The sequence below is a fragment of the Streptomyces sp. NPDC050564 genome (genome assembly GCF_044457265.1).
Classification (GTDB): Bacteria; Actinomycetota; Actinomycetes; order Streptomycetales; family Streptomycetaceae; genus Streptomyces.
The window spans coordinates 57,143-111,694 of the sequence record NZ_JBITGS010000034.1 but is presented as its reverse complement, the minus strand read 5'-3'; the positions used below and the strand labels follow the sequence as shown (position 1 = coordinate 111,694).

Genomic DNA, 54,552 nt, shown 5'->3' with positions numbered 1-54,552 from the left:
ACAAGCAGCGCGCCCGCGAGGCCGGCTACAACCCCGCTCTCCGACAGGTCGGCAACCGCCTCGTCGGCATCCTCCACGGATGCCTCAAGACCCGCCCCCTCTACGACGAAGCGACCGCCTGGTCACACCACGCCCACCTCCATGCCGCTTGACACCAAACGACATGGGGTGTCTGACCAGCCAAAACGCCGCCCTCAAGTCCGGAAAGACAACAACTTCTTACCTTGCCCGGTGAGCGACAGCGCCGCTGTTCCTCCGCGGCTGGCAGTCCATGCACGCTCGACGAGTCGAACCGCGTTCGGATACCGGGCGGCTATGTCAGGTCGTTCTCGAACGCGGCGGTCTGTTTCTGGTCGTCCGCCCCGCCTGCGGGCCTGTGCTGGGGGTAGGCGCCGGAACCCGGATGGACCTTGTCGATGAGATCGCGGTATTGCGGGTTGCGGGAGATGAACTCGCCCACGACCGGGCAGATGACGGTGATCTTCTTTCCGGTTGGGCGGATCTCGTCCAACACGCGCGCGATGAGCTCCGTGGCGACCCGGTGGTGGCGGTAGGCGGGGTCGACCCAGGTCGTCAACAACACGACGCGGCCGCCAACGAACCGGTACGAGAGTTCCGCGATCGCTTCGGGTCCGATAGCCGCGAACCATCGGCTGCGCTCCGTGTCATTGACGACATCAAGCTCCCAGCTCGACGCCACCTCGCTGAGACCTGTCTTGTCCAATGCGGCGATGAGCGTCGCGTTGTTCTCTTCCCGGGCAGCTGCCTCGGCCTCGACGCTCGTCGTCACTCTCATACCTTCTCCCCGAGGAAGCCTGAAGGGCTGGTCTATGACCGGTGTGACTCTCTTGGCTCCCGGGTGCTCGGGGTCGATGAGGTCGGCGTACGCCGGGTGGCGCTCGATGAAAGTACGCACGATCGGGCACGTGATGGTGACCGTCTTTCCGTGCGCGCGCACGTCGTCCAGGACGCGTCGGATCAGCTCGGTGGCGATCCCCTGGTTGCGGAACTCGGGGATCACTGAGGTGGCCAGCAGCACGAGCCGGTTCTCGCCGGCGGCCTTGTAGGTCAGTCCTGCCACCTCTGTGTCGCCGGCCTTGGCCTCGTAGACACCGGTCTTCTCGTCGTTGACGACGTCGAAATCGAACGCGGGAGCACGGGGATTATCGTTGGCATCGTCGATGAGGACGGCCTGATCCTGAGCGAGGAGGCCTGGGTCTGCCCTCTCGACGTCGCCGACGGTCGAGCGGTTCGGCTCGGTTGGGCTGGTCATGCGGGGTGGTCCTTTGCTGGTTGTGTCCGGGCATGTGCGGTGGCCTCATGGGCGAACGATGGTCTTGCCTTTGACCCGCTCGGCCGGGTTGAAAGCGGAAACGGTGTCGTCGAGGGTGACGACCTGGCCGATGTTCGTGCGCAGACGTCCGTCCCGGACGCGCTGGACGACCTCAGCCAGCTGTGCGCGGTCGGCTTCGACGACGAAGTCGACCGCCAGGCCGTCCTTCGGCTGCGTCTCGGCCGGGCCGGCGATGGTCACCAGCATCCCGCCTGCTCGTACCAGCCCCGCCGACCGCTTCCCGATGGCACCACCGATCACGTCGAAGACCAGGTCGACGCCGCCGACGTCTTCCAGTGCGTCGCTGCCGAGGTCGACGAACTCCTGCGCCCCGAATTCCATCGCGGCCTGAGAGCACGTCGTTGCCCGCGGCCTTCGGCTCCGGACGATCGGTCAGCGTCATTCCGGCCGTTACCGCCGCCTGATCCGTCACCACAATCGCCTTCACGAGACGCCTCCCTGTCTCCGGTTCCCTGCCTGCGCGGCACGGACCGTCCCACCAGAGCCGGCCAATCCAACGGGCTGCTGCGATCTCGGCTCGGCCCTCGAGTCACTACCTTCACCCTAACCCCAAAGTGGACGCAAGAGTCCAAAGATGGGAGGGTGGAAGTGCTGCGGGGTGATGGCAGGTGGTCCCGTGTGCGGACGCACCCGATCACCGATTACTGGGTCCAAGCGCCACATTAGTCAGAGCCTCGCGCGGAAGCGCCGGCGAGCGCAGGTCAAGGGGTGCGTTCGTTGACGCGCGCCTCAGTCTGGACGAAACAGTCCCGTTGCTGCATGATCGACGGGCCAGGCGAACCTACGGGGCGAACCACAGCCGTGACGCGCAGACGGAGCTCGCAGGAGCCAGCAGTCGCAGGGCCGACTGTCACCGCCCACGACAGAAGCCGGTGCGCTGCCTGATTCAGAACGAGAAAAGGACACTGCTCGATGCACAATCTGGCCCCAGCGCCCAATCAGGATCGTCAGGGCAGAACATTCCGGCTTGCATTCCTGTCCGCGGTGCTCTCCCTGGCGGCCGCGTTTGCCGCGGTGGGCTCGACGATCCCCCTGTTCAACGTCTACCGGGCCCAGGACGGGTTCACCAACGCGGGCATCTCGATGACAGTCGTCGCCTACTCCGCCGCCACGATCAGCACCCTGCTGGTACTGGGACGGCTGTCCAACCATGTGGGCCGGCGGCTCGCGGCCCTGGCCAGCCTCGGCCTGCTCGTGCTGGGCTGCCTGGTGCTGTTGAACGTGCACCACATAGCCGTCCTGATCGCCGGCCGGCTCCTGATGGGTCTGGGGGCCGGGTTGGCCAGCAGCAGCCTCACCGCGTACATCGTCGACACCGCACCCGCAAAGCCGGCCTGGCTGGCCTCAGTCGCGTCCAGCCAGACAGTCATGCTCGGCCTTGCCATAGGCGCCATCGCCTCCGGTGCCCTGGTCCAGTTCGGCCCCTGGCCACGCGACCTCATCTACCTCATTTCCGTCGGCCTGCTCCTGCTGTCCACCGTGCTCATCGCCATCAGCCCGGACACCGTAGCCCCCGTCCCCGGCGCGTGGCGATCACTGAAGCCCACTGTCCGCGTACCGGTCCGGGTCAGGCATCTGCTAGCCGTAACGGCCGCAGTCCTCTTGTCCACCTGGGCGACCGGGGCGTTCTACCAAGCCTTCGTTCCCGCGCTGGTCGAAGACCAGCTCCGCACACACAGTTCACTCGTCCTGGGCCTGGTGTTCGCCGCTTACATGGCCCCCAGTGCTCTGGGCGCTCCCCTCAGTGGCCGATTCGCACCGGCGGGAGCTCAACGCATCGGCATGGCGGCCTTCTTCGCCGGCTGGATCGGCATCATCACAGCGATCGCCACCGGTGCACTTCCCTTGTTCATCGCCGCAACTATCGTCGCCGGGGCCGGTCAGGGCATCGCCATCAGCGGCACCACCCGCAGCCTGCTGTCCGGCAGCAGCCTGGCAGACCGGGCACCGATCTTCGCCGTGGTGTATCTCCTCAGCTACAGCGGCGCGACCATTCCCAGCCTCATCACCGGCCAACTGGCCAACGCCTTTTCGCTGCCGAAGATCGCGCTCGGCTACGGCGCTTTTGCCCTCGTCGCCACCTTGTTCACCGTCATCGCGGCACGCAATCCGCACACCGACACGACCAGTCAGCACGATGAGTGCTCACGGCAAATCTCGCCGTCACCCTGACGGCACTTGACGCCGAACAAGGCCGCCGCCAGTACTCGTCCACGCCTGCCTGTCGCCCCGCGGATCGCACGTGCTGCTTCATCGGCCCGAACGGGCCTCGGCGAGGATCACATCCCCATCCGTGGCTCGGTCCGGAGTGGAATCAGCGGGCGGACAGGCTCTCGATATACCTGCCCGGTCGCGAGCTGGTCGATCGGCGCCTCGGGAGGAAGCGCGTGACTGTCTCGAAGCCTGCGCAACACGCCGGCCAGCCCAATCTGTGAGTGCATTCCTGACGGCGCACCCCAGGCAGCTGTGACGTGAGACGTCGCACCTAGAAAGAGACGCGTTCGAGTGCCCGGCCACTTGGGGGCGCGTCAGGAAAGGATCCGCATGAGCGCGGAGAGTGCCTGAGGCCACACAGCGTCGGAGGGCCCCCCGTATCCCACGACGAGGGCATCGGCCATGACGTGCAGGGACCGTGCATGGCGGTATCGAGACAGGCCAGCCACTTTGAGTCCCTGCTGGGTCGCCGACTGAAGGACGCGCTGCTCGGTCCCGGGCGGCAGACTGAGCACGGTATGCAGGCCAGCCGCTGTCCCTGTGACGCGCACCTTCGGGGCGTGCTGGGCCAGGGCTGTGACCAGAGAGTCCCGCCGATCGCGGTAGCGCCGACGGGCAGCACGTACGTGACGGCTGTAGGCGCCGGAGGTGATGAATTCCGCCATGGCCAGCTGGCTCAATACCTCGGACGAGTCGGTCTGTCCCTTGGCCGCCACAGCTTCCTCAGCGAGCGTGGGAGGCAGCGCCATCCAGGCCAGCCGCAGGCCAGGAGCAAGGGTCTGGCTGGCGGTACCCAGATAGACCACGCAGTCTGGAGCGAGTCCCTGGAGCGCTCCGACGGACTGGTGGTCGAACCGGAACTCACCGTCGTAGTCATCCTCCAGGACCAGCCCGCCTGTCCGTCTGGCCCAGTCCACGACTGCCGTCCGGCGATCGCGCTGCAGTGTCGTGCCCACAGGGAATTGGTGAGCCGGTGTGAGCAGGACCGTATCGGTGCCGTCAGGCGGGACCGGGTAGGTCCCGTGAGTATCCAGGGGAAGCGAGAGGGTCTCCAGCCCGGCAGCCGCCAGCAGGCCGCGGTGCCTGTCTGGGCCGTAGGACTCGACGGCGACATTCCTTGCCCCACGGCCGGCCAGGACTTTGCTCAGGATCTGCAGGCCGTGGGAGATGCCGGCGCAGATCAGTATGTGCTCCGGACTCGTGTATACGCCCCGGGCTCGTGCGAGATGGTCTGCGAGTGCGGCCCGTAGCTCTGGCCGGCCGCGGGGGTCACCGTAGCCGAACGCGTCGTCGGGAGCCGCGGCCAGGGCGCGGCGTGTGGCCCTCAGCCAGGCTGCACGAGGAAAAGCGGTGAGGTCGGGGTTGCCTGGGATCAGGTCGTAGCAAGGTTCACCGGGCGGCTGGGCGGACGAGCGGACCGAGACCGGTCGAGTGATCGTTCTGTCTGCCACGAGTGTGCCCGAGCCTCTGCGGGCGGTAAGCCATCCCTCGGCGACGAGGTCGCCATAGGCGTCAGCCACGGTGTTGCGGGCAAGCCCGAGGTCGGCGGCGAGTTGGCGGGAGGAGGGCAGCCGTGTGCCGGGTGCCAGGCGGCCGCTGCGGACAGCGTCGCGCATGGCTGCGGCCAGCGCGCGGCGCACACCCCGTCCAGCTCGAATCAGATCACTCTCAAAGGCCTGCCGTAGCCGCTCTGGACTGGTCGTACCGCGGGCGGCGAGGGGCTCGACGGGCATGGCGGAGGTCAGGCCCGGTGGCCGTAGGTGTGCGGATCCACAGGCTGCTCGGATTTGGGAAGTCGGCCGACCACGAGACGGTAGGAGTCGATCACGAGTTCCTTCACCAGCTTCTCGTCGACGGTGCCCCCGCCTTCCACCGTGATCCAGTGCCTCTTGTTCATGTGATAGCCGGGGGTGATGTCTGTGTGCCGTTCACGTAGGGCTGCGGCGTCGTCCGGATCAGCTTTCAGGATCACGACAGGGTGCCCCGGCATGTCGGTCATGAGCATGAAAACCTTGCCGCGCACCTTGTAGAGGTCCCAGTCGGGGCCGAAACGATGCTCCAGGTCGGCGCCGGGCAGTTCCACGGTGCAGTCGCCCGCGATCTTCTGCAGCTTCTGTCCGTCCATGGTGATCAACTCCTCTATCAATCGAGTGCCCCGGCCGACCGGCCAAGGCCCCAAGGTGGGTTCCGGCGACCGCCTGACGGCGCGGCGTTGGCGCTCCCGAGGTCCTGGGCGAGAAGGCCCGCCACAGATGCCAGGCCGTCGGCGCTGCGGGCCTTCCACGCTCTTGCCGTCACCTCCGTGAACCTGTTCAGGTCTAGAGCGTCCCGTTGGCTCTGCCGCGGGCAGCCCCCGTCTATCAGGCTCACGGAACTGTTGCTCTGCTCCCTCAGTGCCTGCCTGGGGCGGTAGGCGTACGCGCGAACGTAACCGGCGGCGGCTGGAGGGGCGTCGCCGCCGGGCACGTGCTCCGCCGGTTTCGAGGCGCTCACCGGTTTGCCTGGCCTGAGCAACAGCGCAGCTAGGACAGCGCGCTGCCCCGGCTGACCGGCTCCGGCCTCGACCCCCTGTTTGCGTAGCCGGACGGGACCGACCATTGAGCACTGGACGTCCACGTGCATGGTGCTTACCGTCCTGGAGATCCTTGTGAGGCTTGACCGCTCAGCTGTCCGCAGGAGACCGCTCTCTCCAAACGTACCGCAAGTCGGCCATTTTTCAGGACCAAATAGTCCTCTCTTGCTGAGAGGGCCTCCGCTTTTGACTTGAGGCTGGGCTACGCACAGGCGCAGAAGGGGCTACGCCGGGCACGGAATGTGAGGTCGGACGCCTCCTTCTGCCGGCAAACCCCCGTCCGGCCCGGCTATGGATGTCGGGAGGCGGTGAAGGTCCGGTGCCGGAGACTGCGACGCGACCGCCTGCGGTGCGGCACCAGGATTTCTTGGTGCCGCTCTGCCGCAGACGGCTTAGTGCCCTGAAGGGCCTTCCGCCGGTGGACTGGTGTCCTCGGCAGGCACGGTATAGGCCTTGACGTGGCCGATCGCCATGTCCAGGGCGATCCTCATGGGTTTGACGTCCTGGGCTGTCTGCGCAAGGAGGTAGCCACCCTGAAGGGCGGCCATGAGGCCGGTGGCCAGCTCTTTGGCATCTGCGTCGGCCCTGAGGACTCCCGAGTCCTTCATTCGCTCGAGCCCGGCCTCGAGTAGTCCCTCCCAGCTGTCGAAGTGCCGGGCGAGCGCCTCGCGTGCCTCTTCGTCCTGATCGGCCAACTCGCTTGCAAGGGATCCGAGCGGGCAGCCGTACGCCCCGTTTCGGAGCGCGTTGTGTTCGATCAGCACGTCCCGCCAGCGCTCCAGCCCGCGGAGGGAGTTGAGCCGCTGAAGTAGCTGGTGCTGACGTTTGAGCAGTTCAGCAGCTTGCAAGGCGACAACGTCCCGCACCAGTGCATCCTTGTCGGGGTAGTGGCGGTAGAGCTGGGATTTGCTCGTTCCGCTGGCCGCCCTGACCTCGTCGAGGGTCGTGGCAGACACGCCCCTGACGTACATCATGTCGGCGGCAGCCTTCAAAATGCGCTCCCGAGTCGCCCGCCCGCGCTCAGTCAGCCGGGAGTCGTTTCTGTCGCGCGCCTGTTCCGCCACATAGGCCAGATTACCGCTGCGTAGGCTAGCAGGATTGAAAAGGGACCTCAAGGTCCTTTTTTCTGTGCGCCTCCCGGGCGGCGGGACCGGCCGGAGCCGCACCCGGCCGAGTGCGCCTGGGTTCCGGGCCGGCACTACCACGGGACGATCCAGGCCCCCGGCGCCGCCTCTGAGGCCGAAGCGGTCCCCGCCCCTCTGTTTGTCCCCTCCCCATTGACCAGGCGCACGTGACCATCGGCAACGTCCCGACCCGCGATGACGCCGCTGTCGCCTTCGATCCGACCGAGCGGATCACCGGGAGGACGATCGTAGGCGTTCGTCGATACACGCAGTCGGCCGGTGCCGCCCCAGAATGACCGGCCGCGTGGACGAGGCCTGCTCTGCGGCAGATAGTTGATGAAGGACGACGAGGTCATATCGCTCGACGATGAGGGTGAGCGACAAATGGACGCCTCGGACGAACTTCTTCAGATGGCTACACCGTCGGCTCTTTTGACCCTGGACGGAGCGATCCGCAGCCTCAACGCGGCAATGGCCAGGACACTGGGCAGGTCCGTGGAGCAGCGCGTGGGTCGTGGCTTCGGTGATCTGTTGCCCGCAAGCCAGCTGACTGCGGTCAAGAGTCTCGTGGCCCACGCCGCCACGACGAAGACGGTTGCGATGCGGGTGCTGGAGTTCCCCGGGCCAGGTACAGCATCTGTCGTCTGCCTTGTCGAGGCACGACCAGTGAATGATCCCGTAGGTGGCGAGTCGCTGGTGTGGGTGCACTCATTGAACGCGGGAAACGACTTGGGCGCCCTGCTGATCCCGTTCCGTCTGGCAGCCAAGGCCGCCAACCTCGGTCTGTGCATGTATTCACCCCAGGAGCGCGAGCTGGAGTGGCTGGGTGGTGCACCCGCCTTGGCGGCGCTGTTCCCGGAGGCCTCTATGTCGTTGTCCGAGGTGGTTCGGCGAGTCCACCCCGGTGACCGCGGGGCGCTGCGGCGGCTCGTGCGTTCGACGGCCGCCCGGTCCCCCTGGATCAGGTTGCGGTTCCTTACCGAGCGCGATGGCTGGCACCTTCTGGTCTGCCGGGCCCGTCGGCTCATTCTGGGGTCTGGCGGCCCTGAGCGGGTCTTCGGAGTGATCCGCGATGACACCAAGAGGGAAGCGCGCAGACGCAGAGCGAAGGACGCGCTGAGTGCTGAGCGTCAGCGCGCCGACGAGATCGCGGCCTTCTCTTCCGCCGTGATGACTGCAGTCACGGAGCAAGAAGTACGGCAGGTCGTCCTGACCCGGCTCGCCGCGACATTCGGTGGTACCGGCGCCGCGCTAGCGTTCATCACGCAAGGCCGCCTACGCGTTTCCTCCGATGCCGGGATCCCGATACCGGTGGCCGCCTGCAAGGCCTGCCGCTAGACGCCCCCAGCGCGCTGCCCTATGTGATCCGCACTGGCGAGCCGCAGTTCATTCCCAACCAGGAGGACTACATCCGCCGCTGGCCGCACGGGGCCATGGTGCCGTACTTCGACCAGCTCGACTCCGGCTTCGCCATCTCGATCACCTCCCTCAGCCCGATCGGCGATCAGCCGCTCGGGGCCTGGCTGGTGACCTACGACAGCGAACATCACTCGTCCCCGGATGAGCGCGCCCTCATGGGTACTCTTGCCGATCTTGCAGGCCAGGCACTGAAACGCGTTAGCTTGCAAGAGGCACGAGTCGAGCTGGCCACGGCGCTCCAACAGACCATGCTCCCCACGCTGCCCGAGCACCTCCCCGGCCTGGAGGTCGCCGCCCGATACCGACCAAGCCGCGACGGGCTCGATATTGGCGGAGACTGGTACGACGCCTTCGTCATGCCGGACGGTGCCGTCGCCCTGGAGATCGGCGACGCCCAAGGGCACGACGTGGACGCCGCCGCCTTCATGGGACAGGTGCGCGCATCCATGCGCGCGATCGCCGCCCACGAACCGGGTCCCGCAACCGTGCTGGCTCGCACCAACGAGCTGCTCGTCACGATGGGCGCAGCACGATTCGCCAGCTGCACCATGCTGCGTATCGACCCAGGCGACGGACGGGTCACCGGTGCGAGCGCTGGCCATGTGCCGTTGCTGTATGCACGCGACGACGGCAGCCGCAGCATCCACGAGTTGCCGGGAGGCCCGGTGCTAGGAGTCGTGCTCGGCACCGAGTACGGCGAGGAGACCTTCGCATTGCACGAGGACAGCGCGCTGGTCATGGTCACCGACGGCGTGGTCGAAGGACCGGGCCTCACATTGGAGGCCGGACTGGAACGAGCCGGAACACTGGCTGGCGCGGCCCTCCACGAGGGGCTGAATGCCGAGGAGACCGCTGACCGCGTCCTCGACGCTGCTGTCGCGGTGGACCACCTGGACGACGTGGCTGCGCTGGTCATCCGGCGCGCATGAGACTCGATGCGTCCGTGCGCCGGGCAAGGTCGTACAGGTAGCTGCTCCAGACAGGTGGCGGCGGAGCCGAACGCGCTCCTCGAACCGCGAAGGTGGGCTCAGTTGCGAGCGAAGAACGCGATGTGGTCCAGCGCCATGTCCAGCGCGACGGCCATCGGCTCGGAGCTGTGCGCGTTCTGTGCAAGCACGTAACCTCCCTGCAGAGCGGCCAGCAGACCAGTGCCCAAGCGTTGTGGGTCGGCGTCCTCGGAGAGTACGCCGAGGACGCGGAGCCGGGTCAGTGTCTCGACGAGCATCCGTTGCCAGGCATCGAATGATGCGTTGAGCGCTTGGCGGGACTGCTCATCGTTGTCGGACAGCTCAATCGACATCGCTCCCAGCGCGCACCCATACGAGCCGTCCTGCAGTGAGTTGGCGTGGACCAGGGCGTCGCGCCAGCGGCGCAGACCGGCGAGGGTCTTCACACCGCGCAGGTGCTGTTCCTCGCGGGCGAGGACGAACTTCGACTGCACGTCGATCACGGCGTGGATCAGCGCGCGTTTGTCCTCGAAGTGGTTGTACAACTGCGACTTGCTCGTTCCGCTCGCCAGCCGGACGTCATCGAGCGTGGTGGCGTTGACGCCCCTGACATAAAACAGCTTGGCCGCCGAATCAACGATCCGTGAACGGGTCTCCAGGCCGCGTGGCGTGCGGCGAACATCGCTGGTTGCGGACACGGTGTCTCCCTCAGGCACGTTACTCACTCGTGCTGCTCAGCCGTGGAGCGCATCACAAGCGCGGTGGCCTCGATCTCCAGGCGGATCAGTTGTGGCACCAATACGACCATAAAGGCCGACCGGCGAGAGATGACGCCCTTGTGATTCTTCACGCAGGTATCCCTGACGTCGCGGCCTGTAAGCCAGGACCGGACCTGGCCGACATCGCCCAGTTCCGCGGCCGCCCGCCGCGGCGCCCCGCGGTCCGGGGCTTGCCGGGCCTCTCGGCGAAAACCTCCTGCAGGGTTCCGTCCTGACGCAGTGACGGAGAGGGCCGGCGCGGTGCAGCCCGGGGTCGTGACGCATCGAGGTAGGCGCCGAGGCGGCGCGACACCCTGGCGTCGATGACCTGTGCTGCGACAGCCATGTCAACCAGTACCTCATCGTGGACGGATGCGAGATGGAGGTGCAGGCAGAGCCGGCAGGTCTTGTCGTCGTTCCTGCCGAGCCCTCAATCTAGCTTGGACTAAATAGTCCACTCAGTCAATCGATCCGGATCGAGTCAGGCCGACGCGAGCCCGCGCGGTCCGACTGGCACAGTCGCTCACAACGAAGCTCACCTGCAGCTTTGACCTGCACATTTAATGACGAGGCTCGATCTCGACCCGCCCGCAGCAAACCTGGCGGACCCTTCCCTTCCGGGAGTGGGGTTGCACAGACGTTTCTGGTCTGTATAGTCCTTTCTATGTGGTGTCCGAGGCGATGAAGAGATCCGGAACTCGGCACCGACGGAGTCGCCACCCTTGCAGGCCACCGGGCGCAACCGACGCGACCGTCGAGGTTGCGGCCGGCGCAGGAAGAGCCTGCGGCGGAGCTCCGAAGCACTACGAGCCCGGCTCGGGCTCGACGACTATTCACACCCCGATCAGAGGTCGATTCACCGTGTCACGACTGAACGTTCCCGCTCCAGAGGACGTGCCTGCCGGCGCGCAGCAGATACTCGGCAACGTGGGTGCGCAGCTGGGCTTCATCCCGAACATGTTCAAGACCCTCGCGTCGAACCCGGCCGTTCTGGAGGTCGTCACGACTCTGCAAGGCACCCTGAGCCGGGTTCTCGACGGGAGGACCCGGCACAGCATCGCCCTGGCCGTGTCGCAGGCCAACGGCTGCAGTTACTGCCTGGCGATGCACACCCACGTCGCGACCGAATTCGGCGGCATGTCGGACGACGACATCAAGCTCGCCCGCGTGGGCAGCTCACTCGATCCCAAACGTGCCGCGGCCGCCCGCTTCGCGCAGCAGGTGGTCGAGAGCCGCGGGCAGGTCAGCGACACCGACCTCGCGGACGTACGAGGCGCCGGATACACCGACGCGCAGATCCTGGCCATCGTCGCGGTGGCGGTGCAGTTCCTGCTCACCAACTTCATCAACAACGTCAACCAGACCGACCTCGACATCCCCGCCGTCGACCCGGTCGATACGACCGTGCCCCAGTGAACCCCGCCCCCCGAACCGCCGCCCCCGGCGGCCCGCGGAAAGTCCCACCACCGTGCTGCGGGATACATGGGAGCTCCGGTGGACGAGGGCCACGCGCCGGACCCGCCTCGTCGAGTCCGTAGAAATCGTCGACGGCCCGCGTCATCTCGTCTGTTGAGGCCGGGCTGCGTCAGGAAACGCCACGCGGCCGCCGGCAACACCCCACCCGCCGGTTGATCTCTGTAACCCCCGACGCGGCTCAGGCACGCAGTCGGCAACCCCCCACTGAGTCAACGATCATTCAGGAAGGCTCGACATGCCGGGCTCCGAACTCTATGAGCAATTCATGGCGCTGCACACCCGCGACGGTGGCCTCGTCATGCCCAACGCGTGGGACGGCCTCTCGGCCCTGATGCTGGCCGACGCCGGCTTCGAGGCGATCGCGACATCGTCCGCGGCGATCGCCGCCACACTCGGCCGCCTCGACGGGCGTCACCGAGTCACCCGCGAAGAGCACCTGGAGCACGCGCGGCTGCTCGGCCGCCTCACAGGGCTGCCCGTCAACGGAGACTTCGAGGACGGATACGGCGACACGCGCGAAGACGTCGCCGCGACCGTCGAGGCCGCCGTGGAGTCCGGGCTGGCCGGCATCGGGGTGGAGGACACCTCGGGCGATCCCGACATGCCGATCCGCGACTTCGACGAAGCAGTCAGTCGCGTACGCAGCGCCGTCGCCGCTTCAAAGGGACGCATTGTCGTCACCGGGCGCACCGACAACTTCATCCAGGGCCGACCCGATCTCGACGACGCCATCCGGCGTCTGACGGCCTTCGCTGAGGTGGGCGCAGATGTGGTCTACGCGCCGTTCCCGCCCGACCTCGACGCACTCGTTGCGATCGTCACCGCGGTCGCCCCGACACCGGTCAACGTCCTGGTGTCTCCGTCGGACAAGGTGCTCACCGTCGCCGAACTGCAGCAGGCCGGGGTTAAGCGCATCAGCTTGGGTCCGATGCTCTACACCCACGCGATGGGGGCGGCCGAAGAGGCCGCGAAGGCGCTCCTCGCAGGCGACCTCGCCTCGGCGACGACGGGCATGAAGTTCGCCCGTGTCAACGAACTGCTCGCCCGCGGCAAGAACTAACCCGATCAGCACGAATCACTGACTGTTCATTAGCGATCACAACACAAAGGCAGGATGACATGGATCTCGGCAAGCTCATGAACAAGCACCTCACCAGGTACTTCGACCCCAGCAAGACGATCCCCGAGGAGACACTCCAGAAACTGCTGGGATTCTTGCGCTCGACGCCGTCGTCGACGAACGTGCAGCCCAACCACTTCTACGTCCTCGCCACGCCCGAAGGCAAGGAGCGGCTGGCGGCCAACCTCGGCGAACGATTCCAGGACAACAGCGAGAAGATCCTGAACGCCTCACACACCGTCATCCTCACCACCAGGGCGGACCTTCCCGAAAGCCACCTCCAGGCGGTGTTCGACAAGGAGCGGGCCGACGGCCGGTTCCCCGACCCGGCCAAGCAGGCGCGGTGGGAGTCGATGACCCGCGACTTCCTCAACCTGCGCAACTACGGCTACAAGGACCTGAACCACTGGATGGAAAAGCAGACCTACCTCGCGATGGGTCTGACCATGATGGCGGCTGCTGAGCTCGGCGTCGAAGCCATGCCGCTTGAAGGCTTCGACCCGACCAGCGTCGACAAGGCGTTCAAGATCCGCGAAACCGGACACACCACGACGGTGCTGCTGGCCCTCGGCTACCCCGACCCGGCGAAGGCGTACGGCAGCCCGATTTCACGCTTCGAGACCGACCAGCTGTTCACGTTCGTCTAGACGACCGCGGCACCGGGAACTCGGGGACCCCTGGTCCTCGAGGCCGGCCCATCCCGGAGAGCCAGACCGGCGGCCCGAGCCGCCGGTCATCGGCAGCGGGTTCTCCGATCCGCGTGGTGCCGTCGAACTGCTCAGCACAGATTCGCTGGTCGTGGGTGTCGGCGAGAGTCAGGCCGCCCCCGAGTAGGACGCCGTCTCGCCGGCACCGAACGGCTGGGCAGCACCTTCCGCAGCGTCTCGACAGCCACGACGTACCGCTCGTCGAGCGCCACTGCCTCGATCCCGGCAGGTTCAGACAGAGGGCGGCGAGTACGTCGGCGGGGCGGAACCTGCCGTTGGAGGCAACTCTGCTGCCCGAAGCGCTGCGGATCCGGAACCGGTCGGTCGAACTGAGCGCGAGGACAAACATCTACCGTGAAGGCGTGCGGAATGTCCCCCTTCGACACCGCTGCCGGATTTCAATTTCCGGCCCGTACCTCCTGGTCGGCCGGACCGAGTGAGAGGACAACGATCCACTATGAAGGCATGCGGAGTGTCCACGGCAGAGACGGAAGTCGCCCTGCTGGAACTGCCCGAACCGTCATCTCCCGAGCCGGGCCAGATCCTGGTCGCGGTTGAGGCCGCCGGGGTCGGCCCGTGGGACGAACTCGAAATCGACGCTCGCTGGGACGTGGGGCTGCGACTCCCGGCGGCGCTGGGAGTGGAGGGCGCAGGCAAGGTGCTGGCCGTCGGCGCGGGCGTCACCCGGTTTGCCGTAGGCGACCGCGTGCTCGCGCACGAAGCCCCGCTGCCCGGAGGAAGCGGCTTCTGGGCCGAACGCGTTCTGATCAACGCGGATCACGCGGCGGCCTGCCCGCCAGGCTTGGACGCCGCCCACGCAGCGGCGCTGCCCGTCAACGGGCTCACCGCGCTGCAGGCCTTGGAAAAGCTGGACCTCAACCGGGGACAGCGGCTCCTGATCACCAACGGAGGCGGGGGCACCGGAGCCCTGGCCGTCCAACTTGCCGCGGCCCAGGGCGTCGAGGTGACCGCGACCGCATCTGCTGCCGCCGCGGAGCGACTGCTCGGTCTGGGAGCGACGGAGGTCGTCGACTACCACGACCCCAACTGGTCGGCCACGGTACGCGGCGGGTTCGACGCTGCCCTCATCGTCGCCGCCGGCACGGCGGCCGCGGCCTTGCCCCTGGTGCGTGACGGAGGCCGGCTGTGCTCCCTGACCTCGGACGCGCCACCGGCGGAACGAGGCATCACGAGCTGGGACCTCTACATCGAGCCCAATGGCACGCAGCTGGCACAGCTGGCGGGGCAGGCCGCCGATGGAACCCTGCGACTCGCACCAGAACCCCTGCCGCTGAGCGGGGGACCGGCCGCATTCACCCGGGTGGTCGCCGGACGAGCGGGCGGAAGGAAGATCGTGCTCATTCCAGCATGACGATCCCGGGCGCCGGCCGACCCCCAATGCTGAGCCACCGCGCGCCGCACGGTGCCAGTGGTGAGACTGTGCATCGGCGTGGCCATGCAGTGGCGGGACTTGGACGCGTCCCATCTGTCGGCCGCGTTGACCGCAACGGAGCCGTCCCTGCACCCGCTGCCCACGAGCGCCGGGCGGTAGTGGGCAGCTGCTGGCCGGAGCTGCTACGCCCTCGAATGAGTTGGTCATCGACGCGTACTTGGCCCTGGGGCCGCGCGCCCCGGCCGTGACGACCGCACCCATCGGGTCGGACATGACGGCACATTGTGGCGCCCGGCACGCACACCGCCCCGTCGACGTCACGACGGAGACAGACAGAGACTGCGCAGAAAGAGGAAACACCTATGAAAGCGATCGTGGTCACGGACCCCACCGCCGGAACCGCGGGGATGACACTCGCTGAACGGCCCGATCCGGACACGGCACGGCTCGCCAGCCTTGACGGCGCGAACTACGGCGACGTCGTCGTCGAAGTTCATGCGTCGGGTTTCACCGGGGACGAGCTGGAGTGGCCCTCGACCTGGGTCGATCGCCTCGGCCGGAATCGGACGCCCTCGATCCCCGGACACGAGGTGGCAGGCGTGGTCACCTCGCTCAGCTATGGAACGGCAGGGCTGTCGGTCGGGCAGCGCGTGTTCGGCCTCACGGACTGGACCCGCGACGGCACCCTCGCGGAGTACGTCGTCGTCGAGGCGCGCAACCTCGCGCCGCTGCCCGGTGACGTCGACTTCACGGTCGGCGCGAGCGTCGCGATGACGGGCCTGACTGCCTGGCAGGGACTGTTCGAGCACGGGCACCTCTCGGTGGGGCAGAGCGTGCTCGTGCACGGCGCCGCCGGCGCGGTCGGATCGATGGCGGCTCAGCTCGCGCGGGAGGCCGGTGCGTACGTCATCGGCACCGGACGCGCCGCCCACCGCCAGAGCGCATTCGACTTCGGCGCGCACGAGTTCGTAGACCTCGACAACGACACGCTGGAAGACGTCGGCGGAGTCGACTTCGTCTTCGACGTATTCGGCGGCGACATCGGCGCTCGATCGGCCCGGCTGGTGCGAGGCGGAGGAACATTCGTGACCGTCACCGGCCCGCCGGAGGTGCGGCCGGCCGACGGCCTGGCGGTCGACTTCGTTGTCGTCTCCGACCGCGCCCAGCTGGGCGAGATCGCCCGGCGGGTGCGTGAGGGACGTCTGCGGACGCATATCGGGCAGGTCGCGGACCTCGACGACGCTGTCGCCGCCTTCAACCCGGCCCAGAAAGTCAACGGAAAGACGATCATCCGCATGCAGTGAGCCGCGGACGACATCTCACGCACGCAGAGACCGGGAATGTCGTCGCGGGACACCCCCGGCGACAGCCCCCCGAATGGCGTCAGGTTCGGACCGCGCTACCAGCTGGCGCGGGTGCTCTTCATCTCATCGATGGCCGTGAGCTGAGGTGGCTGCCCCTGCCCGGCGGCAATCAGGTGCCCGGCGCGATGAGTGGGGTCGATGAGATACGGTCGCCTCGTCGGGGGGGAATTTCAGAGATGAGAGTCGCCGGCCCGGGCGGCTCGGCCGTCAGTTCCTTTCCTGCGACGCAGCGTCGCAGCAGTCATCTGGAGCCTCCCATGCGCGTGTTCGTTACCGGAGCCAGCGGCAGCATCGGCTCAGTCGTAGTTCCCGAACTCATCGCTGCTGGTCACGAGGTCCTCGGCCTCGTCCGTTCCGATGCCGCAGCCGCGGCCGTTTCCGTCGCGGGCGGGACGCCGCTCCGCGGCGACCTCATCGACCTGGACAGCCTCCGTGCTGGCGTCGCCCAGGCAGAAGGCGTCATCAACCTGGCCTTTGGGAACGACTGGAGCAACCTGGGGCCGTGCATCGACGCGGAGACACAAGCCCTGCAGACCTTCGCGGCCGCGCTCGCAGGCAGCGGCAAGCCATTTGTGCATGCCGGTCTCACCCCGATGGTGCCGGGCCACACCTCCACCGAGGAGGACCCCGACACCACCAACGGTCCCGTCGGTGGCCGCGGCCTCAATTCACAGATGGTGCTGGCCCTTGCCGACCAGGGCGTCCGCTCCTCTGTCGTACGGCTGCCGCGCTCCGTGCATCAGCGGGCGTCGCAATACGGCTTCTGCTCCGTGCTCATCGCCGCCGCGCAGAAATCAGGCGTGTCAGCCTACGTCGGCGATGGCACGCAGCGCTGGCCGGCGGTCAACCGGCTCGACGCCGCCCGGCTGTTCCGCATCGCGCTGGAGGACGCTGCACCCGGTTCGGTCCTGCACGCGGTAGCCGACGAGGGCGACACCATGCGGTCGCTGGCCGAGGTTATCGGTGGCGTGCTCGCGGTGCCGGTCGAGTCGGCATCGCCTGAGAGTTTCGGCCTCATTGGCCACTTGTTCGCGCTCGACATGGCGTCTTCGAGTGCACTGACCCAGAGACGGTTCGGCTGGGAGCCCACCCACCCGAGCCTGATCGCGGACCTCGCCGCTGGCGACTATCCCGCCCTGGGCTAGGAGCTGTCGCCAAAGTGTCACGCCCACATCAGGAGTGAGACCGAGCTGCGGGACGAAGCCTGGATCGTCGGCAAGGGCCTCCGCGACGACCCCCAGTTCGGCGCCTGGCCAACCCTCGACCACCCGCAGATCGCCTACGCCGCCCGCGAATGGCCCACTCGCCTGGGTTTCGTCGCCGCCGGTCTCGGCGTTGCCGTACTGCCCGAACTGGCCGCCGCGGCGGTCCCCACCGGCGTCCGCACCGTCCACGTCGACGACCCCGCCTGGCTCGGCCGAGCCACTGTCGCCGTCACGGTCCGCAACCGCTCTCCCGAGGTGACGGCCACCGTGAAGGCGCTCCGCCACGAGGCCGCACAGCTTCGTGCGGTGCCATAACGCCGCACCCGGCAAGGAAATCCACGCTGCGACATGACCGCACCGTCAACTAACACGATCGACGCATAGCCCAGCCGGCCAGCAGAATCATGGCCTCGATCACTGTGCTGGCCGGCGCGCCGCAGGGCCGGCTGCGCCGCGTTGAAAACGAACGCCAGCCGGACCGGGCACCGTACCCAGCCGCGCACACCTGCGGTTCGCCGTGACAGCAGGGCGCAGGAGTCGGCTCAGGCCCGCCGCCTGGCACGCGACTATGAGCGGCGCACCACCGGTCTGCTGGTCGATGACGCTGTTCATGACGCGCAGCCTGGCCCGGCCGCACCCTGCGCGAGCGTGAACCGGCCCGGCGCGGGCTCGGCCAGCCAGCCACGCGCGACCAGGCGTTTCGCCTTCGACCGCAGTGCCTCCACCCGCGCCGGCACCACATCCATGCCGAACCCTGCGGCCATCTCTCGGCAGGTCAGCGGCCCTTGATGGAGCCGGAGGCGGTCCGCGAGCGTCTGCAGGATGCGCTGGTAATCCACCGACAGCACCGACCAGTCCCGCCCCTCACGCCACACCTGCGACTTCGGCTTCACCGCACTCCGGGGCGCCGACGGCGCGTCCGAGTCCTGCGGATCCTCGGTGACCTCAGTGTCGGCGGTGCTGCCACCGTCCGGAGCCAGCACCGTATCGACCCGTCTGCGGGCGATCACCCACTCCTGCCATTCCAGCTCGGCCACGGCCAGCTCGGCCTGGATGCGGTCGGCCTCCTCGCGCAGTTCGTCCACGCGACGGCGAGCACCCAGCTCACGCTGTTCCAACATCCCAACCACCGACGGCATCCGCGACCTCCCGGGGAACGACAACCCGAACAGACCACCACTTCCACCGAATCACCGAACCCACGCGCTACCAGCAGAAACGCAGCGATCACGTCCGGAAAGACGACAGCTTCTGAGAGCGTCCGGGAGCGATGTCCTCCAGCTCACTGGGCTCGACGAGCACGTATTAGTCGCCGGTGTCGAAGCCCTTGACGATCTCCTCGGGCGGGACTTCCTCACCCGTCCGCTCGTTGACCCGCTTGTTGCGTACGCGGTCCGAGGTGCCGCGCTGGAGTTGATGGAAACGGATGGTGTGGCTGTCCGTTGCCGTGAACAGCTGCACCGGCAGGGACACCAAACCGAAGGCCAGGGCACCACTCCACACTGCACGCGCCATCGCCGTTATCACCTCCTGTTCTTTCTATGGCACGCCCGGACACGGCGGATCGCATGTCGAGGACCGCGAGCGTAGGGGGGCGCGTCGGCCTTGGTGGACGGGCGCTTGGCGTGGACGCGTTTCGGTGTCTTCGCTGCCGGCACCGGCTCGGCCGAGGACCCCAAGTACGCGGTGGTTCCGCAACGAGAGGGAATGGAGGGGCCGAGCCCGCGCGCCGGCTGTGCCACCGGCCGGCTCTGCCGAGTGCAGGCCGGCAGCGGTCCGATCCCATCGCTCGCGGAGTGTCGCGCGGGACGGTCAGGGAACCCGGTCGACACAGAGCCCACCTTTCCGACAAGAGGAGTGCTCCATGCGTGCACTGACCTGGCACGGCAAGCGTGACGTTCGGGTGGAGACCGTGACCGATCCGCGAATCGAGAAGCCCGACGATGTGATCGTCCGGATCACCTCCACCGGGATCTGCGGATCCGACCTTCACCTCTACGAGCTGTTCGGCCCCTACCTGGACCTGGGAGACATCCTGGGGCACGAACCGATGGGTGTCGTTGAAGAAGTCGGACCACAGGTGCACGCCCTCAAGCCGGGCGACCGCGTCGTGATCCCCTTCAACATCTCGTGTCGCGACTGCTTCATGTGCAATCAAGGCCTGCACTCACAGTGCGAGACGACCCAGGTACGCGAGCGCGGCACCGGCGCCTCACTGTTCGGATACACCAAGCTCTACGGCCAGGTGCCCGGCGGGCAGGCGGAGCTGTTGCGCGTTCCCTTCGGCAACAGGCTGCCCATCCAGGTACCCGAGGGACCCCCGGACGATCGCTATGTCTACCTGTCCGATGTCCTGCCGACGGCCTGGCAGGCGGTGGAGTACGCGGACATTCCCCCAGGCGGCACGGTGACCGTGCTCGGGCTGGGGCCGATCGGGGACATGGCCACGCGGATCGCGCAGCACCGCGGCGCGCGGCTGGTCGTCGGGGTCGACCTGGTCGCGGACCGGCTGTCCCGGGCGTCCGCGCACGGTGTCACCTGCTTCGACGCCCGCCATGACGGCAAGGATTTGACCGGGGCCGTCCACGACCTGACCGACGGGCGGGGCACTGATGCCGTCATCGACGCGGTAGGGATGGAGGCGCACGGGGCGCCCTTCGCCAAGGCAGCCCAATGGGTCACCGGGCTGCTGCCCGACAGCGTTGCGCAGCCGCTCATGGAGCGGGCCGGTGTGGACCGGCTCGGCGCCCTGCACGCTGCCATAGGCCTGGTGCGCCGTGGAGGAACGGTTTCCGTCTCGGGTGTCTACGGCGGGGCGGCGAGCCCCATGCCGTTGCTGGCGATGTTCGACAAGCAGATCCAGATGCGGCTGGGACAGGCGAACGTCTGGCGCTGGGTGAACGACATCCTGCCCCTGCTCACGGACGACGACCCGCTGGGCGTCGACACGTTCAAGACCCATGACATGCCTCTGGAGGACGCACCCAAGGCCTATGCGATGTTCCAGGCCAAGGAGGACGCCATGGTCAAGACCTTGCTCCATCCCTGACCGGACGCACGCAGCGCGGAACTCGTCTCGTGGGCAACGGGTCCTCGGGCCGGCCCGCGCCGACATCATCCACTGTCGGCAACGCCTCCGTGGCGCTCCATGAGACGCGGCGCAGACGCCTCACCACGGCTCCCCTGCGGTTCCAGGCAGTCCGTCCCGGGTACTCGGATCTTCTTCGACGAGCGAGGTGATGACGGTGGCTCCAAGCCCACACCAATCGGGACTCGACGGACTCTCCGCCCTGGTCACGGGCGGATCACGAGGGCTCGGGCTGTTGCTGTCGGCACGGCTGGCCAAGCGCGGCTGCCGGGTCACGATCCTGGCCCGCGACGCGGACGAACTGCGGCGGGGCGCCGAATGGATCGAAGAGCGAACCGGCACGACGGTTTCCACTGCGGTGTGCGATGTACGTGACCGCGTCGCTGTCGACGCCGAGATCCGGCGGGCACACGATCGGCAGGGCGGCCTGGACATCGTCATCGCCAATGCCGGGGTGATTCAGGTGGCGCCGACGGCGGCGATCGACGGCGACGTTTTCGACGACGCCATGGCGACAATCTTCGGCGGGGCCCTGAACACCGCGCTGGCCGCCCTGCCGCACCTGCGCCGCAGTGAGGCAGGAGGCCGACTGTGTCTCATCGGGTCGGTCGGCGGACTGCTCGCCGTCCCGCACCTGCTGCCCTACTCATGTGCGAAGGCCGCCGTGGGGGCGCTGAGCGAAGGGCTGCGGGCCGAGACAGCCGGGGAGCACGTCAGTGTGACCACGGTTCACCCCGGGCTGATGCGCACTGGATCGCACCTCCAAGCGGAATTCGGTGGCCGGTCCTCCGAGGAATTCGCCTGGTTCTCCGCACTCGCCGGCGCACCCGTGATCTCCATGGATGCCGAACGCGCGGCCGAGCGCATCGTGCGCGCCGTGGAACGGCGGCGCACCCGCCTGGTCCTCACTCCTGCGGCACGTGCCGCTTCGGTCGCCCACGGCCTGGCTCCCGCCACGGTGACCCGCATCAGCGGTGTGGTGGCCCGCCTCCTCCCGTCCGAGACCAGGGACCACGACAGTGGCACGGACGACCAGAACATCGTGCAGGGCCATGACGTCGACCGTCCCACTCATTCGTGGACGGAGAAGGTACGCGAGTGGGGGAGTGCCCTCAACGACCGGGCGGCCCGGCGTTACAACCAGCGCACGGCAGGGCCGCCCACGAGCGCCTGATCCGACGCCATGTGCACACCCCCTTCGAGAAGGCGTCAGCACGATGATGTCCGCATCCGCCCCTTTCCGGGCCGCCACCTCTGGCCAGGCCTGCACCCCGACCCTGGACTCCTACGAGCGCGTCGCGTGGCGGCGCGATCGGCATCTCCTGGGCCGGTCTCTCCACGCGTTCGCGACATCGACGTCGTCACCAGCGACGCGTTCCGTCACCAATGTCTGCCGCGTGGTGTGCGGACGCACATCCTCATAGTTGGATGAGTAGATGGCGGGGGCCGCGGAGCATGGCGTTCTGCCGGTAAGGGGGCGGATCCTCGACGAGGCGTGCCGTGCCCAGCTGGGGAAGCAGCGCGCCGAGTGCGGCCTGGGCTTCGAGGCGGGCCAGGGGCGCGCCGTAACACAGATGGATGCTGCTGCCGAAGCCGAAATGCTGGATGTCCGGGGACACGCCTGGCCGGGACGAGAACCCGATGAGGTAGCGGGCCGGTCGACCGTTGGATCCACCGTATCGGCCATCGGCAGACAGGCCTACCGGAGCCCGCAATGCCGAGGAGAGGTTTGCGGGCAGACAGACGTGACCCGCCCCGCACGCAGCGTCCCGCGTCAGACCGTCGGCTTTGAGTCTCCCTGGGTGGGTAGGCCTGCGAGATGACGGTCGCCTCCTCCACATGACGGTGAAGGGGCACAGCGCGGCGACCCGGATCCTGATTCCGGGGCGCCGCGCTTGTCCCTCATCCCGCCCTGCCGCGAGCATCAGGCTTGCGTGCCCCATTCGTCACCCTGATCTACGAGGTGGCCGAGCGGGTGGGCCTGCCCCGTATGGGTACTCGGCATGAGCGGTGGCCCGACAATCGCGCGACGGAAAGCCGGGGAACACCTCATGCCCGAACTGCCGGATGTCGAAGGTTTTCGCGAGGTGCTGATGACTTGCGGTCGGCGCCCGCGTGTCACGGATATCGAGGTGCGGGATCCCGGGGTGCTGCGGGGTGTCACCGAGAAACGGCTGCGAAGAGAATTGAAGGACAGACGCCTTGCGAAGCCGTGGCGTCACGGTAAGTGGCTGTTCGTGCCAACTGATGGCGCCGGCCCGACACTTGTCTGCCATTTTGGCATGACCGGATCACTGCGGTGCTGTTCTGCGAACGATCCGATCGAAGCGCACGACCGCGTCGTGGTGACGCTCGACGATACCCGGAATCTGCGCTACCGCGACCAACGGAAGCTGCAGGGCGTGCGGTTGGCCAGTGATACCGCCATCGACCGGATCCTGGACGGCCTGGGGCCCGACGCCTTGTCCGTGAACCGGGAGGAGTTCCGGGAATTGCTGTCGGAGCGACGCGGTGCGGTCAAGAGCGCGCTGATGGACCAGTCCGTGATCGCAGGTCTGGGAAATCTCCTGTGCGACGAGATCCTCTGGCGGGCTCGCGTTCACCCCCGGACTCCGGCGCGGAACCTGAGCGCGACCGCACTGCGGCACATCCACGCGGCCATGGGTCGTGTCCTTGAAACATCCGTCCGGGCTGGGCGCGTGCCACCGCGACGCTCCTGGCTCACCGGACGCAGGGACGACAGCGAGCCGTTGTGTCCCCGCTGCGGCCGATCCCTGAACTCGAGCCGTATTGCCGGACGCCGCACTGTCTGGTGCCCGCACTGCCAGACCTGAACCACGTGACTCCCATCGGCTGAGTCGGCGGGGATGGCGGCGAATGGCGGTTCACCAGCCGTGCGTAGCCCGGCAGGCCTGAACGTCTCCTGGCGGGCTTCGTAACCCGGCATCGGCCAGCACGTGCGAGTGAACGAGTGAAAGAACTCCACTCGAGGACGCGACGTCGGGACGCCGAAAGACCTACTCCACGCCGAGGATTCAGTCGTCGTGCTCCATCTGCACCAGCAGACTGGTATCCAGTTGGGCGAGCAGTTCCGCGGGATCGCTGTACACGGTCGCGGCTCCTGCCGCTTCGAGGTCGCCGCGTGGGATTCCGCCCGAGAGCAGTGCGATGGCCCTGACCTCGGCATTTGTCGCGGCCTGCATGTCCCAGACGGTGTCACCGACGAAGACGGCCCGTTCCGCAACGACGTCGGCCAGTTCCAGGCCGCGGTGCACAGGGTCCGGGGCGGGCTTGGCCTCCTCGACGTCGTCCGCGCTGGCCACTCCCGCGATGACGTCATCGGCGTCGATCGTACGACGCAGCGCCTCCAGCTCCGGTCCGCCGGCGGAGGTGGCCAGGACGAGGGTCCACCCCCGGTCGGCGAGCGCGTGCAGGAGGTCGCGGGCGCCGTCGAGGGCCGGCAGCCGGTCGAAGTAGGTGCCGTACAGGGTGGTGTGCGCGGCGCTGAGCTCCTGGTCCTTGTCCCGGTCGCGGTCGTCGCCGAGCAGGTGGTCGATGAGATCGGTAGAGCTGAGTCCCACCGAGCGGTGGATATCGTGCATCTGCACCTGGTGGCCGGCCTGCCGAAACGCCTCCCACCAGGTGACGACATGCAGGTGGTTGGTGTCGGCGAGAGTGCCATCGACGTCGAGCAGTACAGCGCGTGCCATGCGGAATCGCTCTCCTAGCGCCGGGGGCAGAGGTCCGCAGGGTTCACTGTTGGCCCGCGGACCGGGTTTGCGGTTGCCTTCTGTCGCTGTCGCAGAGTTTCTCGGTGGGGACGACGGTGTACCGGGATCTTCGACCGAGGCGACGCCGGCCGCGGCGAAAATGCCGAACCGGGTGCAGGCGGAGCCGGCCGGCGGGGCAAGACCGCTCACCACCGCTGTCGGCCGGACCCGTCGGCCCGGCACCAGCGCGCCGGAGGCCGCGCCCGCGGCCCCGCGGCGGTCCGTGGACGACCGCAGCCACGTCCCGGCGCGCCTCTCTCCAAGGGTCTCAGCAACCATGCCAAGGCGCCCTTCCAGTGTGTGCGAGCGCAAGCCCGCCCGATGCCTGTGCGGCATAGCGGCAGAGCACCGAGCGAGCAGGCCAGACTCTCTCTTCCTTCGGGAGGGAGAGCGAGTCAATCCGGGTCATCGTCGGTACGGTCCTGGCGGGACCGTATGCAACGGATCATCTCCTCGGCGTACGGAAGGGCGACGCACAGTCCGACCCCGGCGGCGATCGCGGTGAGGTAGCCGGCCGACAGCGGACGCTCCTTGGGGACGAGCTTCCAGTCGTCGGCCCGGCCGCCGCCCCTCATGGCTTCCCGGACCTGGTCCCAGTGCAGGCATGTGGTGAATGCGGCAGCTGTCAGCGGCAGCACTTCGAGGAAGCTGTGGATGTGTTGTTCGACGGGCCGCACTTCGCGCTTGCTGGTGGCCAGCGACACGTCCCACAGTGCGGTGGCTCCGTGCGCGACGGCCGCGCCACCCATGAGCGACAGCACCAGCGGGTTGACCTTGGCGGTCAGACCTGCGACGACGGGTAGGCCGGCCTCGGACATCATGAGGGCGTGTACCGCGGACTCCCGTACCCCGCTGGTGTGCTCGATGTCCGAGCGGCGGTGCATCACCCAGTCGGCGACGGCGGGGACGAACCACAGCGGCAGGACGCCGTACAGCAGGAACCTGCGGTTGGCATTCTCCACGTCGTCGGCCCCGCGGGGGATCCGGAGCGCGGGCTCAGAGCGCCAGCGCTGCCAGCGGGCGAGCGTCGAACGGCGGTGAATACGCATGACTGCCTTTCCTCGGTAACGGTGTCGGGCGGGGGAGAAGACCGGGGGCTCAGAAGGTTGGGGCACAGAAGGAAATCGTGTTGGTCGGGCGGTTGTCGGCCCCCGCGTTGCGGCGCATCGTCCGCAGCGTGGCATCGGCCGGAGCGGAACGGAGGGGAGCCACGGCGTCCACGGGGACGGTCATCTTCAGATGCTGGATGTGCCTTTCGCCTGCCCCCACGTGTCCGCTCGCCGGAGCCTCGCTCATGGCTGTCGGGCCAGGTCTTTCAGCCGCGGGAGGATGTGGGTGCCACGAAGCCGTCCCCGATCCGGCCGGCCAGTGCGGCGGCCTGCGGGCCGAACCCGGACACGTAGAGCGGGGGCGGCTCATCGGGCAGGGTGTAGAGGCAGGCGTTCTGCACCGTGTAATGCGTGCCGCGGTGGGTGGTCTGCTCGCCGGTGAACAGCCGGCGCATCACGTGTACGGCCTCCTCCAGCATCTCCATGCGCTCGGATGCCTCGGGCCAGGCGTCCCCGAGGATGTGCTCGTTGAGGGCTTCGCCGGTGCCCAGGCCGAACCGGAAGTGGCCCTCGGTCAGCACGGCGGCAGTGGCTGCGGCCCGCGCATTGACGGCGGGGTGCATGCGCACGGTGGGGCAGGTGACGAGGGTCGTGACGGGCAGCGAACAGACCTGGGACAGGGCCCCGATCATCGACCAGACGAAGGAGCTCCGGCCCTGCTCGTCGTTCCACGGGTGGAAGTGGTCGGAGATCGCCAGTGCCTCGAACCCGGCCTGCTCGGCGGCGCGGGCCTGGGAAAGTAGTGCGGCCGGAGTGAACTCCTCGGAGGAGAGGAAATAGCCGTACGTCGCCATGCGTCGCCCTTCCAGGAAGTGGTCGCGCGGTCTCGGGTCCCGTAGTGGGCGGCGGGTACCCGCGAGACGCTGAGCCGAACGGGTGGCCCCGAATGGACTCGCGCCGGGGCGTCGTAGGCAATCCACGCAACATGAGCCGTGGGCATCTGGGCCGTCTCCGTGGAACACCTCGGCTGTCTCTTCCTGAGTACCCGCTCCCCGGGGACGCCGCCACGCGACGGGGAAGAGGTCGGCAACCGTCGTCTGCCGGCAGTACCTCCTTGCCGGGCCTATCCGCCCGCATGGCGGTAAGACACGGGGAAACATCTCATCGGCAGCTCGGGAGGCGTTCATGGGGCAGTCCGGTGGGGGCAGCGAGGCGGGACGCATCCGGGCACGGCTCGGCACGGCCGCGTTGGAGCGAGCCTTGCGCGAACGTGTGGACGGCGAGGTGCGGTTCGATGCGGGTAGCCGGTGCGCGTATGCCACCCACAGGGTCGAACTGTCGGCAGGTTCCGATCAGCGTGGTCGTGCCGCGCATGGTGGAAGCCGGGGCCGAGGCGGAATTCGGGTGGTCGACACCGGCCGACGAGTTCGACAACGTTCGCCAGTCGTGCGGGCGGTCAGCTGGGTGCTCGGACTCGTCAAGCATCCTTTGTTCTCGACAGCACGTCCGCGACAAGCTGCAGATCAGAGACGAGACCGGCGTACATGGCATCGCGATCGTCGGCGCGCAGGATGGCGGAGGGGTGAATCGTCGCCACCAAGCCGTGCACGGTCTCTGCGGCGTTGCCGTGTTCATCGCTCCCGTCGACGCCCAAGTCCGGCCACGGCAGGAGGGCGCCGCGCTGTTCGGACACCCGGAAGGAGGAACCCAGAAGAGCCTTTCCCGCGGTGCCACCGAGCGCGACGATCACTTCGGGTGACACAAGCCGTAGTTCGGCGATGAGCCACGGTCGGCACGCGGTCATCTCCCGCAGATTCGGCGCCTTGTGGATACGGCGCTTGCGCCCTTCCGGGACAGTGAACTTGAAGTGCTTGACCGCGTTGGTGACGTATGTGTCCTTCGGTTCGATGCCCACATCCTCCAAGGCGCGCATCAGGACCCGGCCGGCAGGACCGACGAACGGTTTGCCTTGCCGGTCCTCCTGGTCGCCCGGCTGCTCCCCGAGCAGCAGGACACGCGCGGAGGCGTTCCCCTCGCCGAACACCGTTTGCGTCGCTTCCTCGTGCAACGGGCAGCCACGGCACTGGGCCGCAGCCTTTCGGAGCCCCGGGAGGCCGGCGCGGCGGCTCGGCAGGTATGGCGTGGCGTCGTACCCGCGCGTCTGTTCCTCGGGCCTCGTGCCCACGGCTCGTCACCTCCTGCCGTCGCCAAGCCGGCTATTGCCGGGCCCCCGGACCTGATATCACCCTGCGCTCCCGCTGGGGGCGGCGCAATCCAGCACAGAGTCACTGCGTCGAAGGCCACGGTGATCCGGCAGCGTCACCTCAGGTATGGGCCCGAATTCTCCCCCAAGCTGGACGATCGGGCGTGAACGGTGAGGTAGTCGCGTGGCGGGCGCGCCGTTGGTGTGCACGGCTGACCTGATCACCACACCCCATTCGCTCGTCCCGCTGACAGGCCGTGCCTGACCACGTCCGGGCTCGATGATCAGGGGCGGGAGTCGTCATCACGCGGGTCCGGACCCCATGTACAAACAGTTGCCTCGCATGTACAAGCAGTAACATCAGCTTCTGCGGGTCGGGTGGAACCGCGTGTAGTTCACTCTCGTCTCTCCGGCAGCAGGGCTCGGGTGGACGCGTGCGTGACGTCTTCACCGGCCGCGGCAAGTGCTGACCCGAGATACCCGTCGGCGGTGATGGCTCCCGGCCCGCTCGTGTGACACAGGTCCTTGTCACAGACCAGGGCCGGCCGCGTACGCTGGCGCGCCATGCGCGACAGCGCGGCCGGCTTGCACACCACAGACAGACACCGGGCGCGCGTGAAGGAACGGTTCACATGCCCAGTGATCTCTCGCCAGTCATAGCCGCGGCCACACGCTGGCTGCTGACCGCCTTTCCGGCGACAGCCGGCGCCCTGAACTACGCCCTGGCCGAAGCCCAGGCACGACAGGCGACCACCATCGCCGCGACGCTGCGCTACCCCACGACGCTCGACGTCGAAATGCTGAAGCTCCTCGGCCCGGGAGGCTCCGGACGGCTGGACGCACTCACCGGAGCCGACCAGTATCCGATGGCCGAGGGGGAACAAGCCTGGGGCACCTGGGTCGACGAGACTGTCGTCAGCTGGGCGGCGAACCTGCTCGCCGATACCGACCTCGTCACCCGAGCGCAAGCCGCCCTTTCCGCCACCGAACACGGCGCCGACGTCGCAGGGGATGCTCGCCGGTTGGCCATCCCCACCCCACGCGATCACGATGCCGCCCCCCTGCTGCGCCACCCGGACCTTCTCGAACCGGTCGGCGACGTGCACCGCTCATCTCTGCTCAAACTCCTCGAGTCTGAAACGGCTGGGGCCTGACCGGCGCGAGGCCGCGGCGGACGTGGCGGCAGGAACGTTCCCATCGGCGGAGCGCACCTTCTGACGGGAGGAGTTCGGGACGGCGAGAGACCAGGCAGTTGTTCGCCGCCCTTGTTCGTGGCCCGTCAGCGCGGTACGGCCAAGCACGCGGGTAGGGCACGCGCAGCGACTCCGGTGCGACCGGGGTGTGTTCGGCGGCGGCTTGCACGCGGCCCTCGCGCAGCACGAGCGCGCCGCTGCGGAGCATCGTGGCAACCAGCTCGGCCGCGAGCGCCTCGGGTGTGAGGCCCAGGAGTCGGGCCGCGTCCGTCAGCCAGGCTCGCGCATGCAGGTATCCCTCGATCTCGCCGGCCGGGATCCCGCCGCGGATCATCAGTTCGAAGGCCAGTATCCGCCGGGCGCCGTACCAGAGCGCCCCGGCCGGATCGTCGACGAGGCGTTGGGCACGGCGCAGCGCGGCGCTGAGGGCCGTGCCGTGGTCGGCGGGGATCGGCCCGTGAGAGGGGAGCAGCACGTGCGGGCCGAGGTTCGCCAGCCGTTTCAGCGAGGCGAGCGCGGTGGCGGCGGCCTCGGGACCGTCCAGGGCGAGGTTCACCCAGCCGACGTCGTAGTGGGACAGCGCGTCTCCGGCCACGAGGAGCCGTTCCTCCGGCTGCCACAAGGCCAGATGCCCGGGGTGTGCCCGGGGGTGCGGATCACCTGCCAGTCGGCCTCGCCGAGGCGCAGGACCTGGCCGTCGTCGAGCGAGAGGTCGATCGTGTACGGGGCGACCGGCTGGTCGAGGTACTCGGCCGCGCAGCACACCGGGTCCCGGCGGCCGATGGCCTCGGCCTCCGGCGCTCCGGCGGCGATGGCCGCGCCCCGCGCCTGGAGGAGGGCGTTGCCGCCGACGTGGTCGGAGTGCCAGTGGGTATTCACCACCAGGCCGACGTCGCCCGCATGAGTGCGGGTCCAGGCGGCGGTCTCTTCGGCGTGGCCGACGAATCCGCTGTCGACCAGGGCCGGCCGACGGCCGCGCAGCAGCAGCATGTTGGCGTCGGGGAACGGCCGTTGCCACCAGGTCACCCAGGACGGCAGCGGCTGCGGGCTCATTGCTCGGGCCTGTTCACACGGATCAGCGTCTGCTGTCCGTTCGCAACGAGCTTCCGCCGGCCGTCCTCGACACCGAACACCTCCAGCCGGCACACGGTCAGGGTGCGTCCGGACTTCAGGACCGTTCCGACCGCCTCGATGTGGTCGCCGACCGCGGGCGCGAGGAGGTTGATCTTGTACTCGACGGTGAGCACGTCGGTGTTCGCGGGGAACAGCGTGAACGCCGGGTAGCCGCCGGCGCTGTCCGCGATGGCGTGGTGGCGCCGGCGTGGAAGTAGCCGTGCTGCTGGGTGACCTCGGGCCGGCTGGGGGGGGGCGTGATGTGGACGCGGCCGGGCGCGATGTGCGTGATCCGCGCACCGAGACGGCGCATCAGCCCCTGGCGGTCGAAGCTGCCGTGGATGCGTGTCTCTGCCTCGGGGCTCGCCTGTTCCTGCTGCGTCTGGTCTTCCACGTGCTCTCCTTCGGCGGACATACGGCGTCAGGCGGGTTCGTCAGCCGGCCAGGCGTTCCACCAGGAGGAACCCGCCGATGGCGATCATCATGGCACCGGAGGCTCGGGTGACCGCCCGGGTCGCCGAGGGCCGGGTCTTCAAGACGGTGCGGGCCAGGACGCCGACGGCGAGGTAGACGACGGCGCAGGCGGTCATGTGAAGCGTGCCGAGCAGTGCGGTCTGCGCCGCGACCGGCCAGCCCGTCGCCGGGTGGATGAACTGTGGGAACAGCGAGAAGTACAGCAGCAGCGCCTTCGGGTTCAGGCCGCTGATCCCGGCTCCCTTGAGCATGATCTGCGCGCGGGAGGATCCCATGGTCTCCGCCGAGGCGGCCAAGGCGGCCGGCTGCCTCAGCACGTTCCAGCCGAGCCACACCAGGTAGCCGGCGCCGGCGACGGTCAGCGCGGTGAGCAGGGTCGCCGAGCCGGCCACGATCACCACCAAGCCCGCCACGGCGAGCAGCGTGTATCCCGCGTATCCGGCCATCAGCCCGGCGACCGCCGGGAGGACCGATCGGTCGCGCAGCCCGGCCGAGATCGCATAGGCCCAGTCCGCGCCCGGAGTGAACACCAGCAGGAGATCCACCGCCAGGAATGCCGCCAGCGTGGTCGTGTCCATGGATCGATCCCTCTCGCGTGCTTGGTTACGAGAGGAAGGCTAGGCCGGGTCTGCCCGAATGTGTTCCCGCATTTACCCCGTGATCGCGCCTTCTGGGGGAGAATCTTCTTCATGGATGCCTTGGATCGGAAGATTCTTACCGAGCTGCAGCTGGACGGCCGACTCACGGTCACCGAGCTGGCCGCCCGCGTGAAGCTGAGTGTCTCGCCCTGCCACCGCCGCCTGCGCGACCTCGAACGCGAAGGAGCGATCCGCGGCTACCGCGCCGTAGTGGACCCGGCCGCCGTCGGCCTCACCTTCGAAGCCCTCGTCTTCGCCACCCTGCGCTGGGAGGACCCCGACACCGTCTCCTCCTTCGAAGAAGCAGCGGCCGCCGTCCCGCACGTGCTCCAGGCCCAGCGCCTGTTCGGCGAACCCGACTACCTCCTGCGCGTCGCCACCACCGACCTGACAGCCTTCCAGCAGCTCTACGATCAGCAGCTCGCCCGGCTGCCCGGGGTCCAACGCCTGACCTCCACCCTCGTGATGAAACACGTCGTCGACGACCGCCCCCTGCCCGAATAGACGCCCGCGAGCGTGCCACGCGTACCCGCGCTCGCCTCGCGCTGAGGTGGGGCCAGGCCAGCGGCCTGTGGGTTCCGCCTCGCCGCCGCGGCTGAGCGAGGCTCAGTTCGCTGTGGTGGGGGTGGAGTTGGCCAAGGGCCCGGTGGGTGCACGGCGGACCGGACCAGCGGTGGACGCTCTCGCTGATCAAGACGTGATCGGGCAGCGCTTCCACAAGACCTACCGGGCCACTCGCCCCGCTGACAGCCTTTTCCGGCGCCCTCCGGGTAGGACACCGGCTCAGGTCACGCTCGTTCCGTGGCCGGAGCCGTGCTCGGTGAGCAGCAGGGCGATGTCGTCCGCCCGGTAGGAGGAGCCGCGGGCATTGCGCAGGAGCCGGTCGGCAAGTTCGTCCAGTGAGCCCGCGCGGGCGTGGGCCAGTGATGCGCGCAGGCGGTCGATTCCCACGTCGATGTCCGTTCCGGGTTTCTCGACCAGACCGTCGGTGTACAGGGCGAGGACGGATCCCGGCGGGAGGACGATACGGGTTTGGGTGTAGGCGCTCGCCCGGTCCACGCCGAGGAGTGGTCCGGCTTCGAGGCCGAGGGCGTCCGTCGTGCCGTCGGGGCGGCGGAACAGGGGTGCGGGGTGGCCGGCGGTGACCGCGTAGGCGTGGGCGCTGCGGGGCTCGACATGGATGTAGCAGCAGCTGGCCAGCAGGTTGCAGTCGAGGTCGATGAGGGTGCGGTTGACCCCCGCCATCACTTCGCCGGGCGTATGGCTGACAGCCGCGAAGGCTCGTACCGCACTGCGCAACTGGGCCATGGTGGCCGCGGCGGCAATGCTGTGTCCCTCTACGTCACCGATGACGAGACAGGCCCCGCTGTCGGTGGGGATGACGTCGTACCAGTCGCCACCGATGTCCATCCCGCTGGTGGCGGGCAGGTATCGTGCGACGGCCCGGATGCCCGGGACTGCCGGCAGGCGATGCGGCAGGAGCGCCTGCTGCAAGCCGTGCGCAACGGCGAACTCCGAGTCGTACAGCCGCGCTCGCTCCAGAGCCTGGGCGATCAGCCCGGCGAGTGCGGTCAGCACGCCCCGGTCCTTTCCTGTGAAGTGACGGATCTCGTCGAAGCCGAGGACGCAGGTGCCGATCGGGCGGTCGGAGGCGATCAGGGGCAGATACACCCAGGAGCTCACCTGGCCCGTGGGGATGCCGGGGTAGCCCTGGGCGAGGTCCTGCTGCGACTCGATGAAGAGCGGAGCACCGGACGTGAGGGTTTCTGTTCCGGGCAGGCGGGCGTGCAGCGGGACGCCGTGCAGCCAGTCGAGGAACTCCTCGTGGTGGCCGGTGTGATGGAGCAGGTGCATCGTTTTGTTGCGGACTACATAGATCGCCATCTGCTGGCCTCCGAAGGCCGGCAGGAGTTGGTCGGAGACGACTTCGCAGACTTGGCTTGTGGTGACTGCCTCGGTCAGCGCGCTGCCGAGTTGCAGGACGTGGTACATGACGCCCAGGCGCGCCGGCGTGGTAACGGGTTCTGCAGTCGGTGGGGGCGCGGAGGCTGCAACGGCCGATGGGGGACGGGCGGTGGGGACCACCCGGCCGGTGACCCCGTCCGCCTGTGGGTGGAGGGAGAAGAAGAACCACTGGTCGGGCGATCGGCTCACCAGGAAGGAGGACGGCGTCTGCGAGATCATCGCGGACCGGTGCCGGTACTCGACGCTGGGGTCGGACAGCCACGGCAGCACGTCCCACAGGAACCGGCCCATCACCTCGTCGGCAGAAACGTCGAGCAGTTTCAGGGAGCTGTGGTTGGCGTAGGTGACACGCCCATCGGGGGCCAGAGAGAACAGCCCGTCCTGCAGCCGTTCGACCGCTGCGACGGCCGCAGAGCCGGCCTGGGCCTCCACGACGGCACCGACCAGATGCGTACGTGCGCGCGCGTCGTCGGCTTCCGATACGCGGCCCCACAGGTCGATCGTGCGGTACCTCTCGCCACCGTCGCTGCGATCCCGTACGCGCATGCGCCGGGCGGTGATCCGGCCCTCGCCGACTGCCTCCCGAACGCAGGCCCGAAAGGCGGCACGATCACCGGGGTGCAGGCACGAAGCGAGCGTTTCGGCTCGTCCGTCGAAAGCATCGGGGTCGAGACCGAAGATCTCGCAGAGCGCGTCGTCCACGCTGAAGATGCCGGAGTCGAGGTTCCAGTCGAACAAGCCCACCCGCACGGCCGCTGCCGAGGGAGCCGGGGTCTCGACGGGAACCGTCCCCGGGGCGCATTCCACAGGGTCACCGGTACGGGCACGGAGCGCGGCCAGACCATTACCGAGCCGGTCGGCGACGGTCCGCAGGTGGCGACGCTGGGCCTTGGACAGCCCTTCGCTGCCCGGTGATGCCGCCCATACGATCGCCAACGCTCCGAAAGTCTCCCGACCTGCGCGCACCGGCACCGAGCAAGAGCCGAAGGCATACGGCAGCGCCATGGCGAGCTGCGGATATCGCCGCATCGTCTCCTCAGCGTTTGCCAGGTGGACCGTGCGCCCGGACTCGTACGCCACGGCGACCGGGATGCGACTGCTCACCGCAATGAGGTGCCATCCACCCAGCAGAGACGGAGGCACCCCGCACGTCGCGGCGAGCACGATCGACCGGTGGTCGCGGGAGCGCAGGAAGATGCTGCCCGCGTACGCGCTCGTTCCTTGGACAGCCTCCACAACGGCTGCAGCGAGCAAGTCCTCACGCTCCGCCGCCTCGCCGGCGATCATCCCGCGCATACATCCAGTGTGCGCAGGTCAAATGGCGGGAGCCCAGCGGTTGAGTGATCACGGTGATCGCCCTCATCGCGCTGACAGCGACCGCGCACTGCCAGCGCGTCCGATGGCTTCGGCGAGACAGCCGCACTGGCCGGCCCTTCCTGCCCGGACTCGGCGGCATGGCGTCCACCCCCTACCCGCCGCCGACGACTCCGGCCGAAGAGACGGCCGCGGACCTGGCCGCCACCGGAACCGGCGCCACCACCCACCCGGTCGAGCATGGGAGCGGTGGGGCGGGGCCGGTCACGTATTCCTCCAGGAGGGAGAACAAGTCAACTCGGAATATCCTCAAATAAGGATGAGGGAATCCCGATGAGATTGATCTCGCTGGGGCCGGCGTACCTCGCGGGGGCTACGAGCCGGCGGGGTACGGCACCCGACCGCGCCGAACTCGGCCGTAGACAGGTCGCGCCCTTTCGAGCCACGACTGCGCGCTCAGCTGACGGCAGCGCCGAACCACTTGGGCAGTTGGCTGAACAGTTCCTGCTGATCTTCACCGACCCACGCCACGTGGCCGTCCGGTCGCAGCAACGCCGCGGGCACGTCCAGTTCCTCGCTGACGTCGACGACGTGGTCGACCCGATCTGCCCAGCCGGCCACCGAGAGTCGGCCGGTCTGGTCGAGCAGCAGCCCGCGGCCGCCGTGCATTCGCTCGTAGAGGCGGCCCTGCTTCAGCTTTACGTCCCGCAGCCGCCGGCCGAGCAGTTCGTGGCCCTCGCCGAAGTCGTAGCGGACCCCGACCGCGGTGATGATCCCGGTCACGTACCGGTTCACCTCCTCGAAGTCCATCAGTTTCGAGAACAGCTCCCGCAGCGCGGTCGCACCCGGATCGGTCCCCAGCAGCGTGATCTGCGCACGGGTGTTGTCCAGCACGCGGGCGCCCACGGGGTGCCGTTCGGCGTGGTAGCTGTCCAGCAACCCCTGCGGCGCCCAGCCGTTGACCGCGGCGGCCAGCTTCCAGCCGAGGTTGAACGCATCCTGCACGCCGAGGTTGAGCCCCTGCCCGCCGGTCGGCGGGTGGATGTGCGCCGCGTCGCCGGCCAGCAGTACCCGGCCGACCCGGTAGCGCTCGGCCTGCCGGGTGGCATCGCCGAACCGGGACAGCCAGCGCGGCGAGTGCACGCCGAAGTCGGTGCCCGCGACGGCCCGCAACTGCTGCCTGAACTCCTCCAGGGTCGGCCCGGTCGTACGGTCCTCCGCCACGCCGTCGGCGGGTACGACAATGCGGTACAGTCCCTCGTTCCCGTCCACGTCGGCAATGGCGCCGAACCGCAGTTGGGTCTTGCGGACGTCCTCGACGACGGCGGCGATCGTCGCCGGATCCTCGGCCACCTCCATGTCGCCCAGCAACGTCTCGATCTTGGCGGGCTCACCGGGGAAGCCGACGCCGAGCAGCTTGCGCACCGCGCTGCGGCCGCCGTCGCAGCCGACGAGGTAGCGCGAGCGCAGCTGCGAGCCGTCCGCCAGCTCGACGCTCACCCCGTCCTCGTCCTGGCGCAGCCCGACCACTTCACAGCCGCGCCGGATCTCGGCACCGAGTTCGACGGCGCGCTCGTTCAGCAGCCGCTCGGTGACCTGCTGCGAGGCGGCGAGGCCGTACGGGTGAGCCGTGTCCAACCGGTCCGGCCAGGGCTTGAGGATGCCGCCGAAGAGGCCGCCGACCTGGAACTTCTCACTGACCGCGAGGAACCGGTCCAGCAGGCCGCGCTGGTCCATCATCTCGACGCTGCGCGCGTGCAGGCCGCGCCCGCGGGACTGCTCGGTCGGCTCGGTCAACTTCTCCAGCACGACCACATGCACGCCGTGCAGCCGCAACTCGCCGGCCAGCATCAAGCCGGTCGGTCCGCCGCCGACCACGATCACGTCAATCATCAAAACGCCCATTCAACGAGACTGGATTTCGGCCGGTCGCTTCGCGCAGTCCAGCGGCGCGCACAGCCACACCTCCGCGCATAGTGCTCGCGTCACCGCACCGCGAGTCCCACCGGCGGTTCTACGTCCTGCGAGACCTGTACATCGCCAAGAGCGCACGTACTTCGCGAATCCCTGATTTCCGCAGGTTGCGGCTTCGGACGGAGATTCTGCAGCACGACCCGGGTCTTGCCGCAAGGCCCCCGGTGCGCTATATGTTGAAAGTGGCAAGGAGAGGGCAACCTCCTTGCCTTTGTCTTTTGTTGTTCCCTGCGGAGGGACAGGCTTCTCCCGAAGCGGTGACGCGCCGCGTACGGCGATGCCGCCGCCGGCTGAGCACACCTGGAGCTCCACCCTCCTCGTCCTCGTCGGTGTCGGCGGTGGCCGGGTCGCGCAGGGGCCGCAGGCCGCCGCCAGCCGGGGTGGAGGCGTGGACGCTGTAGCGGCCCAGCACGTTGAGGTTCGCGTGCTTGAGCGGGGAGAGCCGGTGGAGCCGCAGTATCAGGCGATAACTTCACCGATCCACAGGTCTTGGCTATAACTCCTGAGCGCGCCTCGCGAGCCAAAGCATCCTCAGGTTCGAGAAGAAGCCAAGAGGCACGGCAGTTAAGCGGGGACGACCTGCGCCCTGCAACGGCTCATCCCAGAGCAAGCCCGCGCTGAGGAAGATGGTCGATCACACCGGCTCGATCGGCGGCCCGACGCCGGCGAGCACGTCCAGGAGGACCTGACGGCGCTCCACATACGGGCGCGGGCGCAGATCGATCCCGCCTTGGGCCGGGGCGTCGAAGGCCAAAGTGTGCGAGTTCGTTGATCCTTGGAGCTAAGAAGAGGGGAGCCTGTGCGTCGCCCCGTCGATCGGGCGGCCTCTCGCACAGGTTCCTGGACGGGAATGTCGCGGCCTGGAGCCGCAATTTGGTACGACCGGTGTCAGGCTATGCGGTCTGGATCTCGGCGATGTGGTGGGCGATCAGGTCGTACATCTCGCGGGTCAGTTCGGTGTCTTCGGTCAGGATGTTGTAGGCGTGATCGACGCCTTGGAACTCGCGGTGCTCCAGCAGAGCGCCCGAGGCGCGCAGCTTCTCGGCGTAGTGCATGCCCTCGTCGCGCAGCAGGTCCAGTTGGCAGGTGATCACCAGAGCGGGAGCGATGCCGGTGAGTTCGTCGGCGTTGGTGCCGTACAGGGGTGAGGCCAGGGGGTGTGTGCGGTTGGCCACTTTGGGCAGGTAGGCGGCCTGGAGGAGTGGTGTGATGCCGGGCCGGACGACGGGCTTGGCTGCCAGGGCTCGCTTCTTGCGCCCGTCGGTCGCCATGTAGAAGGGGGCGTAGTTAAGGACCTGCAGCCCGAGCGCCGGGGTGCCTGCTTCCCAGGCTTGGCGGGCGGCCGAGGCGGCCAGGCCCCCGCCGGCGCTCTGGCCGCCGACGCCCAGTCGGCGGCCGTCCCAGCCGTGTTCGGTGCCGTGGGCGGCGACCCAGCGCACGACGTCGTACGCCTGGCGGGCCGGTGCGAGGAAGGGGTGCTGGGGGCGAGGAGGTAGTCGACGTTGACCACGACGGCGGGGGAGTTGGCCGCGAGGTAGCGGCACAGCGCGTCGTCCATCTCGTAGTGGCCGATGACGAAGCCGCCGCCGTGGAAGTTGACGTAGACCGGGGGCGTGGTGTCGAGGTCCTGGGGCGGGTAGTAGACGGTGGCCTCTTCGTCGCCCTGGCTGGTGGGGATGGTGAGGGTCTTCGTACGGCCGGGGATCTCCGGGAAGCTCACCGCGGGGTTCACCTTGGGGCCGGGGGCCATCTGGAGGGCCCGGGTGAGCGGGCGGGCGACGAGTGTGCGGTAGAGGGACATGGCTGCGTCTCCTATGGGGCGGGATGGCCTTCGAGCGGGCCTGGAAGGTGGTCGCGAGGACGCCCGGTTGGTCGGGCCGTGTCGGCCTGGCCAGGCGTCAGCAGGAAACGGATGCGGACATGTGGCGCCACTCCTCGTCGGACTCGGCGAGGGCCTGGGCGGCGGCCTGGGCGTACTGCACGGCGTCGGCCCCAAGGAGAATGCGGACCGGGGCGTCGTCGCGGCCGGCAAGGTCGCGTACGACGTGGGCGACCTTGGCGGGGTCGGAGGCTTCACCGCCGGAGGCGGTCCGCAGCAGTTCGGCGAAGGCGCCGACCGTGGGCTGGTAGGGCTCGCTGATGGGCGTGATGGTCATGGACGAGCCGGCCCAGTCGGTGCGCATACCGCCCGGCTCCAGCACGGTGACCTTGATGCCGAGGGGGGGCGACTTCCTGGGCGAGGACGGTGGAGAAGCCGCCGACCGCCCACTTTGCGCTCTGGTAGGCGGCCAGGCCCACCGAGCCGATCCGGCCGCCGAGCGAGGAGACCTGGAAGATGTGGCCGAAGCCCTGCTCACGCAGGATCGGCAGCGCGGCCTTGCTGACGTGGACCACGCCGTAGAAGTTGGTGTCGATCTGGGCGAAGAAGTCGGCCAGGGTGACGTCCTCCACGGCCGCGACGTCACCGTAGCCGGCGTTGTTGACCACCACGTCGTAGCGGCCGAAGGTTTCGAAGCCCTACCTGGTCGCCCACGACGGCGTCGACAAGATCGCTTTCACCGGGTCGACCGCGGCCGGGCGCCGGATCGCCTCGATCGCCGGCGAGCAGCTCAAGCGGGTCAGCCTGGAACTCGGCGGCAAGTCCGCCGCGATCATCCTGGAGGACGCCGACCTCGCCGCCGTCACGGAGGGCCTGAGGTTCCACTCACTCGCCAACAATGCCGAGAACTGCCAGGTCCACACCCGCATCCTCGCTCCGCGCAGCCGCTATGAAGAGGTCGTCCAGGCGATCAAGACCATGATGGAATCGTTGACCGTCGGCGACCCGTCCGACCCGGCCACCTTCATCGGCCCCATGGTCCGCGCCGACCAGCAGCAGCGCGTGCGCTCCTACATCGAACTGGGCATCGAGGAAGGCGCCCGCCTGGTCACCGGCGGCACGGAGGTGCCCGAAGGCCTGGAGGACGGCTTCTACGTCACCCCCACCCTGTTCGCTGACGTCGACAACTCCATGCGCATCGCCCGTGAGGAGATATTCGGCCCCGTCCTGGTGGTCATCCCCTTCGACGACGAGGACGACGCCGTCCGCATCGCCAACGACTCCGACTACGGTCTCGGCGGCGGCGTCTGGTCCGCCGACACCGAGCGCGCCATAGGCGTCGCCCGCCGTGTACGTACCGGGCTGATGCTCGTCAACGGCGCCATGCCCGCCTGGGACGGGGCCTTCGGCGGCTTCAAGGCCAGCGGCATCGGACGCGAGTTCGGCGCGGTGGGCCTCAATCAGTACATCGAGTACAAGACCATCAGCATCTGACCGCCGACGGGTGCCCCGGTGACGCGGTGAGGCCCCTCCGGTCGTGGAGGGCCTCACCGCATGGCAGGCCCGGTTGGAGCCTGTTCCCGCGGTTCAGACCGCGTCCTCTGCGCGAGCCCGTTGGACTACGTGGTCTTCACGTGGCGCCGAGCCGGTTGACGTCCGGGGTGCGGAGGATGGAGGGGCCGTTGCCATCGAGTTGGACGGCGGCGATCATCGCGCGGCCCAGCGTGTCGGTCGTGGTGACGTGGTGGGGCGCGATGCGGCGCAAGGCCGGATACAGCCATGCCGTGACCCAGTAGAGCACGCGATACAGCGGTGTCCTGGAGACGGCGCCGCCCACGGGCTGGATGTAGCCGGGGCGGAACATGTACGCGCGAAACGGCATGGCCAGCAGTTCGTTCTCGGTACGGCCCTTGACCCGCGCCCACATGGACCGGCCCTGCTCGGTGCTGTCGGTGCCCTCCCCGGACACGTAGGTGAAGGTCAGCGAAGGGCTGGCGGCGTTCACGGCCCGGGCGGCGGCAAGCGTGTAGTCGTGGGTGATCCGGGAGTACTCCTCCTCGCCCCGCCCGGCGGCGGAGACGCCCAGGCAGAAGAAGCAGGCATCCAGGCCCTTCAACTCGTCCAGGATCGCCGTGTAGTCGGTGAAGTCCGCGTGGACGATCTCCCGCACCTTCGGGTGACGTATGTTCAGGGGCCGCCGGACGACGACCAGTACCTCCTCGACCCGCTCATCGAGGAGGCAGGCGCGCAGTGCGCCGTGCCCCACCATGCCGGAAGCACCGAAGATGACCACGCGCATGACCGCTCCAGTCGGAGAAGTAGAGGGACAGAGTGAGAGGGGAGAGGGAAACCGTGGTCAGGGCGCGGTGCGGGTGAGGGTGCCGACGATGAGGGTCGCCAGTGTCTCCCGCAGTGCGAAGACGAAGTCCATCCGCAGCGCAGCGAGTGACGGGTCGGCCTCATAGGCGGCGAGCATGGCCGCGGACGGTCGCGCATGGGTCCACACCGCACCCACCAACATGATCACCTGCGAGCACAACTGCTCCGCCCGCTGGCCGAGTTCCGGAAGATGTACGCGTGCCAGCGCGGCCAGGTCGGTGACGTTGCCGACCGCCGCCCTCTTGTAGCGGGCGGCGACCTCAGCGGAGACGTTGTGCTCCAGAACCCCCGCCTGCGCACTGAACAGGTCGCACAGCACCCGGCGCTTCACCAGAGACTGCGTCAGGACCTCGGCGAATGCCTCACGCCGCTGCGCAACAGACGACCCCGAGTCGATCCCAGCGGCCAGCTCCTCGGGCAGGTCTGCCATCCACTGCTTCCACGCACGGTCCAGCAGCTCCAGCAGGACCGCCTCGCGGGACTCGAAGTAGCGCAGCACGTTGGACTTGGCCAGTCCCACGCGCCGGCTCAGCTCATTGAGGCTGACCTCGCTGACCGGCATCTCGTCGAGCATTGCGGCCGTGGTGTCGAGGATCGCCCGCCGCCGGATCGCCCGCTGCTCCTCACTGCGTGCACGCTGGAAAGTCGTCATGCCCACATATTACAGACTCCCGGTCTGTTGTTATCGACCTGGCGGTTCCTTACTGTCGAGCGGTGGCGAGGACCGGCTACCGCGGCTGGGCCTGTCCGGCGGATCCTGTGACCCGTCCTCGCGGGGGCAATGTTCTGGCTCGGGGTGATCGCCGACAACATCGACGGCGATCCTGGCGCCGCCGGACCGACCTACCGGCAGGCACTGGGGCAGGCCCCGGAGCAGGGTGACGCACTGCTGGAGTCGTACGCCGCACGCCACACCGGCGCCCACTTCCTGGAGCAGGACCGCGAACAGGGCCTCGCCCAGCTGCGCCGGCCCTACCACCTGCGGGCATCCCTTGGCGCCCGTCCGCTGACGGCAGCGGCGGCCCTCACTCTCGCGGCGAAGTGTCCCCGGAGCCGAAGCCGACCAGCTCCGCGAGGTAGCCGCTCCGACCGCCCGTGAGCTGGAACTGACTTGGCTGCTACGCGCCCTCTGACGCTCGTTCCCCGGCGGGCCTGGGCGGCGTTCGCGCTTGGACACCCGGCCTCGTGGCAGCGCGCCCTACCCGGAGCCGCTGGGCCTCTGGCATGCCCAGCCGGGCGACCGGGCCTTGCAACCTGTCGACTGCTCGAGCGGGCCTCATCCTGCGCTGATGGTGAGGCCCGACTCGTGCGGAGAGCGGTGAGCTGAAGCAGGTTCTCGCCGACCGTTGCCGACGCAGGGGCTAGGCGTTTCGGACGGGTTGATAGGTGAGGAGGGTGAGGCTGTCGCCGACCGTACGGGTGTTGATGAGGCGCATGGGTTTCTTGTCGGTGATCTCGCCGAAGAGGCGCTCGCCGGCCCCGAGGACGACCCGGAACATGGTGAGCCGCAGCTCGTCGGCCAGGTCGTGCTCCATCAGCGTGTGGACGAGCTGGATGCCGGCGTAGACGACGATGTCGCCGTCCAGCTCGCGCTTCAGCTTCGAGACCTCGTCCACCACGTCGCCGTTGAGCACCCTGCCCTTGAATGCCGTCGAGTTGCTCCACTTGGGCTCTTGGAGGGTGGCCGACACGACGTACTTTGGCAGGCTGTTCAACCTCTCCGCCACTCGCCACTGCGCGACAGCCACCGAGCCGCGAACCACTCGTCGCCCGCCGGCCAAGCAGCAAAGCCTCTGCACGCAGGGCCTCGTCGAGCTGCAGTTCGGCCCACGCCTTGCGCGCTGACCTGAGCAGGCAGCGGGCCGGCTGGTCGACCTCAACGGCGATGTCATCGTTCTGCCGCCACTCGAAGGACAAAGCGGCTGTGACAGCACGCGGCCCGCTCACCGTCCCGCTGCTGATCATCTACCGCAGGTGGTCCCCCAGAGCGGGCACGTCGCGATCCCGGGAGATACCGGACTGTTCGACTTCTGCCTGGACCGCGTCGCGTTCGGTGAGCCGGCGTTGGTGAGGGAACGGTCGACATGCTGCGTGAGGCCGCGCCGGAGATCACCGCCTGCCAGGAGGTGGCTTCCTGCCCACTCTCCGCCCGCGGCTGGGCAGGCAAGAACCTCGGTCACTTGAGAACTAGTTGGGACGGGACACTGGTGGGTCGGGTCGACGACCTCGATGGCCTTTAGGCCGGATGCCCTGCCCGGATGCGCCCCCTGCCCACACCGCCACAAAATCCTGATCATGTGGAGATTCTCTGGAACTAGGTACGCTCACCGAGCAATACAGCGTGGCGGTGCACGCCATGCGATAGCCACGACCGTTGCCTGCGGCTTTCTCCTGACAGCCGCTACGTCATGCGGTGACACGAACGCACGGACGAGCCCCGGTGGTGCACCGGGGACCAACGGACCGGCGTCAGCCCTGCCCCGTCCGGCACCGGCCTCCGGCGTTCCAGGCATCGGAGATCGGATGTGGAAGCAGGTACCGGCCAACACCCGTCAGGTGGTGGCTGTCTACGGCGACCAAAAGGACTCGCCGGACAGCCTCGTCGTCCTCTACGAGAAGCGGGGTACGACCTGGGAACGGACGGGCAGCTGGCCCGCGCACAACGCCAAGAGGGGCTGGACGACCGACCATCACATGGACGACGAGCGGAGTCCCGTCGGCGTGTTCACTCTCTCGGACGCGGGCGGAGTGCTCGCCGACCCGGGAAGCCGGCTGCGGTACCGGCAGGACGACAACGCTTTCGCGTCCACGATGTACTGGGACGAAGCCCACCAGCACGATTTCGACTACGTCATAGCCATCGACTACAACCGGCTCAAGGGCACCCCACCGTATGACTGGACCCGACCGGAAGGCGTGGAAAAGGGCGGTGGCATCTGGCTGCATCTGGACCACGGCGACGGCACGTCGGGCTGCGTCACCATCCCTGAGGCCGGCATGAAGTCCCTGCTCCGCACTCTCGATCCGGCACGCCACCCCGTCGTGGTGATGGGAGACCGAGAGCACCTGAAGACCTGAGGGGGCATCGCGTGTGAGGAGCCTTCCCGGCTCGGCCACCGATTGATGCCGACGTACGGAAGTTCGCCAAGAACCCTCGCACCTCAGTACGGGAGATCCACGCAAGGCGAGCCACGTGTCCGCAGGTCATCGGATTTCGACGGTTCCGAACGGCGGCCCCTGGAACGGACAGTCGCCGCGGAAACCGGCCTGCTCACCGAGAAGATTCGCTGTCGCACGCTGGATCCCACCGCGATCGACCGCCACCTCCATGCGTCGGCTGCGGATGCCTGCAGCAAGGCTCTGTTGAGTCTCGGCGGCGACGGTACGACCTCTGCCGTCGTCGGCATCGACCGGGAGTGCGCCACCGTGCAGCGGCACGGACATCTGGACCTGCTGGTGGTCCTTGACGTTGGCGTAGAGGGTGACGGTGCCCGACGGCACGGTGGCGGTGGCGCCGTTCCCGCCCGCGCCGCCGCCGAGCCCGTTTGACCTGCGGCGTCGGCGTCGGCGACGGTGGTCGGCCGCCGGACGCCTCGCCCCGCGGTCACCCCTGGCCTGCCCCCTCACCTGGCTGACGTCTCACTGTTGAGTTCACGCAACCGCGGACAGAGCTGTGGCTCTGTCCGCGGTTGACTGTCGATGCGGTCTCGCAGCGCCACCAGCGGTCGCCGCGAGCCCAACGGCCGTCCAGAAGCGGGACTTCACGGTCCAGGAGGCCGTCACCGGAGCCGGACTTGTCAGAAGTGATAACCCCACCAGACGAACCGGGTGGAGTTGATGCCGTACTTGTCCACCACGCTGTACGGGCTGGTGAAGACGCCGTCACCGCTGTCGGAGGTGCGGAGGTAATTCCCGTTCTGGTTCTGGATGTGGTCGTTGTCGGCGGTCCAGAACTGTCCGGAGCGGCCACCTCCGCAGGGGGCCGCGTAGACGTCGTTTGTTTCAGCCCCGACATCCGTCGTGAGGCAGTCGCCGTTGGCGTTGCTCACCAGTCGGCGCATCGTGTGTCCCTGCCACTGGTTCGACTCCGAGCCCCAGTGCCAGAGTGTACCGCCGTTTCCCGAACAGCTGTATTGCACCCAGATGTTGCTGCTTGCGGTCGACGAGGTGAGACAGGGCTGCCCGAAGTCGTTCGTGTACATCCAGTCGGTCGTCGCCGCAGAGGCGGGTGACAGAGTGCCGGCGATGGTCAGCATGAAGGCGGCAAGTCCCATGGACAGGGCCAGCCTCAGCGAGGCCTTTCGAGATGTCATGATCGGGAGAATCGAGGGAGCCGGCAAACCCCCGATGAATCAATCGTGAACTGGCCATGCCAATCTCCGCCATCCGGAGAGTTGCTGCCTCCTGGTACTCCCGCGAAGCCGAAACCGCTTGGTGCCTCGTCACCATCGACAAGGCCGGTGACGGGACGACCCCGATCGATGGCTTCGTCGCCCCAGGGCGTGGACGACCTGACCAAGCTCCTTGCGGAGACTCGGCCGGCGGCAAGCCTCGAACTCTGACGAGAAAGACAACGTCGTCGGAGAGCGACATCACTGACCGACAGGATCTCGAAACTGCGGACAGAGCCTTGAAAACGACCGGAGGTGCTCTTCGCCGCGGTTCGCTGGCCTCTGAAGCGTCTGGGGCAAGTGGGGGGCGAGGAGCGGAGTGGGCTCGTCGACCCTCAGGTCGGCGCCCCCTCGCCCAGCACACGCCAGTCCTCCGAGCCGACGGTCTCAACGTGAAACGGCCGCCGGACCGGCGGTGACAGCCTGTGGAGCGCAGGTAGAACAGACCAGAACCCGTCCTGGCGTCGCGCGTAGAAGCAGGAAGCCACGGAAGCTCGCTCGATGCGTGTGCCGCTACGCGGCACACGCATCGAGCGAGCAGCCAGAATCTGCGTCCTTCAGGCGGAGAGCAAGTCAAGCCACCAACTGGCGCTCAGCGAAGCCGACCACCAGCCAGCTCCTACCAGGTAACGGGCAGCTCGATGGGGAAGCGTCGGATCGTCTCCGTGTCCCAGCGCACTTCCTCCGGCGGTACCGCCAACTGCAGGTCCGGAAAGCGATCCAGCAGCCGCCCGATGGCCACTTCCAGTTCCGCCATGGCCAGTGGCACGGCGATGCAACGGTGTCCGCCCCAGCCGAAGGTCATGTGCGGCGCAGGGAGCCGGTCCGGGTCGATGACGTTCGGGTCCGCATAGCGCTCCGGGTCGCGGTTCGCCGTCAGGTACGACACATGGACGAAGTCACCCTCCCGGATCCGTACCCCCTCCATTTCCACGTCCTCCAGTGCCACTCGGGGGATACCGACCCCCTTGCGGAAGGGGATGACGCGGAGCAGCTCATTGAGGACGTCCGTCAGGGACTCCGGCCGGCTGTCGATGTGCTTCATCAGCTCGGGACGGGTCAGGAGGAGGTAGGAGATGTTGCTGATCTGGCAGGTGGCCGTGTCCTGCCCGCTGAGCGTCAGCGTCAGGGCCATGACCGCCAGTTCCTGGTCGTCGAGCACGTCTTCGCCGTCCCTGGCGGCGGCCAATGCGCTGATCAGGTCCTTCCCGGGGGAGCTCCGCCGCTGTTCGACCAGTTCGCCGAAGTACTCCCGTAGCTCGGCCTTGGCGTTTGCGGCGGTCTTGCGGTTGTCCGGGCCGGTGGCGAGCAGTTGTTGCAACTTCTGCTGCGTCGGGGCCCAGTCGTCCCGGGGGAGCCCGAGAAGGTCGAAGATGGTGTGCTGGGCGAGGGGGTTCGACAGGTGGCGTACGAGATCCACCGGCGGCCCCTGCGCGGCCATTTCGGCGAGCAGGTTGTCTGCGAGCCGGGTGATCCGCCCCCGCATGCCGTCAACCTGCCGCTGGGTGAAGGCCTGCGAGGCCAGGTGTCGCAGGCGGCTGCTGTGCGGCGGGTCGATCACATTGATCGACTCGGGGGAGACGATGGGCTCCGGTGTCAGCCGCGGGTAGTCGGACCCCACGATCCCCGCCCGGCTGAAGCGCTGATCAGTGGTCACCCGCTGCACCGCCTCGAACCCGGTGACCAGCCAGGCATCGGCGTCGCCGTACGGCAGCCGGATGCGGGTGATGGAACCGCGGTCCATGAGCGCCGTTAGGGACGGATCGAAATCCAGGCCCTCGCTGAAGTCGAACGGACACATGAGCGCTTCGCCGCCTGAGGTCATCGCGCAGTTCTCCTTCTCTCGCCTATTTCGCCTTATTCCATGCATATGCCCTTCCGTGGTGCGCGGCCGTCGGAATACCTCCAGTTGCGCTACACCGGCCGCTTCCCGTGTGGCGCGTCAGCCCGAGCCGGCCGCACCGGCCACCGGCACCACATTGGTGGCGTCCAGCGCGGCACGCAGGCCCCGGGCGAGTTTCACGCCGTCACCGACCGCCCAGTAGTGGGTGAAGAACAGGCGGGGTTCGTCCGTCAAACCGTGGTTGTGCAGCTCGACGAGCTCCACCCCGGCACGCCGCAGGGCCACGAGGACGTCCTGGACCTCTCCGGCGATCATGGCGCAGTCGCCATTGACCGCGGCCCGGCCGCCCCCCAGCGGCTGGAAGTTGATCGCGCTCGTCGATCCCAGGCCCGGAGGCAGTACCAGGCCGCCGTCGGCGATGGTCTCACGGCGCACGAAGGTGCTCCGGTAGATCCCGTCGTCGGTGGTGCCCTTGACCCCCAGCGCGGCATCGATCCCGGCGGTGTCCAGGTCGACGGGCCGCGGCGGAACGGGCGAGGGCGGGGGCGGGGGAGGGGTGCCGGTACGGTCGAACGCCGCGCGCAGGCCGCGGGCGAGGGCTACCGGATCGTGGCCGTGCGCGTGGATGTGGACCCACCAGACGTCGGGGGACTGGGAAAGCAGGTGCTTGTGGATCGCGGTCTGCGCGATCCCCTGCTCGTGCAGGACATCGGTGAACGGCTGGAGTTCGCACTCAGTGACGACCACATCGCCCATCACCAGAGTGCCGCCGTCGGCGTAACGGACGAACGAGACGTGCGACCCCAGGGCGAGCGCCGGCTTGACGACGATGCCACGGGAGACCACCACAAGGTCCCGGCGCGGCAGGCCTGTGTGGTACATCAGCCCGCGCTTCATGTCGCCTGTTCGCCCCAGCACGTCGGCCACACCCGTCCAGTCCGACAGGACGGTGGGTACCGGCTTGACCAGTGCGCCGCTTCTCCCCCTCGTCTCCCCAGCGGACAGGGCACGAGCGGGGTTCGGCGCCCCGGCCAGCACCGGCGCCAGGGCGGCGGCGGCCAGAACCCGCCGCCGCGTCGCACCCGCTCGCGGGTGGTCGTTCTGCTGTCGATCGTCAGCCATCATGAGTGCCTCCTGGCGGGAGGCAAGCACACCGGGCCACAGGCACGCGCCATCGCCGCCACGGCTTGGGCCAGGTGGGCCAAGAACTCCTAACGGGATGAGTGATGGGTTTGCGTCCACGGACGTGGTGTACGGGTGGGCGTCCAGGACGACGCCACATGCACCTGCCCCACCAAGTGCGGACGTACGTCATATCGGCCGCCCACAGGTGGTCCGGACGGCCGGCGGTGAAGTCGCGGCCGACCAGCTCCGGCGGGCTGGGCCCGGCGGCCTCTGGCACGGCCGTCCGTCGACGCTGACCGCGGATGACGCCCTCCGGGCCCCGTTGGGCGTGTCCGCGGCTTTTGACGCTGTGCCGGCAGCGGCCGTGGAGGAACGTGTCGGTGCAGGCAGTCAGGTTGGCAGCTTCTCCAAGCGCGCGCTTAGGTCAGGGGTTGCCCTGCCGGGCCGGGCTCGCCGTGTTCCAGCCACCGGAATGGATCGTCTTGGGACACGGCTTCGCCCAAGAGGCCGAGATGTTAGGGGTGGGGAAGCGGCGCACGTCCGTGCCGATCCCGGCGAAGATGATCCGGCCTGGAAGATCACCCGGCTGATCGCTGGGGGAGCGGGTGGAGCAGGAGGCGCCCCGGCGGCCGCGGGCGTCTGTGCGCGGGCGGTCTTGAGGTAATGCGTGCGCTGCGGCAGCGCCGGCGTCGCCCGGGCTCCTAGAGTGTGGTGCCTTGAAGTGCTCTCCCGATTGAAGAAGCTGGAGTTCTGAGATGCGCTTCACCTCCCGTGAACGGGGGAGTGCAGTGCAAGATCAAAGATAGAACTCGGCTGCGGTGACGGTGGCGGGGACTCCGAGCTCGGCGGCGACCGCGGTGATCGCGGCATCGCCGACGGCGAGATCGGCTTGGCCGTCGGTGGTGAAGTACGGCGCGATGAACGCCTCGTAATGGGCTCGGGCCTCGTCTGCGGTCTGTCCGCCGAGGAACGTCTGCATATGCCGCACCGTGGTGTCGGGTTCGTTGCGGATCACCTGCAGGGCGCGTCGGTGGGCGCGTACGACGGCCTGGACCGCGGGGTCGTCGGGGTGGATGTAGGTGGGGTCCACGGCCACGCCTACGGTGGGGATCTGGAAGTGGTCGCCGACCCAGGCCAGCACATGCCAGCCGTGCTCGGCGGCCAGCGCCTCCGGTGCCATGGTGCTGCCGACCAGGGCGGCGTCGATGCTGCCGTCGTGCAGCCGGCGCAGGTCCATGCCGTAGTCGCCGGGCGGGCGGACGATGGTGTGGACGTCGCGGTCCGGGTCGAGGCCGGCCTTGCGCAGCACGATCCGGGTGAAGCATCCAGGTGCGGTGTGGGGGGCGTGTACCGCCAGCCGTCGGCCGGCCAGGTCGGCCAGGGAGGTCAGGCCGGGGCGGGCGAGAAACCAGAACAGCGGGCGGTGGGTGTTGACATTGAGTGCGACCCAGGGAGTGCCATCGACCAGTCGGGACAGCAATGCCCGGCCGAGCCCGATGGTGGCGCAGCGGCGCAGTCGTTCCTCGTCCCAGGTACAGCCGTCGCGCAGCGCGACGTGGACGCCCTCGTCGGCGTAGTAGTCCTGCTGGTCGGCGATGTAGGCGGCCAGTTCCTCGTGCAGGCCCCGCCCGACGTAGGCGAGATCGATCGTGTGCATGAACGTCTTCCTTGATCGTGTCACCGCCATGCGCCCGCGCGTGCCGCAGGGCGCCTGGCCCATCGTGGTGATGTGAAGGGGTGTCGGATGCGGTGCGGCCGTCGGCCGGACCGGGACGGTATGGCCCCATGTGTGGAGGACAGAGGGGCGTCAGTACATGGACATCCCGCCGTTGACCGCGGCCGTGGTGCCGGTCATGAAGGCGTTGTCCTCGCCGGCGTAGATGGCGACTGCTTGGGCGACGTCGGCGGGGTGTGCCAGGCGGCCCAGGGGGGTAGCGGCCGTCTGCCGCTGCTTGACCGCATGGTCGAGCACATTCGCCATGCGGGTGTCTTCGACCGGGCCGGGCGCGACGATGTTGACCGTGATGCCTTGCGGGCCAAGTTCCTGGGCGAGGTACCGGGCGAACTGCTCGAGTGCGGCCTTGGACGTGCCGAGTGCAATCATGCCCTCCCGGGGCCGGCGGCTGAGGCCGGTACTGAGATAGATGATGCGTCCCCAGCCCTGTTCGGTCATGGCGGGCAGGACGGCTTTGGTGACGGCGTACGCCGCATGCATCTCGGCGTCGAGCTTGCCGCCCAGTTCTTCCCACGTCATGTCCTGGAACGACTTGATCACAAACGGGACGAGCGCGTTGTGCACTAGCACGTCGATGCCGCCCCATGCCGCTTGGACCTGCTCGATCATGCTCTCGATCGCCGCTACCTCGCGCACGTCGGCCTGCACGGCCATGGCCTGGCCGCCTGCGGCCTCGATGTCGGCCACGACCTCCTCGGCCGCCTTGCTGCTGCGGAGGTAGTTGACCACCACGCGCATCCCCTGCGCTGCGAGAAGGCGTGCGGTGGCCGCGCCGATTCCGCTGCTGGCCCCTGTCACCAATGCCACCCTGCTGGTTGTTGTCCCAGTCATGGGCCCACCTCCTGTTCATCGTCGCGGGCCGTCGGCACGGCCGCCCGGAGTTGTTCTTCGTCGACGTCGGGTTGTGCTGAGCGGATCGCCCCGTAGAGCACGATGTCGACGGTCGCCCGCAGCAGATCGGCCGCGGTCCAGTCGAGTTCGCGCGGCAACTGCGAGGTGAACAGCCGCTCCAACGCGCCACGGGTGATCTCGCTCAGCAGTTCAGGGGGAGCCGCCAGCAGTCCCCGCCGGTGCCCGTCCTGGAGCAGCTCGTCGAAACGCCGGTAGATCACCGTGTCCACACGCTGCTCCACGTACTGGCGAAGCATCGCGTCGCCGCGACCCGTCGCGAGCTGAGCCGCTCCGAACCGCTCGAGTTCACTTCCTGCCGCTATCAGGAACCGCTGTACCTGCACACCGAACGGCTGGCCTTCTGTGTCGTGGGCCGCCGCCTCCAGCGTGCGCTCCACCGCCGCGAACTGCCGATCCAGCACCGCAGCCAGCAGGCTGCGCTTGTCCGGGAAATGGCGGTAGATCGTCTTCTTGCTCATCCCGAGCTCACGAGCGAGATCGTCCATGCTCACCCGCGCGAAACCCGGCGCGAAGAACAGCCGGCCGGCCGCCTCCACGATCAAGTCGGCACGATGCCCGCCACTCTCGGAAACTGGAGAAACTGTGGTGACCTCCGCCCCCTCCGCTGTCAAGGCACACCTTCCGGGTCTGTGGGGCTACGTGACCAAATGCCGTGATCTTGGCCGGCGCGGAGGAAGAGAATGTGCGCGGCGTGGGTGCGTGGTTTCTCCACGCGCGAATCGGCGCAGATCACGCGGGTGTGCCGACGATGCTGATCGCCGCCATCCATCGTGTCCTCCGGCTACCGGCCGAGTCCGGTCGCAGGACGGCGCACATCTCAACGACGACTCATTCCGGTGCCAGGCTGCCGCCTTGCCCCTGGCGGCACCGCTGCCGCGAGACGCCGCCAGTCCGGTACAGCCGCACGCGCCGACCGGAGGTGTGTGTAGAGCACAGATCATGGCTTCGTGGGTGGCTGGGAGGGTGTCGCAGTCGCGTACGAGGCGGCGGAACTTGGTCAGCCGGGCGAAGGGGCGTTCCACTACCCAGCGACGGTGGAGCAGGTCCCCTTTGCCGGGTCGGGGCGTTTGACGATTGCCACGGCCAGGTCCCAGATCCTGCGCGCGTCACGGACGAACCGGCCTGCGTACCCGGCGTCGGCCCACACCAGGGTGCTCGTGGAGAACGCTCGGGCCTGCCCCCGCGCCCGCCGCTGCTGCCCGCCGCCGGGAGCAGCGGCGCCGGCAGCGCCCACCGCCCGTCCCTCATCGTCGGACCGGGGTAGAAGTGCCGCCGGGAGGGGCGATCACCACCCCGGCCATGAGCAGGCCATGACGACTGGCATTTGGACGATACGTGCACCCGGGCCCCTGGTAGGACTGGCGCGCCTGGACAGCCCCTCTCCTACCAGGTCCTACCAGGAGTCCTTCACCTTCCGGGCGAACCGCCCACCGACCAAGTACGCGGGCGGACCCTCGCATCGTCCGAGGTTCCGCCCGGCACCTCACACCTTTGCCGACGCCGTCGACGCCGGCGCGTCAGTGGTGGTGGCCGTGCCGGCCGAGGGTCTCCACGGGGGTCGCGCCGGGGCGGGTCCACTGCGGCACGGGGCGGCTGGTCGGGCCCCAGGTAGCGTTCCCGTCCGCGTCCGAGCGCCAGGACCAGCACGGGCTGCGCCCCTCGGGCCAGCCCTCGGGGTCGTCCTCCCACGCCTCGCCGCGGCCGTAGGGCGTCATGTCGAGCAGGCCGAGGGACCCGTTGACCCGCTCGTTGCCACGGCCCGTCGTGGAGTAGGTGAGAAACACGCGGTCGCCGTCGCGCAGGAAGCAGGTGAGGTAACCCATGCTGCCGCCGACCGGCGCGTCCACTTCGCGCACCGAGTACCAGGGCTGGGTGTAGCCCATGAACTCGACGTAGGAAGCCACCTCCTCCCAACGGCCCGTGGTCAGGATGGCGAACGAGACGCCGCGGGCGTTGAGGTAGACGGCGTCCTTCAGGTGCCAGGCCGTGGTGGTGCAGCCCTCGCACTGCCCCTGGTGCGGCGCGCCGTCGTACCACATGTGCTTGTAGACGACGAGCTCGTCGTGCCCCTGGAACAGGTCCAGGAACGGGACCGGGCCGTCGGGTCCGACCACCTCGACCGTCCCGTCGAGCTCCACCATCGGCAGCCGGCGGCGGGCCGCGGCGAGGGCGTCGCCCTCGCGGGTATAGGCCTTCTCGCGGACCAGCAGCTCGTCACGGGCGGTCTGCCAGGTGGCCAGGTCGACCACGGGCGGGCGGCCGGGCAGCGGGGTGGTCGGGTCGTCCGGCGTGGTCGTCATGGTGTCCTCCGTGGTGTCTCGTGCCGGGCAGTGTCGTTCGACGACGGTCACCAGAACAGACTCGCGACCTCGCCGGAACTCATCGCAGCGGGGCGCCCTCGGCCGAGCCTGTACGGACCACGTCGGGCTGACAAATTCACAGACGCGCGCTTACTGGCAGCAGCGGACCCGCGTCTGGCGCGGCCGACCGTGGCCCAGGTCAGGCCTGCCCCTTGAGGAACCTATAGGTCTCGGAGACCTTCGTGGGGTTGCCGCAACCGGGATCGACGGCGATGCGGGTGAATCCGCTTCAGCGTTCGAGGACGAGAGCGAGGCCCTGGCCCACACCGATGCAGAGGGTTGCGATACCGGTGCCGGAGCCGCGGCGGGCGAGTTGGTGGGCGACGGTGCCGACGAGGCGGGCGCCGGACGCGCCGAGGGGGTGCCCGAGGGCGATGGCGCCGCCCTGCGGGTTGAGGATCTGCGGGTCGAACTCGGGCCATTCGGCCACACATCCGAGGACCTGCGCGGCGAAAGCCTCGTTGAGCTCGAGCACGTGGAGATCGGCGAAGGTCCGGCCGGCCTTGGCAAGGGCCCGGTTGACGGCTTCGACGGGGGCGAGACCGAAGTAGTCCGGGTCGATTGCGGACACTCCGGTGGCGGAGACGCGGGCCAGCGGCTCGCGGCCGGTGGCCTTCAGGCCCTCCTCGTCGGCCAGGAGCAGAGCGGCGGCGCCGTCGTTGAGCGGGGAGGCGTTGCCCGCGGTCACGGTGCCTCCCCCAGCCTCCGGCCGGGGGGAACCCCCTCTCGCTTCGCTCGCGGTGCGGAAGGACGGCTTGAGTCTGGCCATCGCGGCCAGGGAGGCGTCCGGGCGGATGCACTCGTCGGCCGCGAACAGGTGCGGGTCGCCCGTGCGCTGCCAGACCGGCACGGGCGCGACTTCGGCGTCGAACAGGCCCTGGGCTTGGGCGCGGGCGGCCTTGCAGTGGCTGTGCAGGGCGAACTCGTCCTGCTGTGCACGGCTGATCTTGTGCTTGTCGGCGATGAGTTCGGCCGACTCCCCGAGAGGGATGGTCCATTGCGGGTCCATCTTCGGGTTGACCATGCGCCAGCCCAAGGTGGTCGAGTGCAGCTCGGCGTGGGCGGCCGGGAACGGCTTGTCGCTCTTGGGCAGCACGTACGGAGCCCGGGTCATCGACTCCACGCCACCGGCGACGGCGATGGAGGCGTCGCCGACGGCGATGGCGCGGGCGGCCTGAATAACGGCCTCCAGACCGGAGGCGCACAGCCGGTTGACCGTCACGCCCGGTACGCAGGTGGGCAGACCGGCCAGCAGCGCCGCCATGCGGCCGACGTTGCGGTTCTCCTCGCCGGCGCCGTTGGCGTTGCCGAAGTACACGTCCGCGATGTGGGCGGGGTCCAACTGGGGGGTGCGGGTGAGGAGTTCGCGGATGGTGTGTGCGGCCAGGTCGTCAGGGCGTACCGAGGCCAGGCCGCCGTTGTAACGCCCGATCGGTGTGCGCACGGCGTCGACGATGTAGACGTTCTTCACTTGAGGCCCTCCGTGACGGTCAGCTTGGCGTCGGTCTTGGTGATGATCTCCTCGACGTCGACGCCCGGTGCGCACTCGACCAG

48 protein-coding genes and 9 pseudogenes (1 of these 57 running past the window's edge) are annotated in these 54,552 nt (G+C 68.4%); 20 read left to right on the top strand and 37 right to left on the bottom strand.

Going from position 1 to position 54,552, the window contains the following annotated elements:
- Window positions 1-152 (top strand): annotated as a pseudogene (locus tag ACIBK0_RS39715) (IS110 family transposase); the annotation flags it as partial.
- A gap of 161 nt (window positions 153-313) precedes the next feature.
- On the opposite strand, the gene ACIBK0_RS39710 reads toward ACIBK0_RS39715, so the two are convergent.
- Window positions 314-1,273 (bottom strand): GNAT family N-acetyltransferase, encoded by a 960-nt coding sequence (locus tag ACIBK0_RS39710; protein ID WP_399091185.1) that lies wholly within the window; start codon window positions 1,271-1,273, stop codon window positions 314-316.
- Between the two features lie 45 nt (window positions 1,274-1,318).
- Window positions 1,319-1,675 (bottom strand): zinc-binding dehydrogenase, encoded by a 357-nt coding sequence (locus tag ACIBK0_RS39705; protein WP_399091182.1) that lies wholly within the window; start codon window positions 1,673-1,675, stop codon window positions 1,319-1,321.
- Window positions 1,676-2,266: 591 nt separating this feature from the next.
- Here ACIBK0_RS39705 and ACIBK0_RS39700 point away from each other — a divergent pair.
- A complete protein-coding gene (locus ACIBK0_RS39700; protein WP_399091179.1) occupies window positions 2,267-3,526 on the top strand; it encodes an MFS transporter in 1,260 nt (419 codons plus the stop codon).
- A gap of 356 nt (window positions 3,527-3,882) precedes the next feature.
- On the opposite strand, the gene ACIBK0_RS39695 is transcribed toward ACIBK0_RS39700, so the two are convergent.
- The 3 genes from ACIBK0_RS39695 to ACIBK0_RS39685 form a co-directional block, all read right to left on the bottom strand.
- The gene (locus ACIBK0_RS39695; protein ID WP_399091209.1) at window positions 3,883-5,184 is read right to left on the bottom strand and encodes a PLP-dependent aminotransferase family protein; all 1,302 of its coding nucleotides are present in this window, start codon (window positions 5,182-5,184) and stop codon (window positions 3,883-3,885) included.
- 125 nt (window positions 5,185-5,309) lie between these two features.
- Window positions 5,310-5,693 carry an MmcQ/YjbR family DNA-binding protein gene (locus ACIBK0_RS39690; protein WP_399091175.1) on the bottom strand — a complete coding sequence of 128 codons (384 nt, stop codon included), beginning with the start codon at window positions 5,691-5,693 and terminating at the stop codon, window positions 5,310-5,312.
- Window positions 5,694-6,532: 839 nt separating this feature from the next.
- Window positions 6,533-7,204, bottom strand: a complete 672-nt coding sequence (locus ACIBK0_RS39685; protein WP_399091172.1) for a TetR/AcrR family transcriptional regulator — start codon at window positions 7,202-7,204, stop codon at window positions 6,533-6,535.
- A 396-nt stretch (window positions 7,205-7,600) separates the two neighbouring features.
- Here ACIBK0_RS39685 and ACIBK0_RS39680 point away from each other — a divergent pair, with 396 nt between their 5' ends.
- Together ACIBK0_RS39680 and ACIBK0_RS39675 are read left to right on the top strand one after the other, a co-directional pair.
- Window positions 7,601-8,602, top strand: coding sequence for a PAS domain-containing protein (locus ACIBK0_RS39680; protein WP_399091169.1), 1,002 nt, complete (start codon window positions 7,601-7,603; stop codon window positions 8,600-8,602).
- 23 nt (window positions 8,603-8,625) lie between these two features.
- The gene (locus ACIBK0_RS39675) at window positions 8,626-9,612 is read left to right on the top strand and encodes a PP2C family protein-serine/threonine phosphatase (protein WP_399091167.1); all 987 of its coding nucleotides are present in this window, start codon (window positions 8,626-8,628) and stop codon (window positions 9,610-9,612) included.
- A 98-nt stretch (window positions 9,613-9,710) separates the two neighbouring features.
- Here the strand turns inward: ACIBK0_RS39675 and ACIBK0_RS39670 are convergent, their stop codons facing one another.
- Together ACIBK0_RS39670 and ACIBK0_RS39665 are read right to left on the bottom strand one after the other, a co-directional pair.
- Entirely contained in the window at window positions 9,711-10,328 is a 618-nt protein-coding gene (locus ACIBK0_RS39670; protein WP_381967313.1) for a TetR/AcrR family transcriptional regulator, read from the bottom strand.
- A gap of 23 nt (window positions 10,329-10,351) precedes the next feature.
- Entirely contained in the window at window positions 10,352-10,480 is a 129-nt protein-coding gene (locus ACIBK0_RS39665; protein ID WP_399091163.1) for a hypothetical protein, read from the bottom strand.
- Window positions 10,481-11,249: 769 nt separating this feature from the next.
- On the opposite strand from ACIBK0_RS39665, the gene ACIBK0_RS39660 reads away from it, so the two are divergent.
- The 7 genes from ACIBK0_RS39660 (at window position 11,250) to ACIBK0_RS39630 (ending at window position 17,968) form a co-directional block, all read left to right on the top strand.
- Window positions 11,250-11,804, top strand: coding sequence for a carboxymuconolactone decarboxylase family protein (locus ACIBK0_RS39660; protein WP_399091160.1), 555 nt, complete (start codon window positions 11,250-11,252; stop codon window positions 11,802-11,804).
- 295 nt (window positions 11,805-12,099) lie between these two features.
- A complete protein-coding gene (locus ACIBK0_RS39655) occupies window positions 12,100-12,924 on the top strand; it encodes an isocitrate lyase/phosphoenolpyruvate mutase family protein (RefSeq protein WP_399091157.1) in 825 nt (274 codons plus the stop codon).
- Window positions 12,925-12,983: 59 nt separating this feature from the next.
- Window positions 12,984-13,631: a nitroreductase family protein gene (locus tag ACIBK0_RS39650; protein ID WP_399091154.1), complete on the top strand. Its 648-nt coding sequence runs from the start codon at window positions 12,984-12,986 to the stop codon at window positions 13,629-13,631.
- 532 nt (window positions 13,632-14,163) lie between these two features.
- Entirely contained in the window at window positions 14,164-15,063 is a 900-nt protein-coding gene (locus ACIBK0_RS39645) for an NADP-dependent oxidoreductase (RefSeq protein ID WP_399091150.1), read from the top strand.
- 383 nt (window positions 15,064-15,446) lie between these two features.
- A complete protein-coding gene (locus ACIBK0_RS39640) occupies window positions 15,447-16,388 on the top strand; it encodes an NADP-dependent oxidoreductase (RefSeq protein WP_399091148.1) in 942 nt (313 codons plus the stop codon).
- 317 nt (window positions 16,389-16,705) lie between these two features.
- Window positions 16,706-17,593 carry an SDR family oxidoreductase gene (locus ACIBK0_RS39635; RefSeq protein WP_399091145.1) on the top strand — a complete coding sequence of 296 codons (888 nt, stop codon included), beginning with the start codon at window positions 16,706-16,708 and terminating at the stop codon, window positions 17,591-17,593.
- 3 nt (window positions 17,594-17,596) lie between these two features.
- Window positions 17,597-17,968 carry a LysR substrate-binding domain-containing protein gene (locus tag ACIBK0_RS39630; protein WP_399091206.1) on the top strand — a complete coding sequence of 124 codons (372 nt, stop codon included), beginning with the start codon at window positions 17,597-17,599 and terminating at the stop codon, window positions 17,966-17,968.
- Between the two features lie 293 nt (window positions 17,969-18,261).
- Here ACIBK0_RS39630 and ACIBK0_RS39625 read toward each other — a convergent pair whose 3' ends face one another.
- Together ACIBK0_RS39625 and ACIBK0_RS39620 are read right to left on the bottom strand one after the other, a co-directional pair.
- A complete protein-coding gene (locus tag ACIBK0_RS39625) occupies window positions 18,262-18,792 on the bottom strand; it encodes a hypothetical protein (RefSeq protein ID WP_399091142.1) in 531 nt (176 codons plus the stop codon).
- Window positions 18,793-18,898: 106 nt separating this feature from the next.
- Window positions 18,899-19,168 (bottom strand): annotated as a pseudogene (locus ACIBK0_RS39620) (Ku protein); the annotation flags it as partial.
- A 349-nt stretch (window positions 19,169-19,517) separates the two neighbouring features.
- On the opposite strand from ACIBK0_RS39620, the gene ACIBK0_RS39615 reads away from it, so the two are divergent.
- The gene (locus ACIBK0_RS39615) at window positions 19,518-20,702 is read left to right on the top strand and encodes an alcohol dehydrogenase catalytic domain-containing protein (RefSeq protein WP_399091139.1); all 1,185 of its coding nucleotides are present in this window, start codon (window positions 19,518-19,520) and stop codon (window positions 20,700-20,702) included.
- A 190-nt stretch (window positions 20,703-20,892) separates the two neighbouring features.
- Entirely contained in the window at window positions 20,893-21,915 is a 1,023-nt protein-coding gene (locus tag ACIBK0_RS39610; protein ID WP_399091136.1) for an SDR family NAD(P)-dependent oxidoreductase, read from the top strand.
- Window positions 21,916-22,159: 244 nt separating this feature from the next.
- On the opposite strand, the pseudogene ACIBK0_RS39605 reads toward ACIBK0_RS39610, so the two are convergent.
- Window positions 22,160-22,351: pseudogene (locus tag ACIBK0_RS39605) on the bottom strand (cytochrome P450); the annotation flags it as partial.
- A 441-nt stretch (window positions 22,352-22,792) separates the two neighbouring features.
- Between ACIBK0_RS39605 and ACIBK0_RS39600 the strand changes: the two are divergent.
- Window positions 22,793-23,575, top strand: a complete 783-nt coding sequence (locus tag ACIBK0_RS39600) for an Fpg/Nei family DNA glycosylase (protein WP_399091133.1) — start codon at window positions 22,793-22,795, stop codon at window positions 23,573-23,575.
- A gap of 201 nt (window positions 23,576-23,776) precedes the next feature.
- On the opposite strand, the gene ACIBK0_RS39595 is transcribed toward ACIBK0_RS39600, so the two are convergent.
- From ACIBK0_RS39595 to ACIBK0_RS39580, 4 genes and pseudogenes are all read right to left on the bottom strand, one after another.
- A complete protein-coding gene (locus tag ACIBK0_RS39595) occupies window positions 23,777-24,451 on the bottom strand; it encodes an HAD family hydrolase (protein ID WP_399091130.1) in 675 nt (224 codons plus the stop codon).
- Window positions 24,452-24,906: 455 nt separating this feature from the next.
- Window positions 24,907-25,560 (bottom strand): diguanylate cyclase, encoded by a 654-nt coding sequence (locus tag ACIBK0_RS39590; protein ID WP_399091127.1) that lies wholly within the window; start codon window positions 25,558-25,560, stop codon window positions 24,907-24,909.
- A 49-nt stretch (window positions 25,561-25,609) separates the two neighbouring features.
- Window positions 25,610-25,744: a hypothetical protein gene (locus ACIBK0_RS39585; protein WP_399091124.1), complete on the bottom strand. Its 135-nt coding sequence runs from the start codon at window positions 25,742-25,744 to the stop codon at window positions 25,610-25,612.
- 106 nt (window positions 25,745-25,850) lie between these two features.
- Window positions 25,851-26,414, bottom strand: a pseudogene (locus tag ACIBK0_RS39580) (TIGR03557 family F420-dependent LLM class oxidoreductase); the annotation flags it as partial.
- A 331-nt stretch (window positions 26,415-26,745) separates the two neighbouring features.
- Between ACIBK0_RS39580 and ACIBK0_RS39575 the strand changes: the two are divergent.
- A pseudogene (locus ACIBK0_RS39575) lies at window positions 26,746-26,956 on the top strand (hypothetical protein); the annotation flags it as partial.
- Window positions 26,957-27,037: 81 nt separating this feature from the next.
- Here the strand turns inward: ACIBK0_RS39575 and ACIBK0_RS39570 are convergent.
- Window positions 27,038-27,745 (bottom strand): UdgX family uracil-DNA binding protein, encoded by a 708-nt coding sequence (locus ACIBK0_RS39570; protein ID WP_399091122.1) that lies wholly within the window; start codon window positions 27,743-27,745, stop codon window positions 27,038-27,040.
- A gap of 650 nt (window positions 27,746-28,395) precedes the next feature.
- Here ACIBK0_RS39570 and ACIBK0_RS39565 point away from each other — a divergent pair.
- On the top strand, window positions 28,396-28,917 hold the full coding sequence (locus ACIBK0_RS39565; RefSeq protein WP_399091119.1) for a hypothetical protein: 522 nt from the start codon (window positions 28,396-28,398) through the stop codon (window positions 28,915-28,917).
- On the opposite strand, the pseudogene ACIBK0_RS39560 reads toward ACIBK0_RS39565, so the two are convergent.
- From ACIBK0_RS39560 to ACIBK0_RS39550, 3 genes and pseudogenes are all read right to left on the bottom strand, one after another.
- Window positions 28,883-29,946 (bottom strand): annotated as a pseudogene (locus ACIBK0_RS39560) (MBL fold metallo-hydrolase). The gene ACIBK0_RS39565 and the pseudogene ACIBK0_RS39560 overlap by 35 nt on opposite strands.
- A gap of 59 nt (window positions 29,947-30,005) precedes the next feature.
- Window positions 30,006-30,463, bottom strand: a pseudogene (locus ACIBK0_RS39555) (PaaI family thioesterase).
- A 40-nt stretch (window positions 30,464-30,503) separates the two neighbouring features.
- Entirely contained in the window at window positions 30,504-31,121 is a 618-nt protein-coding gene (locus ACIBK0_RS39550) for a LysE family translocator (RefSeq protein WP_399091116.1), read from the bottom strand.
- 111 nt (window positions 31,122-31,232) lie between these two features.
- Between ACIBK0_RS39550 and ACIBK0_RS39545 the strand changes: the two genes are divergently transcribed.
- Window positions 31,233-31,685: an Lrp/AsnC family transcriptional regulator gene (locus ACIBK0_RS39545; protein ID WP_399091113.1), complete on the top strand. Its 453-nt coding sequence runs from the start codon at window positions 31,233-31,235 to the stop codon at window positions 31,683-31,685.
- A gap of 279 nt (window positions 31,686-31,964) precedes the next feature.
- On the opposite strand, the gene ACIBK0_RS39540 is transcribed toward ACIBK0_RS39545, so the two are convergent.
- The 5 genes and pseudogenes from ACIBK0_RS39540 to ACIBK0_RS39520 form a co-directional block, all read right to left on the bottom strand.
- Entirely contained in the window at window positions 31,965-34,442 is a 2,478-nt protein-coding gene (locus ACIBK0_RS39540; RefSeq protein ID WP_399091110.1) for a SpoIIE family protein phosphatase, read from the bottom strand.
- A 474-nt stretch (window positions 34,443-34,916) separates the two neighbouring features.
- Window positions 34,917-36,353: a rifampin monooxygenase gene (gene rox, locus ACIBK0_RS39535; RefSeq protein WP_399091107.1), complete on the bottom strand. Its 1,437-nt coding sequence runs from the start codon at window positions 36,351-36,353 to the stop codon at window positions 34,917-34,919.
- A 974-nt stretch (window positions 36,354-37,327) separates the two neighbouring features.
- Window positions 37,328-37,992, bottom strand: a pseudogene (locus tag ACIBK0_RS39530) (alpha/beta hydrolase fold domain-containing protein).
- A gap of 340 nt (window positions 37,993-38,332) precedes the next feature.
- Entirely contained in the window at window positions 38,333-38,590 is a 258-nt protein-coding gene (locus tag ACIBK0_RS39525; protein WP_399091103.1) for a hypothetical protein, read from the bottom strand.
- The gene (locus tag ACIBK0_RS39520; RefSeq protein WP_399091100.1) at window positions 38,508-38,924 is read right to left on the bottom strand and encodes an SDR family NAD(P)-dependent oxidoreductase; all 417 of its coding nucleotides are present in this window, start codon (window positions 38,922-38,924) and stop codon (window positions 38,508-38,510) included. The genes ACIBK0_RS39525 and ACIBK0_RS39520 overlap by 83 nt, the downstream gene beginning before the upstream one ends.
- A 28-nt stretch (window positions 38,925-38,952) precedes the next feature.
- Between ACIBK0_RS39520 and ACIBK0_RS39515 the strand changes: the two are divergent.
- Window positions 38,953-39,747 (top strand): annotated as a pseudogene (locus tag ACIBK0_RS39515) (aldehyde dehydrogenase family protein); the annotation flags it as partial.
- A gap of 136 nt (window positions 39,748-39,883) precedes the next feature.
- Here the strand turns inward: ACIBK0_RS39515 and ACIBK0_RS39510 are convergent.
- Entirely contained in the window at window positions 39,884-40,552 is a 669-nt protein-coding gene (locus ACIBK0_RS39510; RefSeq protein WP_399091096.1) for an NAD-dependent epimerase/dehydratase family protein, read from the bottom strand.
- Between the two features lie 57 nt (window positions 40,553-40,609).
- The gene (locus ACIBK0_RS39505) at window positions 40,610-41,284 is read right to left on the bottom strand and encodes a TetR family transcriptional regulator (RefSeq protein WP_399091093.1); all 675 of its coding nucleotides are present in this window, start codon (window positions 41,282-41,284) and stop codon (window positions 40,610-40,612) included.
- Window positions 41,285-41,413: 129 nt separating this feature from the next.
- Here ACIBK0_RS39505 and ACIBK0_RS39500 point away from each other — a divergent pair, with 129 nt between their 5' ends.
- Window positions 41,414-41,731 (top strand): hypothetical protein, encoded by a 318-nt coding sequence (locus tag ACIBK0_RS39500; RefSeq protein ID WP_399091090.1) that lies wholly within the window; start codon window positions 41,414-41,416, stop codon window positions 41,729-41,731.
- A gap of 262 nt (window positions 41,732-41,993) precedes the next feature.
- Here ACIBK0_RS39500 and ACIBK0_RS39495 read toward each other — a convergent pair whose 3' ends face one another.
- Window positions 41,994-42,347: a dihydrofolate reductase family protein gene (locus ACIBK0_RS39495; protein WP_399091087.1), complete on the bottom strand. Its 354-nt coding sequence runs from the start codon at window positions 42,345-42,347 to the stop codon at window positions 41,994-41,996.
- An 808-nt stretch (window positions 42,348-43,155) separates the two neighbouring features.
- Between ACIBK0_RS39495 and ACIBK0_RS39490 the strand changes: the two genes are divergently transcribed.
- Window positions 43,156-43,710 (top strand): L,D-transpeptidase family protein, encoded by a 555-nt coding sequence (locus ACIBK0_RS39490; protein ID WP_399091084.1) that lies wholly within the window; start codon window positions 43,156-43,158, stop codon window positions 43,708-43,710.
- A 126-nt stretch (window positions 43,711-43,836) separates the two neighbouring features.
- Here the strand turns inward: ACIBK0_RS39490 and ACIBK0_RS39485 are convergent, their stop codons facing one another.
- From ACIBK0_RS39485 to ACIBK0_RS39435, 11 genes are all read right to left on the bottom strand, one after another.
- Window positions 43,837-44,133 (bottom strand): hypothetical protein, encoded by a 297-nt coding sequence (locus ACIBK0_RS39485; protein WP_399091081.1) that lies wholly within the window; start codon window positions 44,131-44,133, stop codon window positions 43,837-43,839.
- Between the two features lie 296 nt (window positions 44,134-44,429).
- Window positions 44,430-44,945: a hypothetical protein gene (locus tag ACIBK0_RS39480; protein ID WP_399091078.1), complete on the bottom strand. Its 516-nt coding sequence runs from the start codon at window positions 44,943-44,945 to the stop codon at window positions 44,430-44,432.
- A 697-nt stretch (window positions 44,946-45,642) separates the two neighbouring features.
- Window positions 45,643-46,848, bottom strand: a complete 1,206-nt coding sequence (locus ACIBK0_RS39475; RefSeq protein WP_399091075.1) for a cytochrome P450 — start codon at window positions 46,846-46,848, stop codon at window positions 45,643-45,645.
- Between the two features lie 117 nt (window positions 46,849-46,965).
- Entirely contained in the window at window positions 46,966-47,991 is a 1,026-nt protein-coding gene (locus ACIBK0_RS39470) for a DUF1259 domain-containing protein (RefSeq protein WP_399091072.1), read from the bottom strand.
- 796 nt (window positions 47,992-48,787) lie between these two features.
- Window positions 48,788-49,648 (bottom strand): ABC transporter substrate-binding protein, encoded by an 861-nt coding sequence (locus tag ACIBK0_RS39465; protein WP_399091069.1) that lies wholly within the window; start codon window positions 49,646-49,648, stop codon window positions 48,788-48,790.
- Between the two features lie 150 nt (window positions 49,649-49,798).
- Window positions 49,799-50,533: an SDR family NAD(P)-dependent oxidoreductase gene (locus ACIBK0_RS39460; protein ID WP_399091066.1), complete on the bottom strand. Its 735-nt coding sequence runs from the start codon at window positions 50,531-50,533 to the stop codon at window positions 49,799-49,801.
- A 20-nt stretch (window positions 50,534-50,553) separates the two neighbouring features.
- Window positions 50,554-51,174, bottom strand: coding sequence for a TetR/AcrR family transcriptional regulator (locus ACIBK0_RS39455; RefSeq protein WP_399091203.1), 621 nt, complete (start codon window positions 51,172-51,174; stop codon window positions 50,554-50,556).
- A 485-nt stretch (window positions 51,175-51,659) separates the two neighbouring features.
- On the bottom strand, window positions 51,660-51,872 hold the full coding sequence (locus ACIBK0_RS39450) for a hypothetical protein (RefSeq protein WP_399091063.1): 213 nt from the start codon (window positions 51,870-51,872) through the stop codon (window positions 51,660-51,662).
- Window positions 51,873-52,155: 283 nt separating this feature from the next.
- Window positions 52,156-52,938, bottom strand: coding sequence for a DUF899 domain-containing protein (locus tag ACIBK0_RS39445; RefSeq protein WP_399091060.1), 783 nt, complete (start codon window positions 52,936-52,938; stop codon window positions 52,156-52,158).
- A 289-nt stretch (window positions 52,939-53,227) separates the two neighbouring features.
- Window positions 53,228-54,469, bottom strand: coding sequence for a thiolase family protein (locus ACIBK0_RS39440; protein WP_399091057.1), 1,242 nt, complete (start codon window positions 54,467-54,469; stop codon window positions 53,228-53,230).
- Window positions 54,466-54,552: the final stretch of a CoA transferase subunit B gene (locus ACIBK0_RS39435; RefSeq protein WP_399091054.1), read on the bottom strand. It continues 558 nt past the right edge of the window; the window shows 87 of its 645 coding nt (coding positions 559-645); the start codon falls outside the window, past its right edge; it ends in the stop codon at window positions 54,466-54,468. The genes ACIBK0_RS39440 and ACIBK0_RS39435 overlap by 4 nt, the downstream gene beginning before the upstream one ends.

What these genes read in the sequence shown, in the direction of transcription:
- ACIBK0_RS39710 (WP_399091185.1), bottom strand. Translation starts at nt 1,273, where the DNA reads ATGACCAGCCCAACCGAGCCGAACCGCTCGACCGTCGGCGACGTCGAG.
- ACIBK0_RS39705 (WP_399091182.1), bottom strand. Translation starts at nt 1,675, where the DNA reads ATGGAATTCGGGGCGCAGGAGTTCGTCGACCTCGGCAGCGACGCACTG.
- ACIBK0_RS39700 (WP_399091179.1), top strand. Translation starts at nt 2,267, where the DNA reads ATGCACAATCTGGCCCCAGCGCCCAATCAGGATCGTCAGGGCAGAACA.
- ACIBK0_RS39695 (WP_399091209.1), bottom strand. Translation starts at nt 5,184, where the DNA reads ATGCGCGACGCTGTCCGCAGCGGCCGCCTGGCACCCGGCACACGGCTG.
- ACIBK0_RS39690 (WP_399091175.1), bottom strand. Translation starts at nt 5,693, where the DNA reads ATGGACGGACAGAAGCTGCAGAAGATCGCGGGCGACTGCACCGTGGAA.
- ACIBK0_RS39680 (WP_399091169.1), top strand. Translation starts at nt 7,601, where the DNA reads ATGAAGGACGACGAGGTCATATCGCTCGACGATGAGGGTGAGCGACAA.
- ACIBK0_RS39655 (WP_399091157.1), top strand. Translation starts at nt 12,100, where the DNA reads ATGCCGGGCTCCGAACTCTATGAGCAATTCATGGCGCTGCACACCCGC.
- ACIBK0_RS39650 (WP_399091154.1), top strand. Translation starts at nt 12,984, where the DNA reads ATGGATCTCGGCAAGCTCATGAACAAGCACCTCACCAGGTACTTCGAC.
- ACIBK0_RS39640 (WP_399091148.1), top strand. Translation starts at nt 15,447, where the DNA reads ATGAAAGCGATCGTGGTCACGGACCCCACCGCCGGAACCGCGGGGATG.
- ACIBK0_RS39635 (WP_399091145.1), top strand. Translation starts at nt 16,706, where the DNA reads ATGCGCGTGTTCGTTACCGGAGCCAGCGGCAGCATCGGCTCAGTCGTA.
- ACIBK0_RS39625 (WP_399091142.1), bottom strand. Translation starts at nt 18,792, where the DNA reads ATGCCGTCGGTGGTTGGGATGTTGGAACAGCGTGAGCTGGGTGCTCGC.
- ACIBK0_RS39615 (WP_399091139.1), top strand. Translation starts at nt 19,518, where the DNA reads ATGCGTGCACTGACCTGGCACGGCAAGCGTGACGTTCGGGTGGAGACC.
- ACIBK0_RS39610 (WP_399091136.1), top strand. Translation starts at nt 20,893, where the DNA reads ATGACGGTGGCTCCAAGCCCACACCAATCGGGACTCGACGGACTCTCC.
- ACIBK0_RS39600 (WP_399091133.1), top strand. Translation starts at nt 22,793, where the DNA reads ATGCCCGAACTGCCGGATGTCGAAGGTTTTCGCGAGGTGCTGATGACT.
- ACIBK0_RS39595 (WP_399091130.1), bottom strand. Translation starts at nt 24,451, where the DNA reads ATGGCACGCGCTGTACTGCTCGACGTCGATGGCACTCTCGCCGACACC.
- ACIBK0_RS39590 (WP_399091127.1), bottom strand. Translation starts at nt 25,560, where the DNA reads ATGCGTATTCACCGCCGTTCGACGCTCGCCCGCTGGCAGCGCTGGCGC.
- ACIBK0_RS39585 (WP_399091124.1), bottom strand. Translation starts at nt 25,744, where the DNA reads ATGACCGTCCCCGTGGACGCCGTGGCTCCCCTCCGTTCCGCTCCGGCC.
- ACIBK0_RS39565 (WP_399091119.1), top strand. Translation starts at nt 28,396, where the DNA reads ATGCCCAGTGATCTCTCGCCAGTCATAGCCGCGGCCACACGCTGGCTG.
- ACIBK0_RS39550 (WP_399091116.1), bottom strand. Translation starts at nt 31,121, where the DNA reads ATGGACACGACCACGCTGGCGGCATTCCTGGCGGTGGATCTCCTGCTG.
- ACIBK0_RS39545 (WP_399091113.1), top strand. Translation starts at nt 31,233, where the DNA reads ATGGATGCCTTGGATCGGAAGATTCTTACCGAGCTGCAGCTGGACGGC.
- ACIBK0_RS39540 (WP_399091110.1), bottom strand. Translation starts at nt 34,442, where the DNA reads ATGCGCGGGATGATCGCCGGCGAGGCGGCGGAGCGTGAGGACTTGCTC.
- rox (WP_399091107.1), bottom strand. Translation starts at nt 36,353, where the DNA reads ATGATTGACGTGATCGTGGTCGGCGGCGGACCGACCGGCTTGATGCTG.
- ACIBK0_RS39525 (WP_399091103.1), bottom strand. Translation starts at nt 38,590, where the DNA reads ATGACCATCACGCCCATCAGCGAGCCCTACCAGCCCACGGTCGGCGCC.
- ACIBK0_RS39510 (WP_399091096.1), bottom strand. Translation starts at nt 40,552, where the DNA reads ATGCGCGTGGTCATCTTCGGTGCTTCCGGCATGGTGGGGCACGGCGCA.
- ACIBK0_RS39505 (WP_399091093.1), bottom strand. Translation starts at nt 41,284, where the DNA reads ATGACGACTTTCCAGCGTGCACGCAGTGAGGAGCAGCGGGCGATCCGG.
- ACIBK0_RS39500 (WP_399091090.1), top strand. Translation starts at nt 41,414, where the DNA reads ATGTTCTGGCTCGGGGTGATCGCCGACAACATCGACGGCGATCCTGGC.
- ACIBK0_RS39490 (WP_399091084.1), top strand. Translation starts at nt 43,156, where the DNA reads ATGTGGAAGCAGGTACCGGCCAACACCCGTCAGGTGGTGGCTGTCTAC.
- ACIBK0_RS39480 (WP_399091078.1), bottom strand. Translation starts at nt 44,945, where the DNA reads ATGACATCTCGAAAGGCCTCGCTGAGGCTGGCCCTGTCCATGGGACTT.
- ACIBK0_RS39475 (WP_399091075.1), bottom strand. Translation starts at nt 46,848, where the DNA reads ATGACCTCAGGCGGCGAAGCGCTCATGTGTCCGTTCGACTTCAGCGAG.
- ACIBK0_RS39470 (WP_399091072.1), bottom strand. Translation starts at nt 47,991, where the DNA reads ATGATGGCTGACGATCGACAGCAGAACGACCACCCGCGAGCGGGTGCG.
- ACIBK0_RS39465 (WP_399091069.1), bottom strand. Translation starts at nt 49,648, where the DNA reads ATGCACACGATCGATCTCGCCTACGTCGGGCGGGGCCTGCACGAGGAA.
- ACIBK0_RS39445 (WP_399091060.1), bottom strand. Translation starts at nt 52,938, where the DNA reads ATGACGACCACGCCGGACGACCCGACCACCCCGCTGCCCGGCCGCCCG.